The sequence below is a fragment of the Stenotrophomonas sp. Steno-Z10-BAI genome, from assembly GCF_056393115.1.
In genome coordinates, this window is sequence record NZ_JBWJOZ010000001.1 from 849,392 (window position 1) to 905,715 (window position 56,324).

At 67.2% G+C, this 56,324-nt stretch carries 52 protein-coding genes (1 of these 52 cut by a window edge); 29 read left to right on the top strand and 23 right to left on the bottom strand.

The window, feature by feature from the left end; translation table 11 throughout:
- Window positions 1-2: 2 nt before the first annotated feature.
- Genes AC06E9_RS03875 through AC06E9_RS03885 form a run of 3 tightly spaced genes read right to left on the bottom strand, consistent with a single transcriptional unit; the run spans window position 3 to window position 3,122 of the window.
- Window positions 3-1,055, bottom strand: coding sequence for an ABC transporter substrate-binding protein (locus AC06E9_RS03875; RefSeq protein ID WP_152154233.1), 1,053 nt, complete (start codon window positions 1,053-1,055; stop codon window positions 3-5).
- Entirely contained in the window at window positions 1,052-2,434 is a 1,383-nt protein-coding gene (locus tag AC06E9_RS03880; RefSeq protein ID WP_478055500.1) for a sensor histidine kinase N-terminal domain-containing protein, read from the bottom strand. The genes AC06E9_RS03875 and AC06E9_RS03880 overlap by 4 nt, the downstream gene beginning before the upstream one ends.
- Window positions 2,424-3,122: a response regulator transcription factor gene (locus AC06E9_RS03885; protein ID WP_152154229.1), complete on the bottom strand. Its 699-nt coding sequence runs from the start codon at window positions 3,120-3,122 to the stop codon at window positions 2,424-2,426. Before AC06E9_RS03885 ends, AC06E9_RS03880 begins: the two co-directional genes overlap by 11 nt.
- 156 nt (window positions 3,123-3,278) lie before the next feature.
- Here AC06E9_RS03885 and AC06E9_RS03890 point away from each other — a divergent pair, with 156 nt between their 5' ends.
- The 3 genes from AC06E9_RS03890 to phbB are packed head-to-tail and all read left to right on the top strand — an operon-like array spanning window position 3,279 to window position 6,595.
- Entirely contained in the window at window positions 3,279-4,460 is a 1,182-nt protein-coding gene (locus AC06E9_RS03890; protein ID WP_478055501.1) for an OprO/OprP family phosphate-selective porin, read from the top strand.
- A 40-nt stretch (window positions 4,461-4,500) separates the two neighbouring features.
- Window positions 4,501-5,829 carry a CitMHS family transporter gene (locus AC06E9_RS03895; protein WP_070473693.1) on the top strand — a complete coding sequence of 443 codons (1,329 nt, stop codon included), beginning with the start codon at window positions 4,501-4,503 and terminating at the stop codon, window positions 5,827-5,829.
- Between the two features lie 25 nt (window positions 5,830-5,854).
- Window positions 5,855-6,595 carry an acetoacetyl-CoA reductase gene (phbB, locus tag AC06E9_RS03900; protein ID WP_088432597.1) on the top strand — a complete coding sequence of 247 codons (741 nt, stop codon included), beginning with the start codon at window positions 5,855-5,857 and terminating at the stop codon, window positions 6,593-6,595.
- Window positions 6,596-7,339: 744 nt separating this feature from the next.
- Here phbB and AC06E9_RS03905 read toward each other — a convergent pair.
- From AC06E9_RS03905 to rsgA, 3 genes are all read right to left on the bottom strand, one after another.
- Complete coding sequence (locus tag AC06E9_RS03905; protein ID WP_478055502.1) at window positions 7,340-9,631, bottom strand: TonB-dependent receptor; 2,292 nt, start codon at window positions 9,629-9,631, stop codon at window positions 7,340-7,342.
- A gap of 177 nt (window positions 9,632-9,808) precedes the next feature.
- Window positions 9,809-11,050, bottom strand: a complete 1,242-nt coding sequence (locus AC06E9_RS03910) for a flavohemoglobin expression-modulating QEGLA motif protein (protein ID WP_121039681.1) — start codon at window positions 11,048-11,050, stop codon at window positions 9,809-9,811.
- A 31-nt stretch (window positions 11,051-11,081) separates the two neighbouring features.
- Entirely contained in the window at window positions 11,082-12,179 is a 1,098-nt protein-coding gene (gene rsgA / locus AC06E9_RS03915; protein WP_428999825.1) for a ribosome small subunit-dependent GTPase A, read from the bottom strand.
- A gap of 184 nt (window positions 12,180-12,363) precedes the next feature.
- Between rsgA and AC06E9_RS03920 the strand changes: the two genes are divergently transcribed.
- From AC06E9_RS03920 to AC06E9_RS03940, 5 genes are all read left to right on the top strand, one after another.
- Window positions 12,364-13,638, top strand: coding sequence for a pyridoxal phosphate-dependent aminotransferase (locus tag AC06E9_RS03920; protein ID WP_478055503.1), 1,275 nt, complete (start codon window positions 12,364-12,366; stop codon window positions 13,636-13,638).
- The gene (locus AC06E9_RS03925) at window positions 13,638-14,258 is read left to right on the top strand and encodes an SGNH/GDSL hydrolase family protein (protein ID WP_282261511.1); all 621 of its coding nucleotides are present in this window, start codon (window positions 13,638-13,640) and stop codon (window positions 14,256-14,258) included. Before AC06E9_RS03920 ends, AC06E9_RS03925 begins: the two co-directional genes overlap by 1 nt.
- Before the next feature lie 17 nt (window positions 14,259-14,275).
- Window positions 14,276-14,959 carry a class I SAM-dependent methyltransferase gene (locus tag AC06E9_RS03930; protein WP_478055587.1) on the top strand — a complete coding sequence of 228 codons (684 nt, stop codon included), beginning with the start codon at window positions 14,276-14,278 and terminating at the stop codon, window positions 14,957-14,959.
- Between the two features lie 67 nt (window positions 14,960-15,026).
- Window positions 15,027-15,392 carry a hypothetical protein gene (locus AC06E9_RS03935; protein WP_282261512.1) on the top strand — a complete coding sequence of 122 codons (366 nt, stop codon included), beginning with the start codon at window positions 15,027-15,029 and terminating at the stop codon, window positions 15,390-15,392.
- A 33-nt stretch (window positions 15,393-15,425) separates the two neighbouring features.
- The gene (locus AC06E9_RS03940; protein ID WP_282261514.1) at window positions 15,426-15,749 is read left to right on the top strand and encodes a hypothetical protein; all 324 of its coding nucleotides are present in this window, start codon (window positions 15,426-15,428) and stop codon (window positions 15,747-15,749) included.
- A 30-nt stretch (window positions 15,750-15,779) separates the two neighbouring features.
- On the opposite strand, the gene AC06E9_RS03945 is transcribed toward AC06E9_RS03940, so the two are convergent.
- Window positions 15,780-16,556, bottom strand: a complete 777-nt coding sequence (locus AC06E9_RS03945) for a polysaccharide deacetylase family protein (protein ID WP_282261516.1) — start codon at window positions 16,554-16,556, stop codon at window positions 15,780-15,782.
- Window positions 16,557-16,614: 58 nt separating this feature from the next.
- Here AC06E9_RS03945 and grxD point away from each other — a divergent pair, with 58 nt between their 5' ends.
- Window positions 16,615-17,541, top strand: a complete 927-nt coding sequence (gene grxD, locus AC06E9_RS03950; protein WP_121039705.1) for a Grx4 family monothiol glutaredoxin — start codon at window positions 16,615-16,617, stop codon at window positions 17,539-17,541.
- An 82-nt stretch (window positions 17,542-17,623) separates the two neighbouring features.
- On the opposite strand, the gene AC06E9_RS03955 is transcribed toward grxD, so the two are convergent.
- The 4 genes from AC06E9_RS03955 to AC06E9_RS03970 form a co-directional block, all read right to left on the bottom strand.
- Window positions 17,624-18,163, bottom strand: a complete 540-nt coding sequence (locus tag AC06E9_RS03955) for a DUF924 family protein (RefSeq protein ID WP_282261519.1) — start codon at window positions 18,161-18,163, stop codon at window positions 17,624-17,626.
- A 52-nt stretch (window positions 18,164-18,215) separates the two neighbouring features.
- Complete coding sequence (locus tag AC06E9_RS03960) at window positions 18,216-18,992, bottom strand: AMP nucleosidase (protein WP_478055588.1); 777 nt, start codon at window positions 18,990-18,992, stop codon at window positions 18,216-18,218.
- A gap of 68 nt (window positions 18,993-19,060) precedes the next feature.
- A complete protein-coding gene (locus AC06E9_RS03965; protein WP_121039711.1) occupies window positions 19,061-19,435 on the bottom strand; it encodes a hypothetical protein in 375 nt (124 codons plus the stop codon).
- Between the two features lie 169 nt (window positions 19,436-19,604).
- Window positions 19,605-23,192, bottom strand: coding sequence for an autotransporter domain-containing protein (locus AC06E9_RS03970; protein WP_478055589.1), 3,588 nt, complete (start codon window positions 23,190-23,192; stop codon window positions 19,605-19,607).
- Between the two features lie 246 nt (window positions 23,193-23,438).
- On the opposite strand from AC06E9_RS03970, the gene AC06E9_RS03975 reads away from it, so the two are divergent.
- The 5 genes from AC06E9_RS03975 (at window position 23,439) to AC06E9_RS03995 (ending at window position 28,313) form a co-directional block, all read left to right on the top strand.
- Window positions 23,439-24,845 carry an amidohydrolase gene (locus AC06E9_RS03975; protein ID WP_121039717.1) on the top strand — a complete coding sequence of 469 codons (1,407 nt, stop codon included), beginning with the start codon at window positions 23,439-23,441 and terminating at the stop codon, window positions 24,843-24,845.
- Window positions 24,846-24,859: 14 nt separating this feature from the next.
- On the top strand, window positions 24,860-26,122 hold the full coding sequence (locus AC06E9_RS03980; RefSeq protein ID WP_478055590.1) for an amidohydrolase family protein: 1,263 nt from the start codon (window positions 24,860-24,862) through the stop codon (window positions 26,120-26,122).
- A 73-nt stretch (window positions 26,123-26,195) separates the two neighbouring features.
- Window positions 26,196-26,828 (top strand): 2-hydroxychromene-2-carboxylate isomerase, encoded by a 633-nt coding sequence (locus AC06E9_RS03985; protein ID WP_282261589.1) that lies wholly within the window; start codon window positions 26,196-26,198, stop codon window positions 26,826-26,828.
- An 89-nt stretch (window positions 26,829-26,917) separates the two neighbouring features.
- The gene (locus AC06E9_RS03990; RefSeq protein WP_478055504.1) at window positions 26,918-27,862 is read left to right on the top strand and encodes a DegV family protein; all 945 of its coding nucleotides are present in this window, start codon (window positions 26,918-26,920) and stop codon (window positions 27,860-27,862) included.
- A 112-nt stretch (window positions 27,863-27,974) separates the two neighbouring features.
- Complete coding sequence (locus AC06E9_RS03995; RefSeq protein WP_121039729.1) at window positions 27,975-28,313, top strand: hypothetical protein; 339 nt, start codon at window positions 27,975-27,977, stop codon at window positions 28,311-28,313.
- On the opposite strand, the gene AC06E9_RS04000 is transcribed toward AC06E9_RS03995, so the two are convergent.
- The 4 genes from AC06E9_RS04000 to AC06E9_RS04015 form a co-directional block, all read right to left on the bottom strand.
- Window positions 28,286-29,788, bottom strand: coding sequence for an efflux transporter outer membrane subunit (locus AC06E9_RS04000; RefSeq protein ID WP_478055591.1), 1,503 nt, complete (start codon window positions 29,786-29,788; stop codon window positions 28,286-28,288). The two genes, AC06E9_RS03995 and AC06E9_RS04000, sit on opposite strands and share 28 nt — an antisense overlap.
- Window positions 29,788-30,843, bottom strand: a complete 1,056-nt coding sequence (locus tag AC06E9_RS04005; protein WP_478055505.1) for an HlyD family secretion protein — start codon at window positions 30,841-30,843, stop codon at window positions 29,788-29,790. The genes AC06E9_RS04000 and AC06E9_RS04005 overlap by 1 nt, the downstream gene beginning before the upstream one ends.
- 17 nt (window positions 30,844-30,860) lie before the next feature.
- A complete protein-coding gene (locus AC06E9_RS04010) occupies window positions 30,861-32,402 on the bottom strand; it encodes an MFS transporter (protein ID WP_478055506.1) in 1,542 nt (513 codons plus the stop codon).
- 180 nt (window positions 32,403-32,582) lie between these two features.
- Complete coding sequence (locus tag AC06E9_RS04015; protein WP_121039741.1) at window positions 32,583-33,497, bottom strand: LysR family transcriptional regulator; 915 nt, start codon at window positions 33,495-33,497, stop codon at window positions 32,583-32,585.
- Between the two features lie 148 nt (window positions 33,498-33,645).
- Between AC06E9_RS04015 and AC06E9_RS04020 the strand changes: the two genes are divergently transcribed.
- Entirely contained in the window at window positions 33,646-34,092 is a 447-nt protein-coding gene (locus AC06E9_RS04020; protein ID WP_478055507.1) for a universal stress protein, read from the top strand.
- A gap of 70 nt (window positions 34,093-34,162) precedes the next feature.
- Here AC06E9_RS04020 and AC06E9_RS04025 read toward each other — a convergent pair whose 3' ends face one another.
- Both AC06E9_RS04025 and AC06E9_RS04030 read right to left on the bottom strand, forming a co-directional pair.
- On the bottom strand, window positions 34,163-35,584 hold the full coding sequence (locus AC06E9_RS04025) for a GGDEF domain-containing protein (RefSeq protein WP_478055508.1): 1,422 nt from the start codon (window positions 35,582-35,584) through the stop codon (window positions 34,163-34,165).
- Between the two features lie 115 nt (window positions 35,585-35,699).
- Complete coding sequence (locus tag AC06E9_RS04030) at window positions 35,700-36,605, bottom strand: LysR family transcriptional regulator (protein ID WP_478055510.1); 906 nt, start codon at window positions 36,603-36,605, stop codon at window positions 35,700-35,702.
- A gap of 121 nt (window positions 36,606-36,726) precedes the next feature.
- Between AC06E9_RS04030 and AC06E9_RS04035 the strand changes: the two genes are divergently transcribed.
- Both AC06E9_RS04035 and AC06E9_RS04040 read left to right on the top strand, forming a co-directional pair.
- Complete coding sequence (locus tag AC06E9_RS04035) at window positions 36,727-37,596, top strand: pirin family protein (RefSeq protein ID WP_461770266.1); 870 nt, start codon at window positions 36,727-36,729, stop codon at window positions 37,594-37,596.
- Window positions 37,597-37,716: 120 nt separating this feature from the next.
- A complete protein-coding gene (locus tag AC06E9_RS04040) occupies window positions 37,717-38,355 on the top strand; it encodes a hydrolase (RefSeq protein ID WP_461770267.1) in 639 nt (212 codons plus the stop codon).
- Window positions 38,356-38,397: 42 nt separating this feature from the next.
- Here AC06E9_RS04040 and fghA read toward each other — a convergent pair whose 3' ends face one another.
- Genes fghA through AC06E9_RS04055 form a run of 3 tightly spaced genes read right to left on the bottom strand, consistent with a single transcriptional unit; the run spans window position 38,398 to window position 40,717 of the window.
- Window positions 38,398-39,228, bottom strand: a complete 831-nt coding sequence (fghA, locus tag AC06E9_RS04045) for an S-formylglutathione hydrolase (RefSeq protein WP_121039756.1) — start codon at window positions 39,226-39,228, stop codon at window positions 38,398-38,400.
- 48 nt (window positions 39,229-39,276) lie between these two features.
- On the bottom strand, window positions 39,277-40,386 hold the full coding sequence (locus AC06E9_RS04050; RefSeq protein ID WP_121039758.1) for an S-(hydroxymethyl)glutathione dehydrogenase/class III alcohol dehydrogenase: 1,110 nt from the start codon (window positions 40,384-40,386) through the stop codon (window positions 39,277-39,279).
- Between the two features lie 55 nt (window positions 40,387-40,441).
- Window positions 40,442-40,717, bottom strand: coding sequence for a metal/formaldehyde-sensitive transcriptional repressor (locus tag AC06E9_RS04055; RefSeq protein WP_019183747.1), 276 nt, complete (start codon window positions 40,715-40,717; stop codon window positions 40,442-40,444).
- Window positions 40,718-40,798: 81 nt separating this feature from the next.
- Here AC06E9_RS04055 and AC06E9_RS04060 point away from each other — a divergent pair, with 81 nt between their 5' ends.
- Window positions 40,799-41,101, top strand: a complete 303-nt coding sequence (locus AC06E9_RS04060) for a hypothetical protein (protein ID WP_152152222.1) — start codon at window positions 40,799-40,801, stop codon at window positions 41,099-41,101.
- Between the two features lie 39 nt (window positions 41,102-41,140).
- Here AC06E9_RS04060 and AC06E9_RS04065 read toward each other — a convergent pair whose 3' ends face one another.
- Window positions 41,141-42,025: a LysR family transcriptional regulator gene (locus AC06E9_RS04065; RefSeq protein WP_121039764.1), complete on the bottom strand. Its 885-nt coding sequence runs from the start codon at window positions 42,023-42,025 to the stop codon at window positions 41,141-41,143.
- A gap of 107 nt (window positions 42,026-42,132) precedes the next feature.
- Between AC06E9_RS04065 and AC06E9_RS04070 the strand changes: the two genes are divergently transcribed.
- Entirely contained in the window at window positions 42,133-43,191 is a 1,059-nt protein-coding gene (locus AC06E9_RS04070) for an NAD(P)-dependent alcohol dehydrogenase (RefSeq protein ID WP_152152225.1), read from the top strand.
- Between the two features lie 287 nt (window positions 43,192-43,478).
- On the opposite strand, the gene AC06E9_RS04075 is transcribed toward AC06E9_RS04070, so the two are convergent.
- Window positions 43,479-44,843, bottom strand: a complete 1,365-nt coding sequence (locus AC06E9_RS04075) for a glutamate--cysteine ligase (protein ID WP_478050104.1) — start codon at window positions 44,841-44,843, stop codon at window positions 43,479-43,481.
- Between the two features lie 163 nt (window positions 44,844-45,006).
- On the opposite strand from AC06E9_RS04075, the gene AC06E9_RS04080 reads away from it, so the two are divergent.
- The 3 genes from AC06E9_RS04080 (at window position 45,007) to AC06E9_RS04090 (ending at window position 47,616) form a co-directional block, all read left to right on the top strand.
- Entirely contained in the window at window positions 45,007-45,705 is a 699-nt protein-coding gene (locus AC06E9_RS04080; RefSeq protein ID WP_152152229.1) for a VIT1/CCC1 transporter family protein, read from the top strand.
- Between the two features lie 3 nt (window positions 45,706-45,708).
- Entirely contained in the window at window positions 45,709-46,542 is an 834-nt protein-coding gene (locus AC06E9_RS04085; protein ID WP_152152231.1) for a helix-turn-helix transcriptional regulator, read from the top strand.
- Window positions 46,543-46,638: 96 nt separating this feature from the next.
- A complete protein-coding gene (locus AC06E9_RS04090) occupies window positions 46,639-47,616 on the top strand; it encodes an MBL fold metallo-hydrolase (protein ID WP_152152233.1) in 978 nt (325 codons plus the stop codon).
- A gap of 89 nt (window positions 47,617-47,705) precedes the next feature.
- On the opposite strand, the gene yihA is transcribed toward AC06E9_RS04090, so the two are convergent.
- Complete coding sequence (gene yihA / locus AC06E9_RS04095) at window positions 47,706-48,329, bottom strand: ribosome biogenesis GTP-binding protein YihA/YsxC (protein ID WP_121039780.1); 624 nt, start codon at window positions 48,327-48,329, stop codon at window positions 47,706-47,708.
- A 155-nt stretch (window positions 48,330-48,484) separates the two neighbouring features.
- Between yihA and AC06E9_RS04100 the strand changes: the two genes are divergently transcribed.
- The 7 genes from AC06E9_RS04100 to betA all read left to right on the top strand — a co-directional run.
- A complete protein-coding gene (locus tag AC06E9_RS04100) occupies window positions 48,485-49,288 on the top strand; it encodes a c-type cytochrome (protein WP_152152235.1) in 804 nt (267 codons plus the stop codon).
- A 129-nt stretch (window positions 49,289-49,417) separates the two neighbouring features.
- Window positions 49,418-50,062 (top strand): thiol:disulfide interchange protein DsbA/DsbL, encoded by a 645-nt coding sequence (locus AC06E9_RS04105; RefSeq protein WP_121039786.1) that lies wholly within the window; start codon window positions 49,418-49,420, stop codon window positions 50,060-50,062.
- Window positions 50,063-50,184: 122 nt separating this feature from the next.
- The gene (locus tag AC06E9_RS04110; protein WP_121039789.1) at window positions 50,185-51,012 is read left to right on the top strand and encodes a thiol:disulfide interchange protein DsbA/DsbL; all 828 of its coding nucleotides are present in this window, start codon (window positions 50,185-50,187) and stop codon (window positions 51,010-51,012) included.
- A gap of 50 nt (window positions 51,013-51,062) precedes the next feature.
- Window positions 51,063-51,800 (top strand): endonuclease/exonuclease/phosphatase family protein, encoded by a 738-nt coding sequence (locus tag AC06E9_RS04115; protein ID WP_183073759.1) that lies wholly within the window; start codon window positions 51,063-51,065, stop codon window positions 51,798-51,800.
- 121 nt (window positions 51,801-51,921) lie between these two features.
- A complete protein-coding gene (gene betT / locus AC06E9_RS04120) occupies window positions 51,922-53,901 on the top strand; it encodes a choline BCCT transporter BetT (RefSeq protein ID WP_121039795.1) in 1,980 nt (659 codons plus the stop codon).
- A gap of 34 nt (window positions 53,902-53,935) precedes the next feature.
- A complete protein-coding gene (gene betB, locus AC06E9_RS04125) occupies window positions 53,936-55,408 on the top strand; it encodes a betaine-aldehyde dehydrogenase (RefSeq protein WP_121039798.1) in 1,473 nt (490 codons plus the stop codon).
- A 25-nt stretch (window positions 55,409-55,433) separates the two neighbouring features.
- On the top strand, window positions 55,434-56,324 hold the 5' portion of the coding sequence (gene betA, locus AC06E9_RS04130) for a choline dehydrogenase (RefSeq protein ID WP_121039801.1). It continues 780 nt past the right edge of the window; the window shows 891 of its 1,671 coding nt (coding positions 1-891); the start codon lies at window positions 55,434-55,436; its stop codon lies beyond the right edge, outside the window.

The window sequence follows — 56,324 nt, forward strand, 5'->3', positions numbered from 1 at the left end:
CCTCACCGCCCCTGCTGCATGCTGCCGCGCCACGCGTCCAGGAACTGGCGCCGCTTGAGCCCGTCCAGGTACACCAGCAAGCCCGGGCCGAGCTGGATCGGGCGGTAGCTGCGCTCTGGCGACGCCCCCCGGCGCTGGCCCGCCGCCGGCAGGATCGGCATCAGCCGCGCCTCGCGCGAGAGCACCTGCTGCCCGCGGGGCGACAGCAGGTAGTCCAGGAACCGGCGGGCTTCCCCGGGGTGCTGGCCGCCACGCGGAATCACCGCAGTACGCAGCATCACCAGGGTGTAGTCCTCCGGCTCGATGATGCCCAACGGTGCACCGGCATCGATGCGGGCCTGCGCATACGATCCCAGCACGTTATAGACCAGCGAAAGTTGTCCGCTGCTGACCCGGTCCAGCAGCACGCCGGTGCGCTCCTCCAGCTGCACCCGGTTGTCGCCGAGTGCGCCCAGCAGCGCGCCGGCCATGCTGCCGCGCTGACCATCCTGGGTAGCGAGCAGATACCCGACGCTGCTGCGCTGCACGTCGTAGGTGCCCACCCGGCCCAGCAGCGGTGCATCCGGCGCACGCAACAGCTCCAGCAGTTGGCGGCGTGTATGTGGCACGCGCGCCGCCGGCAGCATGCGCGTGTTGTAGACCATCGCGACCGGCTCGTAGCTGATCCCGAACGCCTCGTGCCGCCACTGCGCCCACGCGGGCAGCGCATCAGTCTGTGCCGAGCGATGCGACAGCGCATGCCCGTCGTTGACCAGCTTGGTCTGCAGGTCCATGCCGCTGCTGATCAGCATGTCCGGTGCGGTCGGGCTGCTGCGGTCACGCAGGTAGCGCGCGTACATCTCCTGCGCGATCACGTCCTCATAGATGATCTCGGTGCCCGGGTGCAGCCGCTGGTAATCGGCAATGACAGTCGCAAACACCTCGATATCGGTGGAACCGTGGATGCGCAGCTGCGCGGTCGGCGTGCCCTGAGCGGGAAAGCGCTGCACGTCGCCGGGATCGGCGGATGCAGTGACAGCGACCACCATCAGCAGCAGACCGGTCAGAACGTTCATGCGTGCCTCCTCGGCAGCCGGATGGTGGCGATCAGGCCGCCGCCCACCCGGTTGGACAGATCGATGCAGCCGCCATGGCTGTCCACCACCCGCTTGACGATCGCCAAGCCCAGCCCCGCCCCTCCGGCCGCCGCGCCTTCGCCCCGCGCGAAGCGCTCGAACACGCGCTCGGCATCGGCGGGTGCAATACCGGGGCCATGGTCGGCAATGGTCAACACGCAGTGGCGCTCCTCGGTGGTCAGGGCCACCTGCAACGCGCCGTCACCACCGTATTTGAGCGCATTGTCGATCAGGTTCTTGATCGCTTCGCGCAGCAGCAGTGCATCGCCGTTGACCCACGCCGGATCGCGGGTCACCGCCAGCTGCACGCGGGGGGCCGGCAATGCCTGTGGCACCGCCTCGTGCAGGGCCTGGTGCGCGATCTCGGCCAGGTCAACCAGCGCGAAACGCTGCAGGTTGGCGCGATGGATCACGCTGGCATCGCTGAGCAACTGATTGAGCAACCGGCTCATGTGCGTGGCATTGCGCTCGATGGCCTCCAGGCTGCGGCGCATGTCCTCAGGGTCTTCGTCGTCCAGCGCCAACTGCGCCTGCGCACGCAGCGCGGCCAGCGGGGTGCGCATCTGATGGGCCGCCTCGGCCATGAACGCGCGCAGGGTTTCATTGCTGTTCGAGAGCCGGCCCATGAAGTGATTCAGCGCGCCGACCATCTGGTCCATCTCCTGCGGTGTGGTCGCATCCAGTGGGCGCAGGTCGGAGGGTTCGCGTCTGGACAACTCGCGTTCGACCCTCACCAGCGGGCGCAGCGCACGGTGCACCCCCAGCGCGACCAAGGCCAGCGACAACAGCGACAACACCACGATCGCCACCAGCGCGCGGGTCACCATATCTTGTGCCAGCGCCTCGCGCGCCCGCCGGGTCTGCCCCACCTGCACACGCACCTCCGCCTGCGCGGAGGGTGATGAGACCCGTCGTGAGACCACCACGAAGCGCACCGTTTCACCGCTGTAGGGGGCGTCGAACAACTGCGGGCGATCGGTCGGCGTGCGTGGCGGCGCGGGCAGGTCGTCGTAGCCGGTCACGGTCTGGTTGCGCGCATCGAAGACGCGGTAGAACACGCGGTCTTCCGGTGCCATCGCCAGCAGATCGAGCGCGGCATACGGCAGATCGACCTGCCACTGCGCGTCCACCAGCGCCACCGAATCAACGATCGACAACGCCGAGGACACCAGCAGGTGATCGTAGGAGCGGTTGGCGGCACGCTGGCCATAGTCACGCGCGCCAAAGAACAAGGCGACGGCGAACAGCGCCATCAACCCGCCCAGGTACAGCCACAGCGTGCGCCGGATCGAGGATGGCGCGCGGGCCTCAGTCACCATCGGGACTGCCCTCGGCCGCCGCATCGTGCGCCTCAAGCAGATAGCCACTGCCGCGCACGGTCACGATGCGCAGGGGTGCCTGGGCCAGCTTTCGGCGCAGGCGCCCGACATACAGCTCGATGGCGTTGGGTCCGGCCTCGTCATCGAAGCCGAACAGCCCGTTGCCGATCTCGTCCTTGCCGACCACCTGCCCGAGCCGGCCCATCAGGATCTCCAGCAGCCGGTATTCGCGGTTCGGCAGCTCGATCGGCTGACCGTCCAGGCTGACCCGGTGCGCGGCGTTGTCGAACTGGAAGCCACCGATCTGCACCACCTCGCTGGCCTGCCCACGGGTACGCCGCAACAGCACACGGCAGCGCGCTTCGAACTCGCGGAAATCGAACGGCTTGCCGAGGTAATCATCCGCGCCCACGTCCAATGCCTGCACGCGGTCCTCGATGCCATCACGTGCGGTGAGCATCAATACCGGCGTGCTGTCACCGCGCTCGCGCATGCCGGCCAGCACGCGCAGCCCATCCAGTTTCGGCAGGCCGATATCGAGCACGACCAGATCGAAGGTCTGGTAACGCAGCACGCTCGCCGCGGCCAGTCCATCGCTCTGCCAATCCACGGCATGGCCACTGCGGCGCATGCGGCGGACGATCGCGTCGGCCAGGTCCGGGTTGTCTTCCACCAGCAGGATGCGCATCGGTCGGGATCGGAAAAGGTGCGGGAATGCTAGCGCGTGCGAGCCCCGCCGTGCGCTTCGCTGCGGTGCAGCACTGGCTGACAGGTGGATGACAGCATCCCGGCACTAGGCTGCGCCATCGCGTCATCACCGAACATCCGGTACCTGGGAGGGTCCATGGAACTGAACGCACTGCGCTGGTGCCTGCCGGCCGCCTGCACGCTGTTGTGGGCCGCGCCCGCCTGGGCCGCCGACGACCGCGATGACGACCGCCCGGTCACCGCGACCCTGGGCGGCCGCCTGCACCTGGATTTCGCCGACTTCGACAACGACCGTCGCGGCACCCCGAACAAGGACGACACCGAGATCCGCCGCGCGTGGGTGGATGTCTCGGGCAGGTTCTTCGCCGTCGACTACAAGCTGGAAGCGGATTTCTCCGGTGATCGGGTCGAGGCCAAGGATGTGTTCGTCAGCCGCAGCTTCGGCGATGCCGGCAAGCTCACCGTGGGCCAGTTCAAGCAGTTCTTCTCGCTGGATGACCGCACCAGTTCCAACTACGGCAGCTTCCTGGAGCGCGGCAATGCCGGCACCACGCTGGCACCGCTGTACCGGCTGGGCGCGTCCTGGCAGGCTGCGCGCGGCGACATGACCTGGGCTGCCAGCGCGTACAGCCTGGAAAGCATCGACGCTTGGCAGGTCAAGGGCCGCGCCGCCGGTGGCCGCGCCACCTGGGCACCCGGCGCCACGGCCGGTGATGTCCTGCACCTGGGCCTGTCGCTGGCGCATGAGCGCTACGACAACCCGGGCACGGACGGCGTGCCTGCCCTGCGCATCCGCCCGCGCCCGGCCGGTCATCTGTCCGACAACAGCCGCCTGACCCTGGTCGATTTCTCGGCCGGCCGCGACACCGACGTCAACAAGTGGTCGCTGGAGTACGCGCAGGTGCGCGGCCCGCTGTCCTGGCAGGGCGAATTCAGCGGCGCCACGTTCGATGACGGCAGCCAGCGCGGCAAGGTCCTGGCCGGCTACGGGATGCTCAGCTGGTTCGTCACCGGTGAATCGCGCGTGTACGACCGCAAGACCGGTCGTTTCGGGCGTGTCAAGGATTTCCAGCACGCCGCCGGCGCGTTCGAACTGGCACTGCGCTATGACCAGATGCGGGGCGACCAGCACCTGATCGGCCAGCCCGACCTGCGCGACGGACAGACCGAGGCGTGGACGCTGGGTGGCAACTGGTACATGCGCCCGAACCTGCGCTTCATGCTCAACCTGATCGAAAGCCGCAACCGCGACCGCCTGGCCGACGCCACCGTGGATCGCACCCGCGCGGTGACCGGCCGCCTGCAGTACGACTTCTGATGCCCACTTTCCGCACCGTTTCCTCTGGAGAATGCAGATGATGCTGAGCATCCTCGGCTTTGGCATGGTCATTACATTCATGTACTTGATCATGAGCAAGCGGCTCTCGCCGCTGGTCGCCCTCATCACCATTCCGATCCTGTTCGCGCTGATCGGCGGCTTCGCGGCCGGCATCGACGACATGATGCTGGAAGGCATCAAGAAGATCGCGCCGACCGGCGTGATGTTGATGTTCGCCATCCTGTACTTCGGGGTGATGATCGATGCGGGCCTGTTCGATCCGCTGGTGCGGATCATCCTGCGCTTCGTCAAGGGCGACCCGATGAAGATCGTGCTCGGCACCGCCATCCTGGCGATGCTGATCTCGCTCGACGGCGATGGCTCGACCACGTACATGATCACCGTGTCGGCGATGCTGCCGTTGTATCAGCGCCTGGGCATGAACGCGTTGAACATGACCTGCGTGACCATCCTCGCCGGCGGCGTGATGAACCTCACCCCGTGGGGCGGCCCGACCGCCCGTGCCGCCACCGCGCTGCACGTGGACCCGGCCGACGTGTTCGTGCCGCTGATCCCCTCGATGGTGATCGCCTGCGCCGGCGTGCTGGTGCTGGCCTGGTACCTGGGCATGAAGGAGCGCCGCCGCCTGGGCGTCGTTACCCTGCCCCAGGGCGGCAGCTGGATGGACAACAGCGTCTCCGATGATGGCAACACGCTGCCGACGGTGGAAGACGCCGAGGACACCAAGCGCCCGAAGCTGCTGTGGGTCAACCTGGGCCTGACGATCGCGCTGATGACTGCGCTGATCCTGGGTGTGCTGCCGATGCCGGTGCTGTTCATGGTCGGCTTCGCGATCGCCCTGGTGATCAACTACCCGAACCTGGCCGAGCAGCGCCGCCGCGTGGTCAACCATGCCGGCAACGTGCTGTCGGTGGTCTCGCTGATCTTCGCGGCGGGCATCTTCACCGGCATTCTCAACAACACCGGCATGGTCGAGGCGATGTCGCACAGCTTCCTGGCGATCATCCCCGACAGCTGGGGGCCGTACCTGGCGGTGATCACCGCGCTGGCCTCGATGCCGTTCACCTTCTTCATGTCCAACGACGCCTTCTACTTCGGCGTACTGCCGATCCTGTCCGAAGCGGCCGGCAACTACGGCATCACCCCGGTGGAGATGGCGCGCGCCTCGCTGGCCGGCCAGCCGGTGCATCTGCTCAGCCCGCTGGTGCCCTCGACCTACCTGCTGGTCGGCCTGGCCAAGGTGGAGTTCGCCGACCACCAGAAGTTCACCCTGAAGTGGGCGATCGCCATTTCGATGCTGCTGATGTTCGGTGGGCTGCTGTTCGGCCTGTATCCGCTTGCGTCTTGACCCGCCTACCAAGGAGCGTTCCGCCATGACTCTTCGCATCGCTTACGTCACCAGCGCCATGGGCAGTGTCGGCACTGCCATCTGCCAGAAACTGGCCCGCAACGGCCACACCGTGGTGGCCGGCTGCGCACCCAATTCCCCGCGCAAGGCCGCCTGGCTGCGCGAGCAGCGCGAACTCGGCTTTGATTTCATCGCATCGGAAGGCAACGCGGCGGACTGGTCGTCGACCGTGGCGGCGTTCGCGAAGGTGAAAGCCGAGGTCGGCGAGATCGATGTGCTGGTCAACAATGCCGGCGGCAGCCGCGATGTGCTGTTCCGGCAGATGAGTCCGGACGATTGGAACGCGGTGATGGGCTCGAACCTGCATGCGCTGTTCAACATCACCAAGCAGGTGATCGATGGCATGAGCACGCGCGGCTGGGGCCGGATCGTGAACATCGGCTCGGTGAGTGCGCACAAGGGCCAGATCGGCCAGGTGAACTTCGCGACGGCGAAGGCGGCGATGCATGGTTTCAGCCGGGCGTTGGCCAATGAGGTGGCGACGCGGGGTGTGACGGTGAATACGATTTCGCCGGGGTACATCGCGAGTCAGTCGATCAGTAGTTTTCCGCCGGATGTGTTGGATCGTCTGGCAGGTTCGGTGCCGATCCGGCGGTTGGGCAAGCCGGAGGAGGTGGCGAGTCTGTGTGCGTGGTTGGCATCCGATGATGCGGCGTATGTGACGGGTGCGGATTATGCGGTGAACGGTGGTCTGCATATGTTCTGACGGTTTTGCGCATCCCACGTGATGCGTGGCCTCCCCCACGAGGTGAGCTGCGATGCTGGTTGGCATCGGGGCTTTTTTTTTGCCTTCAGGCGTTCGGGGGGTTGGGCTACTTGCAATGGCAATGGCAATGGCAACAGAAACTGCAACTGCAACGGCGGGGCAAAAGCCAGACTGCAGGCCCATGTCGCGCTGGGCAGGCACGGGTGGGTTGGCGGGACCCGCTGCAAGTACGTCCATGTAAGCTCGTGTGTTGCCATCCATGGCAACACACGGTCCCGCCAACCCACCCGTGCCTACCCTTTGACAGTGAGCTGGTGCGCAACGAAAAAAACCGGCGCTTGGTGCCGCCGTTGCATTGGCTTGGCTTGCTTGGATTCGTTCGCTTCGTTGACTTGCTTGGACCGCTTGCCCTGCTTGGTCCGCTTGCCCTGCTTGGTCCGCTTGGCTCGCCCGGCTCGATTGATCTGCGTAGCTTTCCCAGCTGAGGTGGCTCAGCTCGAGTAGCCTCGGTCTTGTCCGTCTGCGGCGTTGCGTTGCTTCGCCATGGCCACCAGCCAACTGTCGGAGGCGTGGGGTGTGTGGGTTGGCGGGACCGTTGTGCCGCATGGATGCGGCTCACGAGCCCCCATGGATGGGTTTACGGCGCGTCCCGCGAACCCACACACCCCACGCCTGGCCCAGTCATCTGGGTGGCAAAGCCACCGACCAACGGTCGGTGGCTACCCATGCCCAAGCAAGCGGAGATCAGAACTCCGCAGCCACCGTCATGAACAGCTGGCGCGGCGCGCTCGCGTGGATCGCATAGCGCGTGCCGGTCGGATCCGTCGGCGCGAACGAACTGAGCTGGCCGGCATACCGCTTGTTCGTCAGATTGGTCGCATTGAGCGACACTTTGATATCGCGCAGCCCCATGCCCGGCCCGAACGAATACCCCATCCCCGCATCGAACGTCGTCACGCCCGGCACCGACTGGTCGTTGGTGTAGGTGTAATAACGCTTGCCCGTGTACTTCGCGCGCAGACTCGCGAAGAAGCCATCGCGGTTCCAGCTGATCTCACTGGAGGCCATGCGCTCGGGGGTGTCCACCGTGATCTTGCCGGCCACCGGCACGATCGCACCGCCCGAGGTGTAGTCGTCCTCGTAGGTGGTCTTGTTCCACGAGAGCGCGTTGTACCACTGCAGGCCATCCATCGGCTTGAGGATGAAGGTCAGTTCCGCGCCGCGGCTTTTCACCGAGCCCACGTTGATGAAGCGCGTGATGCACTCCGGGCGCGTGCCCACTTCGATGCTGGTGCAGGGGTTGAGCGAGAGCAGGCGGTTGTCGAACGTCACGTGATAGGCCGCGATCGAGGCCTGGTACTTTTCGCCGAAGGTACGGAAGCCGGCTTCCAGCGTCTTGGACTTCTCCGGTTCCAGCCCGGCGCTGGCCGCGAAGGACTCTGGCGAGACCTGCAGCGGGCCGCCGCTGCCACCACCGACGAAGGCGGCGATGTTCTCCGAGTAGGAGGCGAAGACTTCCTGGTTCGGGCTCAGCTTGAAGCCGATGCCGGCCTGCGGCAGTACCGATTCCTTGGCGGTCAGGGTGCCGGAGGCGTAGCTGGCTTCGGTGCCCGGCTTGGCGTTGGCGGTCATGCGCGTGTTCGGGCTCTTGATGCCCACATCCACGGTCAGGCGGTCGTCCAGGAAGCGCATGCGGTCCTGCACGTAGAACTGGCGCGTGCGGATGTCGAAGTCCTGATCGAACAGGCGGCGGTCCGGATGGTTGAGGTAGCCGTCATCCAGGAACGGGCCGGTGATGTAGTAGAAGTTGCGCTCCACGTTGTGGTCGTTGCGCTCGTACCACAGCCCTGCTTCCAGTGAATGGATGCCCCATTGCCAGCTCAGTGCGGCGGTGATGCCCTGGCGGTTGATGGTGTAGTTGGTGCTGCGGATGGAGATCGGGAGCATCTCCGGCGTCCCCGGGTTGGAGGGCTGGCCCGGTGCCCACCAGTGGCCCTGGCCGCGGTTCTCGTGGTGGTAGCCAAGCAGCTTCAGGCGGGCGCTGTCGCCCAGCGCGAGGTCGGCATCCAGCGAGTACAGGTTGTCGTCGCGCAGCGCGCGGCTCTGGTAGTACGCGTCGTCGATGCTGTTGACGCCACCGGTGAACGCACACTTCTGCGCGTTGTAGGTGCCCGGTGCGCAGTAGGCGGCGGCAACCGCGCGGTCCCAATCCGGTGCGTAGATGTTCCAGTCCCAGCCGAGGCCACGCGCGAGCATGCTCTTGGACAGGTAGGCGTAGTTGGCCTGGCTCACGCGCGAGGTGGCAGCGAAGGCACCGAAGCGGTGGTCACCCACGTTCCAGATCGCCTTGGCGTTGAACTGGCGGGTGGTCTGGTTCTGGTTCGGTTCGGCCCACATGTCCGAATCCTGATGCACGCCGGACACATAGGCCGAGAAGCCGTTGATGTCGCCGGTGTCCACCCGCAGGTAGCCGCGGCGCTGGTTGTCATCGCCGACGGTGACGCTGGCCTTGCCGCCGAACTCGGTGGACGGGTCCTGCGAGAAGTACTGGATGGTGCCGCCGAGGTTGCTGGTCGAGGCGACGCCCAGCGAGCCGATGCCCTGCGACAATTCTGCGCCGGCGAGATTCTCGGCGATCAGCGCACGGGCGATGCTCAGGCCGTTGTAGTTGCCGTAGCTGTTGTCGCCCAGCGGAATGCCGTCCAGCGTGTAGCCCAGGCGGCTCTTGTCGAAGCCGCGCAGGCTGATCGTCTGCGATTCTTCGTTGGCGCCGAAGGCATCGTTGGACTGCACGGATACACCCGGCAGGCGATCGAGGATCTTCTGGCCGCTGGTGCCCGGCGGCAGCACTTCCTTGTCCACGGCCGTGATGCGCTGCACCTGGCGGGTCTCGCCCTGGCCGATCACTGAAACGGTATCCAGGGTCTGCGCGCTGAGCGCGACGTTGGCAGCGGCGGTGGCGTCTACATCGGCAGCGTGGGCGTTGGCAGCGCACAGCGCGAGGGCCACCGCGATCGTCAGGGGTCGGGTAAGCATGGTCGTCCGTTACATGGGGGAAGATGACCTGCGCAATGCAGGTGCATGACCAGCATGCGAGCGGAACATGAAAGGATGTTTACGGTTCAGCGCATCACAGATGAATTGGGATGCAGTGCCCATTAACGCACTGGGCGCACGTAGAAGGCGCGCGAGCTTGCCGGCCAGCGGCCGGCACTACTCTGGGGCGAGCTGATCCATGCGGATGCGGTTGGCGAACAGCGAGAACGCGAGCATGCCGGCCAATCCGTTCGCGCGGCTGACCCAATGCGGCAGCCAGCGCGGCGGGCGCAGGATGCCCTCTTCGAACAGTGGCGCGAAGGCGATCGCATCGGTCAGCGACATCTTGCCGGCGAACAGCCACCGGCAGACCTGCAGGCGGTCTTCGGCGAGCATGTGGCGGAAGAAGGTGTGCACCGAGACCAGCCCGCGCAGATACACCGTGTCCTTGGTGAAGGCCGCGCCGCCGCTCGGGGGTACCCCGCGGAACACGCGCTGGGCGGAGGCGAAACTCTCCTCGTTGTTCTGCCCGGCCTCGCAGAAATAGCGGAACACCTCGATGAAATCGGCCCCTTCGCGCGCCATGGCGATGGCTTCGGTGCGCAGGCTGATGCGCTTGAGGCGCTCGATGTCGATGCTGCCGGTGATCTGCTCGGCAAAGGTCGCCAGCCCTTCCTGGGTGGCGGTGACCCGCGGCGAGGACAGCGCCAGGCTGGGCAGGTGCGGCTGCTCGCGGCCGTTGAGTGCAGTCAGCGAATGCACCAGCGCCTCGTGGTGGAACAGCTGCGCACGGTCGTAGGCACTGAAGCGTGCACTGGTGCGCAGGCGGATCCGGTTCGGGCCGGCCGCCGCCTTGGAGATCAGGTCCGGATCCAGCTGGACGCTGATGATGCGCGATTCGAAGAAGGCATCCAGATCACTCTGCAGCTGCAGTTGCAGCGCGGTGGCCGAGACCGGCACCTGTTCTTCGGGCGCGAGCAGCTCGTGATCCAGCTCCTGCGCGATCTGGATGAAGTGCCGGGCGGCATCGCGGGTGCTGGGGCCGTTGCCCGGCAGCGGCTGCTCGGGCGCGCCGAACAGCTCCACCGAGTAACGATCCACCTCGGCGGTGCCCAGCGATTCCAGCAGGCCGGCGGCCTGGTCCCAGCTGTGCGCCGAGCGCTGCACGTACAGGCCGATGGGATGGTCGGGATCGCATTGCGCGCTGATCGCGGCCAGCCGATGGCGGGTATCGGTGAAATCGAGCTTGGGGTAGTCGACCTGCGGCAGCACCGGCTGGCCGCGGGCGACGCTGGCCAGGAACGGCGCCTGCAGCGCGGCCGGCCAGCTGGTCAGGCCCAACAGTTTGATCCCGCCTACCGCCTCGACCAATTGGGCATCGAGCGCGGTGTGGTGGGCGACGTCACGATCCACGGTCATTGGCGTGTCCATGGACGGACAGTAGCAAAAGCTATCGTCGGCCGCCCTTTCCGCCCGGGCGCCACTGCGCACCCTTGCCGACGTGCTTGCGCTCGATGGCCTGCTGCGCCTGGCGCACGGCCAGCTTGGCAGCGGCGGCAGCCACTTCTTCTTTCAGCTTGAAGTAGTTGAGCAGGCGCTCTTCATCCAGCGTGCCGTCATCGATGGCCGCGCGGATCGCACAGCCCGGCTCACGCTGGTGGGCGCAGTCGCGGAAACGGCATTGTGCCGACAGGGCTTCCACGTCGGAGAAGCCGCCTTCGCTCAGGGCCTCCTCGCCGGTCGGCTTGAGCTCGCGCATGCCGGGTGTATCGATCAGGCAGGCCCCGGCCGGCAACGGAATCAGTGCACGGTGGGTGGTGGTGTGGCGGCCGCGCGAGTCGTTGACGCGCACATCGGCCGTCTTCATGCGCTCATGCCCAAGCAGCGTATTGGTGAGGGTCGACTTGCCCGCACCGGAGGAGCCGACCAGTACCACGGTCTGGCCAGCGGCGAGCCACGGCAACAGGGCCGAGGCGCTGGCCGGGTCCTTGCCGTTGATCGCCAGCAGCGGAATGTTCTGCGCAGCCAGTTCTTCCAGCACGTCCAGAGCATCCTGGCTGTACTCGGTCTGGTCGGCCTTGGTCAGCACCACCACCGGCTGTGCACCGCCCCCGCCGACCAGCAGCAGGTAGCGCTCGATCCGGCGCGGATTGAAGTCCGCATCCAGCCCGCAGACGATGAACACCGTATCGATGTTGGCCGCGATCACCTGCTGGTGGTAATGCTCGCCGGCCGCGCCGCGCTTGATCGCGGTGCGCCGCGGCAGCAGGGCAACGATCTTGATGCCCTCCAGCAGCACCCAGTCGCCGACCGCCGCGCGCTCGTGGCTGGGGAAGCGTGGGCGCTGCCATTCCGGCGGGGACTCGGTCTTGATCGCCGCTTCCGGCGCATCGGAGACGATGTACCCGGTGCGATGCTGCTCGATCACCCGGCCCGGGCGTGCCTGCGGGAACTGCTCGAACAGGGCCTGCCAAGCCGGCAGTTCGGGGCCGCCCGGCCAAGGCCAGCCAATGGTCTGCAGCGCAAGGTAATCAGTGGGTTCGCTCATCGTGCCCATTCTAAAGGGTGTGGCCACCAAGCGTCGCCGCGGGGGACCGGCGCAGGCGTGGACGGACGGAAATCCTTTCATCTGCAACTGCCTTGCAGGGCCGGGCGTTGGGCCGGAAACGCTTGCCCTGCAACGCAACAATTCCGCTACCATGCGGTTTCCATGCCTGAATGACGGCCCGTTCATGTCCACGCCCCCGCTGAAGCCGCTCGCCACCCGCGAGCGCCTGTCCGAAGTCCGCTACGAGATCCGGGGCGAACTGGCGCGACGAGCGCGGGAGCTGGAGGCCCAGGGCCGCAAGCTGATCAAGCTCAACATCGGCAACCCTGGCAACTTCGGGTTCCGGGCGCCGGAGCACCTGCAGCGTGCGATCGCCGATGACATGGGCCGCACCGATCCGTACACCCACCAGCAGGGCCTGCCGGAGGCGCGCGAAGCCATCGCCGCCGCCTACGCCCGGCGCGGTGCACCCGATGCGCACCCGGACCGCGTATTCATCGGCAATGGCGTCAGCGAGCTGATCGACCTGTCGCTGCGCGCTCTGCTCAACCCGGGCGACGAAGTGCTGGTGCCCTCGCCGGATTACCCGCTGTGGTCGGCCGCGACGATCCTCAACGATGGCCGCCCGGTGTATTACCGCTGCGCACCGGAGAACGGCTTCCAGCCCGACCCGGTCGAGATCGAGGCGCTGGTGTCCTCGCGCACCCGCGCGATCGTGCTGATCAACCCGAACAACCCCAGCGGCGCCAGCTACTCGCGCGATCTGCTGGAGCGCATCGTCGCCATCGCCGCCAAGCACAACCTGCTGCTGATGGTCGATGAAATCTACGACCAGATACTCTACGACGACGCGCAGTTCCATGCGGTCGCGCCACTGGCCGGCGACCACCCGTGCATCACCTTCAGCGGCCTGAGCAAGGTGCATCGCGCCTGTGGCTGGCGCGTGGGCTGGGCGATGCTGTCCGGCGCGGCCGAACGGCTGGGCGAGTTCCGTGCGGCGATGGACCTGCTCAGCGCGCTGCGCCTGTGCGCCAACGTGCCGGGCCAGTACGCCATCGATGCGGCGGTCAACGGGCCGGACACCATCTCGCCGCTGTGCGCACCCGGTGGCCGTCTGTATGAAACCCGCCGCGCGGTGATCGAGGCCTGCAACGCCAGCGAGCATCTGTCGCTGGTGGCCCCGGCCGGCGCGCTGTACGCATTCCCGGCGGTGGTCGGTGCGGCGGCACGCAGCTTCGATGACCATGATTTCGCGCTGGAACTGATGAACGAGGAAGGCGTACTGATGGTCCCGGGCTCGAGCTTCAACGTGCCTTACCGCCACCACTTCCGCGTGACGCTGCTGCCCGAGCCGGAGGTGATGCGCGATGTGTTCGCCCGCATCGACCGCGCCCTGGCACGCCGTGCCGAGGCCAACACCAAGGTGGTGCCGCTCAAGCCGCGCAGCGCGGTGGCCTGATGGGCCTGCCGTACCTGGCGCTGGGCGATTCCTACACGATCGGCGAAGGTGTCGAGCCGGCCGGGCGCTGGCCGAGGCAGTTGGCCGCGGCCCTGCGCGATATCGGCGTGGCTGTGGATGACCCGAGCATCATCGCCACCACCGGCTGGACCACCGATGAGCTTGAGGCCGGCATCGACGCCGACGCACCGCAGGGTCCCTTCGAGCTGGTGAGTCTGCTGATCGGGGTCAACGATCAGTATCGCGGGCGCAGCGTGGACGAGTACCGCCCGCGTTTCACCGCCCTGCTGCAGCGCGCGCTCGCCTTCGCCGGCGACCGTGCACCGCGCGTGCTGGTCCTGTCGATCCCGGACTGGGGCGTGACCCCCTATGCCATGGCGTCCGGCCGCGACCGCGTGCAGATCGGGCAGGAACTGGATGCTTACAACGCTGCCGCTGCAGCGATCTGCGCCGAGCATGACGTGGCCTTTGTCGACATCACGGACCTGAGCCGCCAGCTGGGCGGCGAGAGCGTCATGCTGGCCGAAGATGGTCTGCATCCGTCCGCCGCGATGTACACGCTGTGGCACCAGCGCGCGTTCGAAGTGACGCGCGTGCTGTGGGCGGAGCCGACCCGCTGAGCGAGGCCGCGCTGCCGCTGGGCAGGGAGCAGGCCCGCCGGATCGCCACGGCGTTCCTGCCGGCACAGTGGTTCGGCAACCGTCGCGATTATTACTACAGCCGCGGCAAACTCGGCAGCGATCCACTGTATCCCGGCGTGCTCGCCGCATTGAACGATGCCCCTGCCGTGCCCTTGCTGGATATCGGCTGCGGCCTCGGGCTGCTGGCCCACGTGCTGCGCGAGCATGGCAATGTATTGCCGTATCACGGCCTGGACATCGACGCCGGCAAGGTCGCCCGCGCCGAACAGGCCAGCGCCCGCGCCGCGCTGCCACAGGCACGGTTCACCTGCATGGATGCCAGTGCCGCCCTGCCCGCCCACCTCGGCAACGTCGCGTTGCTGGACGTGCTGCAGTACCTGCCCGCGCCCGCGCAGGCGCAACTGCTGCACGATGCCGCCGCGCGCGTGGCCCCCGGGGCGCGGCTGGTGATCCGCACCACGTTGGCTGACCACAGTGGCCGCGACCACGCCACGCGGATCACCGACATGCTCGCGCATCTGGTGGGCTGGATGGGCACGCGCCCACGCCACTACCTCGACGCCGAGAGCCTGCACACCCCGCTGGAAACCGCCGGGCTGCACCTGCGGATGACACCGCTGTACGGCAATACCCCGTTCAACAACTGGCTGATCGTCGGCGATCGTCCGCTCGCTGCGTAGTCGCCGTGGCTCGCGCCGCCGACCGCACGCGCGCATACTCGCCCCCCTTTCCGGCACGGAGCCGCCCATGCAAAGACAGACTCGACATTCCGCGCTGGGCATCGCCGCGCTGATCGTCAGCGCCTGTGGCCTGGTGATGCTGCTGCTGAGCATGCATTACGCGCATGCGCCCGAACACGCGGCCATGCGCGAGCTGCCGTGGTCGCTGGCGGCACTGCTCGGCAGCAGTGTCGGCCTGGCCATCCTGGCCCTGCTGCTCGGCCTGGGCAGCGTGCTGCAGCCGCGCCGGCGCCGCCTGTTCGGCATCATCGCGCTGCTGGTGACGCTGGGTCTGCTGATCGCACAGCTGTCGCTGGGCGGTTGGATCCGCGACCAGTGGCATGCCTCGCATCCGCCAACAGACGCCGCGGCCGCGCAGCCCTTCGCCCCCTGATTCCCCGTTTCATCGCATCGACAAGGAGCCCTGATGCACCCCCCTCATTCCGGCATGGGTATTGCCGCGTTCATTACCGCCCTGTGCGGTGCCGTGTTGATGCTGGGCCTGATCGTCGTGGCCGGCGTTATCGAAACCACGACCCCCGGCGGCATGGAGGAGACCTCCATGTCGGCGATCCTGGTCGGCCTCGGCCTGATGTGCACCGCGCTGATGCAGCTGGTGGCCTTCGGCCTGGGCGTGGCCGGTGCATTGCAGGCAGACCGCCGCCGTGTGTTTGCGATCCTCGGCCTGGTGATCTCGATCGGCAGCATCCTCGGTGTGGTGCTGCTGATGATCATCGGCTCGCTGAGCTGATCCCGGCCTGCGCCGGGCACCGAGCTGGCGTCAGTCCGGCAGACCCGCGTGCAGGCCACGTGCCTGCACCGCCTGCAGCACCGCCTCGATGATGGCCAGGTTGTGGCCATGTGCGGCGCCCTCGTGCAGCAGCACGATACTGCCCGGCGCCAGATCACGGGTGATCCGTTCGACCACCTGATCGGGCCTGCACTCCACCCCGTCGAAACCGCGCGCGCTCCAGCCGACCCGGGTCAGCTGCCACTGTTTCAACGCAGGGGCCACGAATGGATTGGTCATCCCGACCACCGAGCGGTACCAGCGCGGTGGCGTGCCGGCGATTGCGGTGAGGGCCTGCTGGCAGTGCGCGATCTCCGCGGCCATGGCCTGTCGCCCCAGCCGCCAGAAACGCGCTTGCGGGTGGCGGTGGCTGTGATTGCCCAGGCTGTGCCCGCGGGCCAGCATCGCGCGGACCAGGTCCGGCTGCGCCTGCGCGCGTTCACCGACCAGGAAAAAGGTCGCCCTGGCCTCGTAGCGGTCCAGCAGATCGAGCACCGCCGGGGTGTCCGCCGACGGGCCATCATCGATGGTCAGCCAGACCTTGCGGGCATCGCCGGGCAGGCGGCTGAGCACGGGGGCGTAGAAGCGGCTGTTGGGGAGGAACACCGGCACCATGAACAGGGCATGGGTCGCCACCATCAGCGGCAGGCCGTAGCGCCAGCCCCAGGCGGCCCAGACCAGCACCACCAGCAGCTGCGACAGCACCAGCCACGGCAGCCAGCGCCAAGGGCGGCGGGGAATGCGATACAACGTTTCCGGTACGGTCATGCCCCATGATGCCATGCCGCGTAGAATAGGCGGTTCGCATATCCGGACCCTGACCGTCATGTCCCTTGATCCCGCCCTGCGCTCGCGCATCGAATCCATTCTCAACGCCAACCGCGTCGTGCTGTTCATGAAGGGTCAGCCGAGCATGCCGCAGTGCGGTTTCTCGGCCAAAGCCGTCGGCGCCCTGCAGGACCTCGGGGTGGAGTTCGACCACGTCAACGTGCTGGCCGACGCGGACATCCGCGAAGGCATCAAAGCCTATGGCGAGTGGCCGACCATTCCGCAGCTGTACATCGATGGCGAGCTGATCGGTGGCAGCGACATCATCCTGCAGATGGCCGGCAACGGTGAGCTGAGCAGCGTGCTCGGGCTGGCCGCACCGGACCGCACCCCGCCGCGCATCACCGTGACCCCGGCCGCCGTGGAAATGCTGCGTGGCGCGCTGGCCGATTCCCCGGGTGCCTCGTTGCAGCTGGGCATCGATGCGCGCTTCCAGCCGAACTTCCAGCTGGCCCCGCACGATGACAACGCGATCGCCGCCGAGTCCAACGGCCTGCGCGTGCAGTTCGATCTGGCCAGCGCCCGCCGCGCTGAAGGCATCACCATCGACTGGGTCGACGACATCCGCGGCAAGGGCCTGGCGATCGACAACCCGAACGCGCCCAAGGCCGTGCAGGAACTGAGCGTGCGCGACGCCGACGACCAGCTGCGTGCCGGCAGCATCACCGTGGTCGACGTGCGCCCGGCCGACGAACGTGCGATCGCGGCGATCAACGCTCCGTTCGAGACCTTCGATGGCGACAACCGCGCCCGCCTGGAAGCCTTGCCCAAGGACACCGCGCTGGCCTTCCTGTGCCACCACGGTGGCCGCAGCGCACAGGCCGCCGAGCAGTTCCGCGCCCTGGGCTTCACCAAGGTGTCCAACATCACCGGCGGCATCGACGCCTGGTCGAACGAGGTGGACAACGGCGTGCCGAAGTACTGATCTTCAGCACGTTGCGGGAAAGAAAAACGCCGGCATTGCCGGCGTTTTTTCGTTCGTGGCGCCGGTGGCGTCCATCCACCGGTCAACCCGCAAACCCACCCTCGGCCAGGTAATCCAGCTCCTCCGGCGTCGGCATCCGCCCCAGCACCGCATTACGGTGCGGGAAGCGCCCGAAGCGGCGGATGATGTCGCGATGCAGTTCGGCGAACTGCAGGTATTCCTTGTCGCCCAGTGCATCGAACATCGCCACCGAACGCTCCTGGTCCTGCGGGTCTTCGGAGTGTTCGAACGGCAGGTAGATGAACGCCCGCAGCTTGGGCACCAGTTGCAGGTCCAGGCCTTCCTCCACCGCACGCATCGCGTAATGACGCGCCAGGCCATCGGTGGCATAGGAATGCGCCGTATCGCGGAAACAATTGCGCGGAAACTGGTCGAGCAGGATCATCAGCGCCAGCGCGCCGTCGGCGCTGCTCAGCCAATGCTCGCGGGCACGGCGCGCGGCGGCGAAATGTTCTTCCTGGAACTGCTGGCGAAACCGCGCATCGAACGCGTCATCGCGCGCGAACCACTGCTGCGGTCCGGCGTCTCGCCAGAACTCCACTACTTGTGCCGCCACGTCCATTCACTACCCCTGTGGATGACACGCCCCAAGACGTCCATCCGTTCCATTGCCGTTACTCGTCAAAACGCAGGTGGCGGACCGACTTGCCGTTGCGCCGTATCAGCTTAAGCGCCTCGATACCGATCTGGATATGGTTCTCGACGAACTGGGAGCTGACCTTGGCATCGGAGACCTCGGTCTTCACGCCGTCGGGAATCATCGGCTGGTCGGACACCAACAGCAAGGCCCCGATCGGAATGTGGTTCGCAAAACCGGCCGCGAACAGGGTCGCCGTCTCCATGTCGATGGCCATGCAGCGCATCACCCGCAGCTTCTCCTTGAAGGCCTCGTCATGCTCCCAGACCCGACGATTGGTGGTGTAGACGGTGCCGGTCCAGTAATCGTGGCCGAGGTCGCGAACCATGGTCGAGACTGCCCGCTGCAGGGCAAAGGCCGGCAGGGCCGGGACTTCCGGCGGCAGGTAGTCGCTGGAAGTGCCCTCGCCGCGGATTGCAGCGATGGGCAGGATCAGGTCGCCCAGCTGGTTTTTGCGCTTGAGCCCACCGCACTTGCCCAGGAACAGCACCGCCTTGGGCATCACCGCCGACAGAAGGTCCATGATGATGGCCGCGTTCGGGCTGCCCATGCCGAAGTTGATCAGGGTGATGTCGTCGCTGGTGACGCTGGCCATCGGCCGGTCCGCGCCCTGGATGGGAGCCCTGGTGAGCTGGGAAAAGGTATGCAGGTAACCACCGAAATTGGTCAGCAGGATGTGCTGCCCGAACTGCTCCAGGGGCACGCCGGTGTACCGCGGCAGCCAGTTTTCGACGATGGCCTGTTTGGTTTTCATGGGGCTGTTCCGACAAACGACAGGCGACAATTCTGCGAGACCAGCCGGGCGGCGTCGAGCGTTGCCGCTCAATCGGGGTGGTCGATCCCATCGGCCCTGCCCTTGAGGACAAGGCAGGCCAGCAAAAGCACGGCGGCCGGTATGGCAAGCAGCAGGACAAGGGCCGTCGGCGCACCAAAGGCCCAGAGCGAGGCGGCAAAGGATATGGACGATATGCCGACCAACGGAAAGGCGTACTGGATCCGTTTGATCACCAGGTAGCTGGCGGTGGCCGTCAGCAGGGAGAGTGCTGCGAGGAGGATGCGCGCTTCTTTGGGCAGCCCGCTGGGCGACTGCTCGAAGAATCCGGCCACCAGCATGAGGCCGGACGCGAACGCCAGAACGACGAGCAACAGGTAGTAATGCCTGGCGTGCTTGCGATCAAAGCCTTCGGTTACGTTCATCGACACTTCCTTGTGAATGCAGGGTCGCACGGGTGACCTACGCGAGCCGCGCCAGTCCGACCATTCCACGTTGGACGATCGCGGCGCAAGTGGCGATCGCGATCTTGCAGCGGCGGGCAAGAAAAAGGCGGCCAATGGCCGCCTTTTTCCGTTTACCGGTAGCGCTGGGTCAGAACTGCACGGACCAGCGCGCGGTGACGCTGCGGTCGCGGGCGTCATCACCGAAGGTGCCGTTGTAACCCAGTTCCAGCTGGTTGCGCGGGCTCAGCCAGGCCGACAGGCCGAGCTCGGCCACCACGGCGTTGTCGGCGATCGCCGCACCGCTGACAGCAAAGCTGCTGCCGCCCGTCCAGGCCAGATCGGCGACCTGGCTGCGGTCACCGGAGGCACGACGGTAGCCGAGGCCACCGCGGACGTGCAGCCAGCTTTCCTGCTGCCAGGACGTCTTCAGGCCCTTGTCAAAGCGAACACCGGCGGTCGCCACGTTGGTGCGGGTGTCGGCGACCTGGCCGTTCAGTGCCGCAGCGCCGCCCTGTTCGGAGATGCGGTCCACGTCCACTTCAACGCGCGCGAACTGCAGGTACGGCTCCAGGCCAGCTTCGCGCCCACCAAAGCGGTACGCGCCTTCGATGAAGCCCTGGCGGGTGGTGGCGTCGTACGTGGCCGACAGCGCGTCCTGGTAGCCGGCAAACGTCAGCTGACGCTTGCTGTCCACGTCATGACGGGAATAACCCAGACCGGCGCGCAGACCGAACGCCCCCCACTGGTTGCCCACGTAGGCGCCAAAGTGGGTGTTGTCGATCTCCGAACGGGCGCCGCGACCGGCCGCCTGCTTGATGTCGGTCCGGCCGGTACCGACCAGCCCGCCGACCTGCCAACCCCCGCCGAACACATGATCGGCACCGACCAGCAGACCGTTGCTGTTGGAATCGGTGCGCGCGGCATTGGCATCGCCATCGAGCTTGCCGCTGCCGCCGATCGCCTGCACCCACGCCCCGCCACCGGCGGCCTCATCAGCGGCACCGGGCGAGCGCGCGCCCACGGCACGGCTCAGCGCCGCATCACGCAGGTAGCGGCTGCTTTCCACCAGCGCCATCGGCGTGGCGGCATGGAGCTCACCACTCAGCGCATCCAGTGCCGCACCAACCTGGGCCGGGAACAGCTGGGTCAGCGGCTTGGGCAGGCCCTGGTTGATGGCCAGGCCATCGGCGCTGGTGGCCACGGCGATCTGGTTCGGCGTGACCGCGGCGCTGGACAGTGCGTTGCCGCGGGCGACGTCGATGCGCAGGCCATTGGCGCTGTAGCCCAGGCTGAACGTCAGGAACGGCGAGAAGGCCGAGAAGTCGGTCGTGGCGAACTGGCCGTTGATGCCACCGGCGGCCTGCAGGAAGTTGAACTGCTCGCCGAGGTAGTACACGCCGGCTTCCGGCAGGGCCTTCAAGGTGCCATCCAGCGTGGCGGTGCCGCTGACGCGCAGCAGATCGCTGCGGCTGCCCGGGGCCAGCTCGGCCTGGTAGACGCCACTGGCGGTCTGCACATAATCGCCGTTGATGGTCAGCGTGCCGATCGAGTTGCCCGGCGCGATGATGCCCTCGACGCGCGTGCTGCCCAGCGTACCCACGCCCTTCAGCGTGCCCTTTGCGCCGACCACGGTCGAGCCATCCTGCTGCACGCCGTTGAAGGATACGGTACCGGCAGTGACGAGCAGGTCTGACCCGTCCAGCAGCGCACCGGCATTGACACCGGTGGTGCCGGCCGAGGTCAGCGTACTGTCGACCAGACGGCCATTGAGCACGAAGCTGCCGCCGCTGCCGACGGTGGTGCCGGCGTCCTGCTGCAGGCCATTGAAGGTGACCGAACCACCGGTCACGTTGAGTGCCGAACCCTCGAGCACGCCGGTGGTGGAGATCACGCTGCTGCCCCCCAGGCTGTTGAGCGTGGTGGACACCAGGCTGCCGTTGAGCAGGAACTGGCCGCCCTGCACGTCGACCGACGCTGTCAGTGCGTTGGCGCCGTCCAGTTCCAGCATGCCGTCACGCACGATGGCGCCGTTGAAGCGGTTGTCGCCGCTCAGACGCAGCCAGCCGATGCCGGACTTGGTCAGCTTGCCCGGGCCGCCGATGTCATTGGTCCAGTCGTCCCATGCATCGCCTTCCCACACCTTCAGGCCGCCGGCCTTCTGGTTCATGACCACGTCGGTGTCCACGCGCAGCATGCCGTAGCCTTCGATGGCGGTCTTCAGATCGACCATGCCCCAACCGTAGATCGCATCCACGCCCGGCGCGCCCAGATCACGCGCGGTGGTCAACAACACGTCGCGTACCTGCGCGTTGTCCAGGTACGGGAAGCGCTCCATCAGCAGACCAAGCGCACCCGTGATATGGGGTGCCGCCATCGAGGTACCGGTCTTGTAGCCGTAGGTATATTCGGGCGCTTCGCTTTCGATCAAGAAACGCAGGTAGTCCTCGGTCAGCTCCATGCGACCGTTGATCTCGCCGGACACAATGGTGCTGGCGATGTTGGTACCCGGCGCGGACAGGCACCAGTTGGCAGCAGCACCGCAGATGCTGGAACTGGCATCAATGACGTAGTCCGTTTCCCCAACAGTGGGGCGACGGACGTTCGCAACGGCCAGCCAGTACGGCTCGATCTCCGGGTTCCAGCGCGGCAATGCTGCCGTGATGCCGGCCATGCCCCCGGCTGAGTTGCCTGCCGACCATACCTGAATCAGCTTGGAACCCGATGCACCCTCCGTCTCACCATAGATACTGCCGTAAACACCGTAGTCCGCACCGATTGCAGCGTACTGCGTGTCCAGACTGCCTACCGTCGCGTGCCGGGTCGAGATGCCCCAGCTGTGGTTGAGAACGCGCACGCCCTGTGCCTCGGCTTGTGCGTACATGTCCAGTGTCGCCACATCATCCGGGTCCGTGCGATACAGCGCACGTGGCCGGTAGAAGTTGTCCGGGTCGAGGCGCCATTCGTAATACGTATCGCCGAAGACACGGGCTGCCGTCAGGTTGGCACCAAATGCCACACCATGCATTCCGGTGCCATCGCGGTTTGCACCCACGGTCCCCAGCACGTGCGTGCCGTGGTCGGCGTAGCTGAAACCATATGGCTGGCCCGCGGCGATCAGGCGGTCGGCAAGCGCTGGAGGCACGCCGGGCCCCAGGCCGTAGTAGTTGTACCCGGGCTGGTCGCCGCGGGTGCTGCCGCAGGCACCTTCGCCGGCCACGATGCTCGGGTCGGCGCAGCCGCCGTTGCCGATGGTGATGCTGGCGGTGTTGCGCCCGGCGAACTCGTCATGGGCAAGAGCAGAGCCCGAATCGAACACCCCCAGGCGCACGCCCTGACCGGTCAGCCCACGTGCGTAGGCGTAATCGGCCCCCATCGCAGCCAAGCCCCAATCGGCGTTGAATTCATCGCTATGCCAACTTGCCACATCACCCGGCTTGCCCAGGATAGGGCTGGCGGCCTCGGCGCTGACGCGCGGACTGGGAAGGGACATGTTCTGGCCAGGAGCGCCGATCGGTGCGGCGAACATGGCCGCGAGCGAGGTGCTCTGCTGATTGCGGCCTACCGCGGACTGCTCGGCGCGCTGCTGCTGGTAACGGTCCAGGACATCGCTGGCGGGACTGGCCATGGCCGGGGCGACGATGGCGGCGAAAAGGGTGCCGGTGATGGCCGAGGCCAGCAGGGTCGGCGACAGGCGACGAGAGGCCGCGCGGGACTTCGAGTGCAGAGTCATGAACAGGAAACTTCCTTGATCTGGTTCTAGGTACAGGGTCTGAAACTAGGTGGACACCACCACGTTGCCGCCGGTGCAGGTCGGCCCAACGCTCTCTTTGAGCCTACCCGAAAAGTTCATGAAAAGTTCACAATTGCTTCTCATAACAGTGCTAGGTCTCATTTGCTAAAAATATGCAAAAGGTCACTTGGCAAAGCACCCGCGTCCCGGATAGCGTCGAAGCATTGTGTCCATGCGGCTTGGGGGAGAACCATGCAGAAGTTGTTGAGCGTCGGCGTTGGCCTGGCGTTGATGTCGATCGTGTCCGCGCCGGCGCCCGCCGCGTCGCGTTTCCTCCAGGATCCCTACCCCAGCACCTACGCACCGATCGCCTCGGCGCCGGTGCTGATCAGCAACGCCACGGTGCTCACCGGCACCGGCGTGCGCCTGGACAACGCCGATGTGCTGTTGCGGGGCGGCCGCATCGCAGCGGTCGGCACCGGCCTGAGTGCACCGGCCGATGCGGTCCGCGTCGACGGCCAGGGCAAGTGGGTCACCCCCGGCATCATCGATGTGCACTCGCACCTGGGCGTGTATCCCAGCCCGGGCGTCAGCGCGCACAGCGACGGCAACGAGATGACCGCGCCGGTCACCGCCAATGTCTGGGCCGAACACTCGGTGTGGCCGCAGGACCCCGGCTTTGCCGCGGCACTGGCCGGCGGCGTGACCTCGATGCAGGTGCTGCCCGGCTCGGCCAACCTGGTCGGCGGCCGCGGGGTGACGTTGAAGAACGTCCCCGCAACGACCTACCAGGCCATGAAGTTTCCCGGCGCGCCGTGGGGCCTGAAAATGGCCTGCGGCGAGAACCCCAAGCGCGTCTACGGCGGCAAGGGCACCGCGCCGGGCACGCGCATGGGCAATGTCGCCGGTTACCGCGCGGCCTTCATCGATGCCAGCGAATACATCGCCAAGAACACCCCCAAGCAGCCGAAGAAGAAGCGCTGGTTCAGCGGCGATGACAAGGGCGACAGCGCCGGTGACAGTGGCGGCAAGCGCGATCTCAAACTGGATACGCTGGCCGGCGCCATCCAGGGCGACATCCGCGTGCACATCCACTGCTACCGCGCCGATGAGATGGCCACGATGCTGGATCTCTCCAAGGAATTCGGCTTCAAGATCGCCGCGTTCCACCACGCGGTGGAGGCCTACAAACTGGCCGACCGGCTCGCCGAGGAAGGCGTGTGCGGTGCGCTGTGGGCCGACTGGTGGGGCTTCAAGATGGAGGCGTTCGATGGGATCCAGGACAACATCGCCCTGGTCGACCGGCCGGCCAACAGCTGCGCGATCGTGCATTCCGATTCCCCGGAGGGCATCCAGCGCCTCAACCAGGAAGCGGCCAAGGTGATCGCCAACGCACGCCGCGCCGGCATCGAGATCGCCCCGGAGCGCGCCATGATGTGGCTCACCTCCAACGCAGCGCGCTCGCTGGGCGTGGAGAAGCAGACCGGCAGCCTGGAGGCCGGCAAGATGGGGGATGTAGTGGTCTGGAACGGCAGCCCGTTCAGTTCCTACGCACTGGCCGAAAAGGTCTACGTCGATGGCCATCAGGTCTATGACCGGCAGGATGTGAGGCGGCAGCCGCTGTCGGACTTCATGCTCGGCCAGGAGGCACGCCCATGAGCCGCCGCGTCGCCATGCGACTGCTTCCGCAGGCTCTGCTGTTGCTCGCCGGTGCCTGCATCGCACCGGCGTTGTTCGCGCAGGATCTGCTGATCCGCAACGCCACCGTGCACACCGCCGCCGCACGCGGCAGCCTGGAACACAGCGATGTGCTGATCCAGGGCGGCGTGATCCGCGCCGTCGATCCGGGCCTGTCGGCGCCGGCCGGCGTCGCCGTGGTGGAGGCCGCAGGCAAGCCGCTTACCCCGGCGTTGTTCGGCGGTATCACCGACATCGGTATCGAAGAAGTGTCCGGCGAATCGGCCACGGTCGACAGCACGCTCAAACTGGAAGACCAGCCGCTGCGCCCGGAATTCGACGTCACCCTGGCCTTCAATCCGGACTCGGTGCTGATCCCGGTGGCGCGGCTGGATGGCATCGGCTTCACCCTGCTCGGGGCGAACACCGGCGGCGGCTTCATCGCCGGCCAGGGCGGCGTGATGCGGCTGGACGGCAGCGCCGACCCGGTCGGCCCGCAGGCGCTGTTCATCCGCCTCGGTGCGTCCGGCGCAGAGTTGACCGGCACCTCGCGTGCCGCGCAGTGGATGCTGCTGGAACAGATGGTCAGCGAGGCGCGTGGCCGCGTGCCGGCAGACTCTCCGCATGCCCTGCTCACACCTGCCGGACGCGCCACGCTGGCGCGCTACCTGGCCGGCCACGGCCGGATCGTGGTGCAGGTCGACCGCGCGGCCGATATTCGTCAGCTGCTGCGCTGGGCCGCCCGCGAGAAGGTCAAGATCGCGATCGCCGGCGGTGCCGAGGCGTGGCGTCTTGCCCCGCAGCTGGCCCAGGCCGGCGTGCCGGTGTTCGTGGATGGGCTGGGCAATCTGCCGAGCAGCTTCGACCAGCTCGGCGCGACCCTGCAGAACGCGGCGCGACTGAAGGCGGCCGGCGTGCCGGTCAGCTTCGCCCAGCGCGATGATGCCTCGCACAACGCGCGCAAGATGCGCCAGCTGGCCGGCAATGCAGTGGCCAACGGGTTGCCCTGGGAGGATGGCCTGGCGGGCCTGACCCGGGTGCCGGCGCAGGCGCTGGGCGTCGGCGACCGGCTTGGCACCATCGAGCCGGGCAAGCTGGCCGATCTGGTCCTGTGGGAAGGCGATCCGCTGGATGTCGGGCATTACGCCGAGCAGGTCTGGCTGGGCGGCCGCGCGATGCCGATGCGCTCGCGCCAGACCGAGCTGCGCGACCGCTACCAGGCGCCGGCGTCGAGCGAACCGCGCGCATACTCGCGCTGAGTCCCTGCACAGGGCCGCTGCCTGCGGCGGCCCTGCATCCGGCGGCATTGCCGTCCCGCAACGTGAGCACCCGATCATGGCCCTGCGCTGGTATTTCGATTTCGTCTCACCGTTCGCTTACCTGCACTGGCAGCAGCTCAAGGCCCTGCCGCAGTTCAAGAGCATTGTTCCGGTGCCGATCGCCTTCGGCGCAGTGCTGCACCACCTGGGCAATCTGGGCCCTGCCGAGATCCCCGCCAAACGACTGTTCACCTATCGGCAGGCCCTGTGGCAGGCCCGCAGCACCGGGGTGACGCTGCGCTTTCCGCCGGGCCACCCGTTCAATCCGCTGGCAGCCCTGCGCCTGTGTCTGGCCGCGGGGGCCACCCACGAGACGGTCGACCTCCTGTTCAACTGGATCTGGCGCGACGGCCACGCCGGTGACAGTGCGGCCGCGCTCGCCCTGCCCGGCGCGATGCTGGACATCGCCGATGTCGCTGCGGCGATCAGTGAGCCGTCGGTCAAGGAAGCGCTACGCCGCAACACGGATGCGGCTTTGGCGGCCGGCGTGTTCGGCGTCCCGACGCTGGCGATCGGCAGCGAGCTGTTCTGGGGCAACGACGCCCACCCGCTGATGCAGGCGGTGCTGGCCGATCCAGGCCTGCTCGAGACGGGCGAATGGGCGCGGATCCAGGACTTGCCGGTGGCGGTAGAGCGCAGCCGTTGAGCCCGGGTCGGCTCCCCGGTCAGGCAAGCCGAGCCGTTTTGCGATAGCGTTCACGTTTCCGAACCTACAACCTGCCGGAGGGGCACAGGATGCGCATCGGAATCGTGGTCGACTCTGCGTGCGATCTGCCGCAGGATTTCATTGAACAACACAACATCGTGCTGCTGCCGATCACCGTCCGCATCGGCGAGGCCGTGCTTGCCGACCATCGCGACGAACAGGCGACACTGAGCTTTCTGCATGCCCATGTGGCCGAGCACGGCGCCGAAGCGGAGACCATTCCGTTCAGCGTCAACCAGATCCGGGACCTGTTCCTGGGCAAGCTGGTGATCGATTACGACCATGTGTTCTGCATGACGATGACCAAGACCCGCAGCCCGATCCACGACAACGCGATGCAGGCCAGCTTCGCGATCCTCAACGACTACAAGCCGGTGCGGCAGGCGGCAGGCTTCAACTCGCCGTTCGCGCTGCGCGTGCTCGATACCCAGAACCTGTTCGCCGCCCAGGGCGTGACCGCGGTGGAAGCGGTGCGCCTGCGCGACAGCGGTGCAAGCGTGCAGCAGATCCGCGAGCGGCTGGAGCTGCTGGCGCACAACGTGCACGGCTACATGATCACCCGTGATCTGTACTACATGCGCGCCCGCGCACGGCACAAGGGCGACCGCAGCGTGGGCCTGATCAGCGCGGCGCTGGGCAGCGCGCTGGACATCAAGCCGGTGCTGCATGGCTACCGCGGCGAGACCGGCCCGGTGGCCAAGATCAAGGGCTTCGACAACGCCGTGCAGAAGCTGTTCGATTTCGTCGGGCAGCGCGTCAAGACAGGCCTGATGACGCCAACGGTGTGCATCAGTTACGGCGGTGAGCTGGCCGACCTGCAGGCCCTGCCCGGTTATACCGCGCTGCGCGAGACGTGCCAGGCGCATGGCGTGGATGTGTTCGAGGCGGTGATGAGCCTGACCGGCATGGTCAACGTGGGCAAGGGCGCGGTGACGATCGGCTTCGCCGACGGCCCACATACCTTCAGCGGCTGAGCGCACTGGTCAGCATCGCAGCGGCCATGCCACGATCCGGGCACGGCCGCTGGTTCTGCACGCGGATTGCACCGCGTCTCTGCCAGCCTTGCCGCATTCAATGGAGGTAACCATGCCAGTTAGTTATGACATCAGCCTGCCGGACCCGGCCAAGGCACGCGGCAACGATCCGGACTTGTCCTTCCACGCCCAAGGCGCGGCAGGGTTGGCCGAGGAACTTCAGACTGCCCTGCGTACCACGGTGCTGTTCGACCGCTGGCGCGCCAAGCAGGACGATCCCGACGCGGTCGACCCGCAGTGGGGCGTGACCGATCCGGCCGCTACCGTGACCGGCGCGCAGGATGATCTGCGGATCAACCTCTGCGCCACCACCAGCATCGACAGCGACGTGTTCAAGCAGCGCCTGCGCATGCTGGCCGGCAGTCACTGGGAACTGCGCAACGTACGTTGAGCCATGTTGCCCGCCCCGCTGGCAGCCGACGCGCTGCCAGCGAGCGCCGCGCCGGCATCGCCATCGTCCCACCCACCGCCCAGCGCGCGATACAGATCCACCCGGGCGATCGCGGCCGCCGCCTGGCTGCCGGCCAGCGCCGCCTGGTTGTCCAGCGCAATGCGCTGGGTGGTCAGCACGTCCAGCATGTCGATCACACCGGCCTGGTACTGACGACGCGCAGCGACCAAGGCACGATCACTTTCCTCCACCGCCACCTGCAGCGCCTGCCCGCGTCGCTGCTCCGCGCTGTAACCGTCCATCGCATCGTCCACATCGTGCCACGCCTGCAGCACCGTCTTCTGGAACTGCAGCGCGGCCTGGCGTTGCTGCAACCGGCTCAGAGCGAGGTTCGCTTTCAACCTGCCGCCCTGGAAGATCGGCAGACTGATCGCCGGACCGATGCTGAAACGATGGGCGTTCCAGCCGTCCAGGTCGTCGAGCTGTTTGGCCTGGAAGCCGGCATCGCCAGTGAGGGTGATGCGCGGCAGGAAGTTGGCCTTGGCCACACCGATGCCAGCCGTCGCCGCGTGCAGGGCCGCTTCGGCGCGGCGGATGTCCGGGCGGCGCTCGACCAGGTCGCTGGGCAGGCCAGCCGCCATGCCGGGCAATGCCGGCCAATCGCGCCGTGCGTTTTCCAGCTGTGCGTCCAGCGCCTGCGGTGAGCGCCCCAGCAGCAGGGCCAGTGCATTGCGCAGCTGCGATTGCCGATGCTGCAATGGCGCCACCCGCGCCTCCAGCGCTGCCACCTGTGCGGCCGCACTGGCCACCTGCAAGGTGGTCGCCACGCCCTGCTGCTGGCGGGCCAGGGTCAGCCGCTGCACGTCACGGGCGATGTGCAGGTTGTCCTCGGTGATCGCCAGCAGCTGACGCGTCGCGCGCAGCTGCAGATAGGTACCGGCGGTTTCGGCCATCACCGCGGTCTGCACCGCGTGCCAGTCTTCGCTGGCCATCTGCACGCGGGCATCGGCGATCTCCACCTGGCGCCGCACACGACCCCAGAGATCCAGCTCCCAGCTCAGGCCGATACCGGCCTGGAACAGCCCGTAGACTTCCCGCCCGGCATTGCCGGACGGATCGTTCAACCCCACTTCGCTGTTGCGCGCACGGGTGGCCCCGACCGTCGCGCCGACGGCCGGGGCGCGGTCGGCGGCACTGATTCCGCGCAGCGCGCGGCTCTGCGCGACGCGGTTGGCGGCCAGCTGCACATCCAGATTGGCCTGCATGGCCTGGCTCGCCAGTGCCGCCAGCAGCGGATCCTCGAAGCCGTTCCACCACGCCGCGTCATCAGCGAAGGCCGCCGAGGTGATCACTCTGCCCTCCCACTGCGCTGGCAGGTTGGCCTCGGGCCGCACGAAATCCGGGCCGAGGGTGCAGGCGGCCAGTGCGGTGCACAGCGCGCTGCCCGCCATCAGGCGCAACGTCTGCCGCATCATCATGCGCCCTCCCCCGGCAGCCCACGCGCGCCGCTGTCCAGATCCACGCGCGCCTCCACCGACATGCCGGCGCGCAGCTTGCCGGCCAGCGGTTGGCCTTCGTCGAGCACGATCTTCACGGGTATCCGCTGTACCACCTTGGTGAAGTTGCCGGTGGCGTTCTCCGGCGCGATCGCAGCGAAGGTCACCCCGGTTGCCGGGGCGATGCTGTCGATCCGGCCGTGCAGCGGCTGGCCGGGGAACACATCCACCTGCACGTCTACGCGCTGTCCAGCGTGCATGCGCGTCATCTGCGTTTCCTGGAAGTTGGCGACGACGAATGCCTGCTGCAGCGGCACCACCGCGAGCACCGGCGTGCCCGGGGTGAGGTAAGCGCCCACGCGCACCGCGCGGCGGCCGACCATGCCATCGATCGGCGCACGCAGCTCGGTATGCGACAGATCCAGTTCGGCACGGGCCTGTGCGGCGTCGGCCCGCTGCACGGCGGCCTGCGCGGACTGCACGCTGGCGGTCAGCAGCGCGGTGCGTTGACGCGCATTGAGCACGGCGGCCGTGCCCTGCTGCAGATGCGCGCTGGCCACCGCCTGGCGCGACTGCGCCTGCTGTGCGTTCTGCACGGTGCCGGCACCGTCGCTGGCCAGCGCGTGATAGCGGCGCTGATCGGCCTGGGCGAGGCTGAGCTCGGCGCGGCTGACGTCCACACTGGCCTGGGCCTGATCGATCACCGAACCCTGCTGCGCCAGCGCGGCCTGCGCATTGGCCAGTTGCGCCCGTGCATTGGCCAGATCGGCACGCGCGGCCGCCAGCGCTACCTGATAGTCGCGGTCATCGATGCGCGCGAGCACATCGCCGGCCTTGACCGTCTGGTTGTCCTGCACGCGGACCTCGCTGACGAAGCCCGCGATCTTCGGCGCGACCACGGTGAAGTCCGCGATGACATAGGCGTTGTTGGTGGATTGATGGCGGCCATCGTGCAGCAGCCACCCGGCGCCGCCGGCGAGCAGCAGCAGGCCGGCAGCGATGACGAAGGGAACGGAGTTGCGATGCAGGGACACAGGGGAGTTCCTTGAATTCAAGCCACGGCACGTGGCGGATAGATGCGTGTGGGCAGCCACGGAATCAGCGCGATCAGCGCCACCGCCACCCACGCGACGAGGAGATAGAGATCGGCCGAGGTCAGCGCGACCACCTGCGCATGCAGGCGTGCGCCCAGCCCTGGCACAGTGGTGACATCAAGCCAGGTCGCGTTGCCGATCCGGTCAACCAGCGCGGTCGAGTGCAGATGGCTGCGCGCGGTGGTGACCGCCTCGAGCAGGCCACCGGCGAGCACTGCGGCGAAGCCTTTGACGGTGTTGAACCACGCTGAGGCGAAGGGGCCATCTGTCGGCGCCAGGCTGCCGGTGGCGAGCATCAGCAGCGGCAGCACCGCCATCGGCTGGGCGATGACCTGGATCACCTGCAGCCACACGAAGTTGTCGCGGTGCCAATCGGTGGTCAGCTGCGCACCCAGGCCACAGGCCAACGCCAGCAGGCCCAGGCCGATCGCCTGCACCCAGCGGCTGTCCACCCGGCGCTGGTTGAGCAGGGTCGCCACCAGCGGCAGCGCGATCAGCTGCGGCAAAGCGACCCACAGCAGCATCGGCGCGGTCTGCAGCGGCCGGTAGCCCTGCACCTTGGCCAGGAAGCTGGAGGGAATCATGATCACCGCCAGCAGCACGAACAGCACGCCACCCAGCGTGATCAGCGCGTAGCTCAGATTGCGGTTGGCCAGCAGCTGCAGCTTGAAGAACGGCAGCGGGTGCGACCATTCGTTGTAGAAGAACAGCGCCAACAGGCCGGTACCACCGCCGAGCAGCAGGCAGATCAACGGCGAGGCGAACCAGTCCAGGCGCGGCCCCTGCACCAGGCCGATCACCAGCATCACCAGCGCCGGGAACCCGAGCGCCAGGCCGACCCCGTTGAACTGCGCGAAACGCTCCCACCGCAGCGGGTCCTGCGGCAGGCCCCAGGCCACCATGCCCAGCGCGGCCACACACCACGGCACGATCTGCCAGAACGCCCAGTGCCACCCCACGTAGTCCACCCACAGCGCGGCCATCGGTGTGCCCAGGCTCGGCCCGAACGTGGCCGTCAGCGCATAGCCGGCCAGGCCGTACAACTTGATGCCCGGCGGCAGGAAGCGCAGCGCCACGCTCATCAGCAGCGGTGGCAGCGCGCCGCCCGCCAGCCCCTGCAGCGCGCGCAGGATCAGCAACGAGGGCAGATCCGGTGCGAACGGACACAGCACGCCCAGCACCATGAAGGCGCCGATCATCACCAGTGCGAAGCGGCGCAGCGAAAAGGTCACCGCACACCACGGCGCAAACGCCATCGCGCTGACCGACATCGCCGTGTACAGCGCGATGATCCAGCTGCCGTCATCGACACTGAACCCCATCGCGCCCCGGATGTCGGCCAGCGCGACCTTGGTGACGTTTTCGTTGATACCGGAGATCAGTACAGCCAGCAGCACGCCGCACAGGCCCACGGCCAGACGCAGGCCGAACACCGCCTGCGCAGGCGGTGCAGCTGGCACGGCAGTTGCTGCCGGCAACGGGGCGGCAACAGCAGTCATCGAACACCACCCGGGTATCGGGGATGCAGCGGGAACAACACGGACATGGGGCCACTCCACGACGGGGAGCGGCAGTCTAGGCAGCGCCGATGCTGCGAAAAATGCTGCGCCGGCCATCGCTGGCGTGCATCCCACGCACGCCTCACCGGTTGCCGTGCAGGCGGCCGTGGCCGCAGTGCGTCAGGCCTGCGTGGACTCCGCGTCGCACATCGCCTTGATGCTGCGACGCAGCCAGCGATGCGCCAGATCGCTGTCCAGGCGGGGATGCCATGCCTGCACGACAATCGCGCTGCGGACCGGAATCGGCAGTTCGAACAGGCGCAGCGGCACCCCGAGGCGTTCCAGTCGGCCCAGCATCACGCTGGGCATCTGCGGCAGGATCAGGTCCGAATCGGCCGCGGCGAAGATCGCCGAGTGGAAGGTCGGCATGATCTGCGCGACGCGCCGGGTCAGCCCCAGTGCTTCCAGGTCCTCATCGATCGGGCCATACCACCGGCCACGGCGCGATACGGCGATGTGGTCGAAGGCCACGAAGCGCTCGGCAGTGATCTCCCCGGCAAAGATCGGGTGGCCCTCATGGGCGGCACCGAAAAACGAGGTACTGAACAGGTTCTGCACCTTGGTATCTGCGCTCAGCTTGCTGACAGCACTGATGTGCAGATCGATCCGGCCCTGCGCCATCGCATCGTCGTCCCCATCGCCCTCGGGCACGAACCGCAGCACCGAACACGGCGCCTGCGCCTTGAACAGCTCGCGCATGCGGCCCCCATAAGTGCCGACAAACACATCGTTGGCGCGGATGCTGAAGGTGCGCTCCAGCGTCAGCATGTCGACCTCGCGGCCGGCGTTGAAGACCAGGTGGGCCTGCTCGATCACCCCGCGCACCTGCTCACGCAGCTGCAGCGCGCGCGGGGTCGGGGCCAGGCCACGGCCGGCGCGGACCAGCACCGGATCGCCGATCGCCTCGCGGATGCGGCCCAGGGTACGGCTCATCGCCGGGGCACTGAGGTTCATCCGCCGCGCCGCGCCCACGACGCTGCCCTCCTCGATCAGGGCATCCAGGGCAATGAGCAGGTTCAGATCGGGCATGGTCACGGCAGTATCACCTTCAACGTGTGGCGGTGACTTTACTGCAATCCAAAACCCGGATTGGTGCGCCAAACGCACGGCTCCGCTGCGGCGCACGGCATGGGTCCAGCGCCGACGGTGCGCCACCCTAGCGCCCCCTCTGCCGAGAATGCCGATGTTCACCAAGATCCTCGTCGCCCTGGATGGCGGCCCACAGCACGCCCAGGTACTGGCCCTGGCCGGGTCGCTGGCAGGGCCTTCCACCCGGTTGCACCTGCTGTGCGTGCTGGACCCCGCCTTCGCGCTGGCCGATGACACGCCGCGCGCCGACCATGCCGAATATCCGGCCGCCGATGACCAGGTCCACCAGGCGCAGCGCCTGCTTGCCACCGCCCTGAACAGCCTGCGCGAGCGCGGTATCGACGGCATAGGCCACCACCCGGCCGGCGAGCCGGCGCAGGTGATCTGCGACCATGCCCGCCAGCACGGCTGCGACCTGATCGTCATCGGCCATCGCCACCTGTCGCGGCTGGAACGCCTGCTGGACCGCTCTGTCGGGCAATGGACGGTGGACCATGCGCCCTGCCCGGTGCTGGTGGAAGTGCGCGGTGGCGATGCCTGAGCGAACCCCGGCGTGCGGTCAACCATCGGCCGCGGCCGTGCCCTGGCCCGGCGGCGGGCGCTGATCGCGCTCAGCCCGGTTCGCCGCCCGCGTCCACCCGATTGCGCCCGCCCCGCTTGGCGGCGTACAGCGCGGCATCCGCCGCCGCCAGCAGCTCGGCAGGATCAGCTTCCAACACCCTCGGCACGGTCCCGACGCCGATGCTGATCGTCACCGGTCGTCCCGGCTCAGCCGATGGCAACTGCAGCTGCTCCACCGCATGGCGCATGCGCTCGGCGAGTGCAGGGGCGCCCTCCAGCGGCGTCGATGCCACCACCACGGCGAATTCCTCACCGCCATAACGGGCAACCAGATCCGTGCTGCGCACCGCGCACCCCGCCAACGTTGCAGCGACCAGGCGCAGGCAGTGATCGCCGGCCGGGTGCCCGAAGCGGTCGTTGAACGCCTTGAAGCAGTCGATATCGACCATCAGCAGCGCAATGCCCTGCCCGCTTCGCCGCGCCCGCTCCCACGCGTCACGCAGGCTCTGGTCGAACTGGCGTCGGTTGGCCAGGCCGGTGAGGCTGTCGATCCGCGACAGCGCATCGAGCTGGTCCTGCCGCGCGAACGAACGCATCTGCATCAACACGCTGCGCAGGCCCGACCCCACGGTGGCCAATGCAAACCCGGCCACGGCCAGATAGGGATGCTCGCGGACCATCAATGCCGACACCACCATCAACGACAGTGCCAGGATCAATGGGCTCCCGGCGCGAACGGCCATCACCAGCGCGCGCGGCACACGCACTTCACTGCCTCGGGAAGGCCGCAGCGCCATGATCGCCAGCAACAGGAACGGCACATCGATCAGCAGATCGCCCAAGCCGCCGTAGCTGTCCTCGGTCTCGACATGGTTGATGTACGCGGCAACGCCCAGGTACACCCAGGCGAACACGCACAACGTGCGGAAGAACACGCGCCGCGAGGGATCTTCGCTCGCCCGCCAGCGCAGCAGTGCAAAGCCGGCGATGAAGATGTTCTCCACATCGAACATCAGCCGCAGGTGTGCGATCCCGTCCTCGCCCGCATCGCTGAGCGTGGCGAACGAGAAGGTGTAGACAAAGAACAGGTAGCCCAGCAGCAGCGCGAGCAGCGCATCGATCAGACTGAGATACCACGGCTCCTGCCGGGGATGGGCCATCGCGAACGTGAGCGGCACGCCGTACAGCACATACAGCAGCATGCTCAGCCCCGGCGTCGCATCGGCATTGCCGCGCCCGACCTCCTGATACATGTTCAGCACCATGCCGGCCGCCCACAACCCCATGCCCAGCGCCATCGCGACCCAGCCGACGATCGACGCGCTGCGGCGCCCCCGCCACACACAGGCCAGCCCTGCCAGCAGGGGCGCCCCGATCAGGAACGCATAGGACACCGGCAGCGCATGCGCGGGCAGCAGCACCAGCGCGATGCCATGGCACAGCAGGTACAGCACCGACAGCCAGACCACCATGCGGCGTCCCATTCCGATGCGGCGTTGCGACCAACATACAAGGTTGCCCGGCACCTGGGGATCAATTCATCCCGCGTTGACGGCGCGCGCGCGGCAGGGCGCCGGGCAGCGGGGGCTATTCTTCCTCGAGCTGCTGGAAACGTTCCGCCAGGAAATCGATCAGCGCGCGTACGGAGGGCAGCAGTCCGCGCCGTGAGGGGAACACCGCATGGATGATCTCCCGCCGTGGCGCCCACGCGGGCAGGACGTGCAGCAGCGTGCCAGCCGCGATCTGGTCGCACACCATCATCCGCGGCAGCTGCACCACGCCCACGCCCGCCACCGCGGCCGCGCGCAGGGTCAGCATGCCGCGGGTGACCAGCCGCGGCCGATGGTGGATGTCCGCGCGCGTGCCGTCCGGGCCGAACAGATTCCAGACGTGCTCGTTCTGCGGCAGGCCCAGCTCCATGCTCGGCAACGCAGCGAGATCGGCCGGCACCTGCGGCAGGCCCAGCCGCGCGATCAACGCCGGGCTGGCGACCAGGCACTGGCTGCGCTCGGCCAGCACCCGCATCACCAGCTCGGTGTCCTGCAATGGCGGTGGCCGCACCCGGATCGCGATATCGATGCCCTCGGCAATCAGATCGACCCGGCGGTTGGTGGCATCCAGCTGTATCTCCACCCCCGGGCACTGCGCCAGAAAGGCCGCGATCATCTCGCCGACACGCGTGTCCAGCAGCGCGACCGGGCAGGCCACCCGGACAATGCCGCGCGGCTCGCTGCGGGTGAGTTCGATCGCTTCCTGGGCGGCTTCGGCTTCCACCAGCATCGCCTTGCAGTGCGCGTAGAACGTCTGGCCGACCTCGGTAACCGAGAAGTGCCGCGTCGAACGCTGGATCAAGCGCACCCCCAGCCGCGCTTCGAGCAGGGCCACCCGGCGGCTGAGTTTCGACTTGGGCACGCCCAGCGCCCGCCCCGCCGGCGCGAAACCGCCGTGATCGACCACCTGGGCGAAATAGTAGAGGTCATTGAGATCCTGCACGGCCGCCACCAGCGTTCACCAGATAGGACTATCAGGATAGATTCTGCCGACTACCGGCGCCAGTGTCCTGAATCCATCATCTCCTCCATCAGACAGGGGCCTGGCCCCGGAGGAGTACGACATGAAGAAAATTCTCGGCATCTACAGCGCCCCGAAGGCGCATTGGGTGGGCGACGGCTTCCCGGCCCGGACCCTGTTTTCCTATTCCAGCCACGGCCAGCAGGTCAGCCCGTTCCTGCTGCTGGACTACGCCGGTCCGATGGCGTTCACCCCGGCCGCGCAGCCCCGCGGCGTTGGCCAGCATCCCCACCGCGGCTTCGAGACGGTCACCATCGTCTATGAAGGCGAAGTGGAGCATCGCGATTCCACCGGCGCGGGCGGCACCATCGGCCCGGGCGACGTGCAGTGGATGACCGCCGCCTCCGGCATCCTGCATGAAGAGTTCCACTCCCCCGCCTTCACCCGCACCGGCGGCACGCTGGAGATGGTGCAGCTGTGGGTGAATCTGCCGGCCAAGGACAAGATGGCCGCGCCTGGCTACCAGACCCTGCTGGACGGGCAGATTCCGTCGGTGCCGTTACCGGACCAGGCGGGCCGCGTGCGCGTGATCGCCGGTGAGTTCGACGGCCAGCGTGGCCCCGCGCGCACCTTCACACCGATGGATGTGTGGGACCTGCGGCTGCTCCAGGGGCACAGCACCCACCTGCCGGTGCCCGAGGGGCGCCACGTCGCCCTGGTCGTGCTGCGCGGCAGCGTGCAGGTCAATGGCAGCCAGGCCGTGCACGAGGCGCAGCTGGTGATGCTTGATCGCGATGGCAGCGCCCTGCGGATCGAGGCCAACAGCGATGCCACGGTGCTGGTGCTCAGTGGCGAACCGATCGACGAGCCGATCGTCGGTTATGGGCCCTTCGTGATGAACAGCCAGGACGACATCCGCCAGGCCTTCGCCGATTTCAATGGCGGCCGCTTCGGCCAGATCGCGCACACGTAATCCCGGCGAAGTGCTGGATTCACAGCGCGATTGACGCATCCCCCGTCCTCCGTGGCGATGGTCGTTGCCATCGCCATGACCCGGCCGCCCAGCGGCCTCCCCACGCCCAGGAGTATTCCCATGGCAAGCGAACCCATCCGTGACCCTGTCACCGATCACCTGCTGACCCCGCAGAACGCCGCCTTCATCATCATCGACTACCAGCCGGTGCAGGTGAACTCGATCGCCTCGATGGACAGGCAGTTGCTGGTCAACAACATCGTCGGCACCGCCAAGGCCGCCGTCGCCTACGGGCTGCCGCTCGTGCATTCCACGGTCAATGTGCGCAGCGGCCTCAACAAACCGCCGATTCCGCAGCTGCGCAAGGTGCTGGCCGACCATCCCACCTACGACCGCACCACGATCAATGCGTGGGAAGACACCGCGTTCCGCGAAGCGGTGCAGGCCACCGGGCGCCGCAAGCTGATCATGACCGCCCTGTGGACCGAAGCCTGTCTGACCTTCCCCGCCCTGGATGCCCTGAAGGAGGGCTACGAGGTGTACGTCGTGGTCGATGCCGTTGGCGGCACGTCCCTGGCCGCGCATGACGCCGGCCTGCGCCGCATCGAACAGGCCGGCGGCAGGATGATCAGCGTCCCGCAGCTGTTCTGTGAGCTGCAGCGCGATTGGCAGCGCCAGGACACGGTGCCGGCGTTCATGGATCTTTTCATCCAGACCGGCGGCACTGCCGGCATCCAGTTCTCCTACGATCGCCAATGAGCGACGCAACGGCCACGCTCCTGCGTGGCCGTTGGGCGGGCATCACCCGTGCAACGCCTTGGCGTGATGCGCGATGTGCTCGCCGATGAAGCTGCTGATGAAGTAATAGCTGTGGTCGTAACCGGGCTGCAGGCGCAGCGTCAGCGGATGACCGGCCGCCGTGCAGGCCGCCTGCAACCATTGCGGCTGCAGCTGGGTGTCGAGGAACTCATCACCACCGCCCTGGTCCACCAGCAACGGCAGGCGCTCGGTCGCGGTGGCGACCAGCTCGCTGGCATCCCACGCCGCCCAACTGGCGCGGTCCTCGCCGAGGTACGCGGCAAAGGCCTTCTGGCCCCACGGCACGCGGGTCGGCGCGACGATCGGCGAGAACGCCGAGACGCTCCTGTAGCGGCCCGGATTCTTCAATGCGATCACCAGCGCACCATGACCGCCCATCGAGTGGCCACTGATGCTGCGCGCGCCCGTCGTCGGGAAATGCGCCTCGATCCATGCCGGCAGTTCCTCCACCACGTAGTCGTACATGCGGTAGTGCGCCGCCCACGGCTGCTCGCTGGCATTCAAATAGAAGCCAGCGCCCTTGCCCAGGTCGTAGCCTTCGGCATCGGCGACGTCATCGCCGCGCGGGCTGGTGTCCGGCACGACCAGGATCACGCCATGCTCGGCGGCGTAGCGCTGCGCACCGGCCTTGGTGATGAAGTTCTGTTCGTTGCAGGTCAGCCCGCTGAGCCAGTACAGCACCGGCAGTGGCTGCGTGGCAGCCTGCGGCGGCAGATACACGGCGACGTTCATGTCGCAGCCCAGCACCTGCGAGGTGTGGCGGTACACGTCCTGCCAACCGCCGGATGCGGCGCGATGTTCGATGCGTTCCATGGTGATTCTCCGTAGGGGCGGCGCGGACCACGCGCCGCCCGTAGTGGCTCAGAAATGCACAACCGAGCGGATCGACTTGCCTTCGTGCATCAGATCGAACGCGTCGTTGATCTCGTCCAGGCCCATCGTGTGGGTCACGAACGGGGCCAGCTCGATGTCACCCTTCATCGCATCTTCGACCATGCCCGGCAGCTGGGTACGGCCCTTGACGCCGCCGAAGGCCGTGCCCTTCCAGGAGCGGCCGGTGACCAGCTGGAACGGACGGGTCGAGATTTCCTGGCCCGAGCCGGCCACACCGATCACCACCGACTGGCCCCAGCCACGGTGCGCGCATTCCAGCGCCGCGCGCATCACGTTGACGTTGCCGATGCATTCAAAGGTATGGTCCACGCCCCACGTGGTCATCTCCACGATGACCTGCTGGATCGGCTTGTCATGGTCCTTCGGGTTGATGCAATCGGTCGCGCCGAACTGCTTGGCCAGTTCGAACTTGGAGGGGTTGGTATCGATCGCGAAGATACGGCCGGCCTTGGCCTGGCGCGCGCCCTGGATCACCGCCAGGCCGATGCCGCCCAGCCCGAACACCGCCACCGAATCGCCTTCCTGCACCTTGGCGGTGTTGTGCACCGCGCCGATGCCGGTGGTCACGCCGCAGCCGAGCAGGCACACGTGTTCCGGGTTGGCTTCCGGATTGATCTTGGCCAGCGACACTTCAGCCACCACGGTGTACTCGCTGAAGGTGGAGCAGCCCATGTAGTGGTAGATCGGCTCGCCGTTGTAGCTGAAGCGGGTGGTGCCATCGGGCATCACGCCCTTGCCCTGGGTGGCGCGCACGGCCACGCACAGGTTGGTCTTGCCCGAGGTACAGAACAGGCACTCGCCGCACTCGGCGGTGTACAGCGGGATGACGTGGTCGCCCGGCTTGACGCTGGTGACGCCCTCGCCCACTTCGACCACGATGCCGGCACCTTCATGGCCAAGCACGGCCGGGAACAGGCCTTCCGGATCATCACCGGACAGGGTGAACGCATCGGTGTGGCAGACGCCGGTGTGGGTGATCCTGACCAGCACTTCGCCCTTCTGCGGCGGGGCGACGTCGATCTCGACGATCTTCAGCGGTTCGCCAGCGGCGAAGGCAACAGCAGCACGGGATTTCATGGGGAGCACTCCAAGGCAGGGAACAGAATGTGGCAGTACGCGGTCGCCCGCGCACTCATTTGAGGTAGGACCGGATCAGCATGCTCATCTCGCGCACGCGCTCGTCGCGCTGCGCGTCGGATTGGGCCGGCTGCCCGAATTCTTCGCGCAGATGCGCTTCCATCACTTCGGACATCAGCCCGTTGACGGCACCGCGGATCGCGGCGATCTGCTGCAGCACCGGCCCGCACTCGGCGCCGGCTTCCAGCGCGCGGTCCAGCGCATCGCACTGACCACGGATCCGACGGACCCGGGCGAGAACGCGCTTTTTTTCCTGCGGTGAATGGGGCATGGGGCAAAGGCCAGTTAACTATACTGGGGGTGAGTATACAGGATCGAAGCATCCAGGCCATTGACAGGCGTTCCGCTTGACATGAACAATCCAGGCAGAACGCCGCACGTGCCAGCCGGCGTCATGGACGACATCACATTTGCCATGCAGGTTCACCTTCGGATGCCAACGCGACGCGCAGTGTTCCCTTACCTTTTCCTCCTTGCCGGCGGTGCGTTGCTGCTTCGCGCCATGCATGTGCTGTCATCGCCGCTCGCAGGCACCACGGGACAGGCAGCGGCCTATGCCGATGGATACGCGGCCGGACAGACGGTTGCCGGCGCGCTGCTCGTGGCTGCTGCCGTGAGTCTCATTGCACTGGGTTGGCGCAGGCTGCGCTGCTGACCCGTTCGTGGCATCAGCCTGGCAGGCCCAGGCGCTGACCTACCCGCGCAGCAGATCAATGAACGCCCGAAGCGCGGATGACATCTGCCGCTGCCGCGGGTAATACACCGCAAAGCCCGCGAACGGTTCACTCCAGTCCTCCAGCACGGCGACCAGCCGACCGTCGTCCAGATACGGACGCGCGGAATCCTCCAGCACGTAGGCCAACCCTAGCCCGTCCACCACCGCCTGCAGGATGGTGTTCTGATCGCCGAGGGTGAGTCGCCCCGGCACATCGATTTCCAGCGCCTGGCCATCGCGTTCGAACTGCCACTTGTACAGATGGCCGCTGGCGAAGCGGAACCGCACGCACTCGTGGCGGATCAGATCGCGCGGATGCCGGGGTATCTCGCGTCCTTCAAGGTAGGCCGGCGCACCGACGATCAAGCCGCGCAGTGCCGGCCCGAGCGGCACGGCGACCATGTCTTCGGGTACCGATTCATGCAGGCGCACACCGGCGTCGTAACCGCCGGCGACGATATCCACCAGACCGTCATCCTGGGCCAGCTCCAGACGCACATCCGGATGGGCCAGCAGGAACTTCGCCAAGCGCGGGCCGAGCTGGGTCTGGACGGCGGCGCGGGTGGCATTGATGCGCAACAGGCCGGCCGGTGCCGCACGGAAGTGGTTCATCTCTTCCAAGGCGTCATGCACCTGCCCCAGCGCGGGCTGCAGGCGCTCGAGCAGCCGCTGGCCGGCTTCGGTGAGGGCTACGCTGCGGGTGGTGCGGTGGAACAGGCCCACGCCTAGGCGCTCTTCCAGCGCGCGTATCGCATAACTGACCGCCGAGGTGGACAGCGCCAGCTCGGCCCCCGCCTTGCGGAAGCTGCGGTGGCGGGCCACGGCGGCGAAGGCTGCCAGATGGGTCAGGTTGTCAGTGGCCATGATTATCCCGTTTCACTTGATGAATCATGCCGATATCCTGACTTTTTGTGCACGGGATCGGGGCGTATTGTAAAGCGCCTTTCTACAAACCTGCCAAGGATTCCCCCATGTCCCTCGCCCATGGTTATGCGGTGCACGACCAGACCGCGCCGCTGGTGCCGTTCTCCTTCGAACGCCGCCCGGCCGGTCCCGATGACGTGCGCATCGAGATTCTCTTCAGTGGCATCTGCCACTCCGATCTGCATCAGGCCCGTGACGACTGGGGTGGTTCCAAGTTCCCGATGGTGCCGGGCCACGAGATCATCGGCCGCGTGACCGAGGTCGGCGCCAACGTCACCGGCTTCAAGGTCGGCGACTTCGCCGGCGTCGGCTGCATGGTCGATTCCTGCCGCCACTGCGCCGCCTGCGATGAAGACCTGGAGCAGTACTGCGAGAAGGGCGCGACCTTCACCTACAACAGCACCGAGCGCGAGAGCGGCCAGCCGACCTTCGGCGGTTACTCCGACCACATCGTGGTCGAGCAGCGCTTCGTGGTGAAGGTGTCCGCAACGCTCGACCTCAAGGCCGCCGCGCCGCTGCTGTGCGCCGGCATCACCACCTATTCGCCGCTGCGCCACTGGAAGGTCGGCCCCGGCCAGAAGGTGGGCGTGATCGGCCTGGGTGGCTTGGGCCACATGGGCGTGAAGTTCGCCAAGGCGATGGGCGCCACCGTGGTGATGATCACCACCACCCCGGAAAAGGGTGCCGATGCCAAGCGCCTGGGGGCCGACGAGGTGCTGGTCTCGCGCGATCCGGCGCAGATGAAGGCACATGCGGGCAGCTTCGATTTCCTGCTCAACACCATCCCGGTCAGCCACGACACCAACCCGTACATGTCCCTGCTCAAGCGCGATGCCACGATGTGCCTGGTCGGCGTGCTGACCGAACTGGATCCGCCGCTGATGGGCGCTTCGGTGATGTTCGGCCGCAAGCACATCACCGGCTCGGCGATCGGCGGCATGGCCGAAACGCAGGAGATGATGGACTTCTGTGCCGAGCACAACATCGTCAGCGATGTGGAAGTGATCGACATCAAGAGCGTCAACGAGGCCTGGGAGCGCATGGCCAGGAACGATGTGCGCTACCGCTTCGTGATCGATATGGCCACGCTGGAAAAGGCGGCCTGATCCCGGCGCAGCCACACATGAAAAACCCCGGCAATGCCGGGGTTTTTTTTGTCAGCTGTACGCGTGTGCCCTTCGCGCAACTGTCTCCCGGCCGCTACGGGCCTCGGCGTGCGGTAAGCAGGGGGACGCCAAGCGTGGCGCTGGTCGGTGGGTCGGGCGCTGGGCGCCCATGCCCTTGGAGGCGAAATAAAGGAGGAGGGGGCGGCCGCAGGCCGACGCCGGGGGACATTCGCCGGAAAGGGCATGGGCGCCCAGCGCCCGACCCACCGACTACCGCTTTCGCCAACTCAGTACGCAAATTCCTTGAACACCGGATCGATGTTGCCGCCCCACTCGCCATGGAACAGCGCCAGCTTGCGATCGGCCGGGGTCAGCCCGGAATCGACGATCTCCTGCAGCACCTCCAGGAACTTGCTTTCGTCCTGACCATCGGCATTGCGCGCGGCGCGGCGCTTGAGGCCGGCCACGGCGATCTTCAACGCTTCGCGCGACAGATCCAGCACGGTGCCGTTGCGGAACGGCAGCTTCAACCCATGGCGCGGTACGCCATCGCGCAGGACGTTGCGCTCGACCAGGCTGAAATCACGGACCAGATCCCACGCGGCATCGAGCGCGGCATCGTCATACAGCAGGCCTACCCAGAACGCGGGCAGCGCGCACAGGCGGCTCCACGGGCCGGCATCGGCGCCGCGCATTTCCAGGTACTTCTTCAGGCGCACTTCCGGGAAGGCGGTGGTCATGTGATCGGACCAGTCGCGCAGCGTGGGCAGCTGGCCCGGCAGCACCGGCAGCTTGCCGACCATGAAATCGCGGAAGCTCTGGCCACTGGCATCGTGGTACTTGCCCTCGCGGTAAGAGAAGTACATCGGCACATCGAGCAGGTAGTCGACATAACGCTCGTAACCGAAGCCGTCTTCGAACACGAAGTCGAGCATGCCGGTGCGGTCGTTGTCGGTGTCGGTCCAGATGTGCGAGCGGTAGCTCTGGTAGCCGTTCGGCGCACCTTCGGTGAACGGCGAATCGGCAAACAGCGCGGTGGCGATCGGCTGCAGCGCCAGCGACACGCGGAACTTCTTCACCATGTCCGCTTCGGTGGCGTAATCCAGGTTGACCTGCACCGTGCAGGTGCGGGTCATCATGTCCAGGCCGAGCGTGCCGACCTTGGGCATGTACTCGCGCATGATCTTGTAGCGGCCCTTGGGCATCCACGGCATCTCATCGCGGGTCCACTTCGGCTGGAAGCCCATGCCAAGGAAGCCCAGCTGCAGTTCGCCAGCGACCTGCGCCACTTCATTGAGATGAGTGCCGGTTTCCACGCAGGTCTGGTGGATGGTCTCCACCGCCGCGCCGGACAACTCCAGCTGGCCGGCCGGTTCCAGGGTCACCGAGGCGTTGTCGCGCAGCAGCGCGATGGTGCGTCCGTCTTCCTGCACCGGATCCCAGCCGAAGCGGGTCAGGCCGTTGAGCAGCGCTTCGATGCCGCGGTCGCCGTCGAAGGTGGGCGGGCGCAGGTCATCCAGGCGGAAGCCGAACTTCTCGTGCTCGGTGCCGATGCGCCACTGCGCCTGGGGCTTTTCGCCGGAGGCCAACGTGGCGACCAGTTCATTACGGTCGGTGATCGGCGTCTCGGCGACGTGGCTGGGGCTCGACAAGGGGAGGCTCGCAGAATTCTGGTCAGGGCGGGGATGTGGGGTTCGCGCCCCCGCATCGCAAGGGCGCACTATATCGTGGCGTCCCCTGCCGTCGTGTCACCGTGACGGTTTTCAGCATCCTACTGGCATGGGCTTGACGCTGCGCTGGCCCTAAACTGACCCCATGAGCCGATCCCGACATCCGGAAGTCCATCGCTCCGACCGCGTCGGTTGGCTGCGCGCCGCCGTGCTCGGCGCTAACGACGGCATCGTCTCAGTGGCCGGCCTGGTGGTCGGCATCGCTGCCAGCGGCGCCTCGGCCTCCACGATCCTGGCCACCGGCATCGCCGGGACCGTGGCCGGCGCGATGTCGATGGCGGCCGGCGAGTATGTTTCGGTGCAGTCCCAGGCCGATACCGAACGGGCCGACCTGGCCGTGGAGAAGCGCGAACTGCACGACGACCCGCATAGCGAGCTGGAAGAGCTGGCCGCGATTTACCGCCATCGTGGGCTGAGTTCCGACCTGGCGCATGAAGTGGCCACCCAGCTCACCGCGCACGACGCGCTGGGGGCGCATGCCCGCGATGAGCTGGGCATCACCGAGGAACTGCGCGCACGCCCGATGCAGGCCGCCATGGCCTCGGCCGGCGCCTTCGTCAGTGGCGCCGCGTTGCCGGTGCTGACCGCCCTGCTCGCGCCGCATGCGCTGGTCGGCCAAGCCACCACCGTGGTGACGCTGCTGGGGCTGTGCCTGACCGGCACCCTGGCCGCGCATGCCGGCGGTGCCTCGCGCCTGCGTGGCGCGCTGCGCGTGACCTTCTGGGGCGCGATCGCGATGGCGGCGGCCGCCTTGGTCGGCCGCCTGTTCAACGTGGCAGGCTGAGTCATGTCCGCACCCATTGATACCACCACCTCGCTGCTGGCGACCCTGGCCAGCCTGGCCGACTGCCAGCGCGCGGATGGCTATGCGTGCATCACCGCACGCCGCGAGCATGGCGCCTCCTCCGTGGAGATTCCGCAGCCGCAGTTCGCGATCCTGCTGCAGGGGCGCAAGCAGGCGCGTACCGCGCAGCAATCGCTGGAATTCGCACCGGGCGATCTGTTTCTGATCACGCGCCGCTGCCGCATCGATGTGGTGAACATCCCCGATCCGCACAGCGGGGTGTACCTCAGTGCGATCGTGCCGATGTGCGCCGAGGCGCTCACGGCCGCCCGCGCGCTGTGGAACGAGCCGCTGCCGCAGGCCGGTGATGCACTGGCCAGGCTGCCCCTGGCCGAGCATGGCGCAACCCTGCTGCAATGGCGGCAGGCGCTGGAACACGGTCACTACACCGAAGCACGCCTGGCCTTGGCCTCGCTTGCCGTGGCGTTCTGCCGGCGCGGGCACGGCAGCCTGCTGGTTCCCCCCGAGCCGAGCCTGGGGGAACGCATCCGCGATCTGATCGCTGCCCAGCCCGAGCGCGATTGGCAGTCACGCGATTTCGAAGCGCAGCTGGGCCTCAGCGGTGCCACGCTGCGGCGGCGCCTGGCCAGCGAGCACTCCAGCGTGCGCGAACTGATCACCGATGCGCGGCTCGCGCATGCGATGGGCCTGCTCTACACCACCCGGCTGCCGTTGAAGACCGTGGCCGCGCGCGTGGGCTACCGCTCGCTGGGCAGCTTCAACAAGCGCTTCGCCGAACGCTATGGGCTGGAACCAGCGGCGATCGGCAACAGCTGAGCGCGAGCGGATCGCGCGGCATTCTGAGCGGAACGCAGCAGACAGGACGCGCAGCATGGAGGCACCGCGGCGCAGCCGCCCTGTCCGGAACCTGTCATGCCCTTCCCCCGCGTTCGCACGCTCGCCTCCGCCGTGTTGCTGGCCGTTGTCGCCAGCCCCGCCTGGGCCACCACCACGCACACCCCGCGCGAGCAGGTACCCGGCGTGTATCACCAGACCATCGGCACGCTGCAGGTCACCGCGCTGTTCGATGGCACGGTCGCACTGGGCCGGCAGGAACTGGTCGGGATTGCCCCCGGAGCAGTCACCCGCCTGCTTGATCACCGCTACGTACCCGAGGATGGCAAGGGCCTGCAGACCGCGGTCAATGCCTACCTGGTGCAGCAGGGCGATCACCTGACCCTGGTCGATACCGGCACCGCGCAATGCTTCGGCCCCGGCCTGGGCCAGGTGCTGGGCAACCTGCGCAAGGCCGGCTACGACCCGGCGGACGTGGATGAAGTGGTGCTGACCCACGCGCACCCGGATCACCTGTGTGGCCTGCTGGATGCGCAGGAGAAGATCGCCTATCCGAATGCCACGGTGTGGCTGTCGGCCGCGGACGCGGCGTACTGGCTGGATCCGGCCAGCGAGGCAACCGCGCCGCAGGGTGTGCGCTTTGCCTTCGCCTTGGCGCGCAAGGCGGTGGCGCCGTATGAGGCGAGCGGGAAACTGAAGCGCTTTGCACCTGGCGACACATTGCCGGCGGGCATCACCGCCTTGGACAGCCATGGCCATACGGTCGGCCATGTGTCTTACCGGATCGATGGTGGCACCGGCCAGCAGTTGCTGGTGTGGGGCGACATCGTGCATTTCCACGCGGTGCAGTTCGCGCAGCCGCAGGCCTCATTCGAAGCGGACAGCGACCGCGTGGCCGCGATCGCCAGCCGGCGCCGGATGATGGCGCAGGCGGCGGATCAGGGCTGGTGGGTAGCCGGCGCGCACCTGCCGTTCCCGGGGTTGGGGCATGTGCGCCGCGAGGGAGAGGCATTTGCCTGGGTGCCGGGCGAGTTCGCGCCGTTGCCGGCACGATGACAGCGGAATGGCGGCAGATGGACGGCAAGGATCCGCCCGGATGGCGGCGACGGTAGATCCACGCATGGCGTGGATCTACGGGCGAGCGGTCAGCTCGCTTCCGGCGCCGGCTTGTTCAGGCCCAGCCAGCCGCCGATGATGCCGCGGGCTTCATCCACGCCCTGCCGGGCGGGACCGGAGAAGGTCTGCACACTGACGGTATCGCCGAAGGAGGACTGCAGTTCCTTGCGCACCTTCTGCAGGGCGATGCCCTGCTGGCCACGGCCGAGCTTGTCGGCCTTGGTCAGCAGCGCATGCGCCGGCAGGCCGCGCTGCACTGCATAGGCCAGCATCTGGCGGTCGTAGTCCCTCAGCGGGTGACGGATGTCCATCACCACCACCAGGCCACGCAGGGCCTCGCGGGTACGGAAGTACTGGTCGATGAAGGCCTGCCAGTGCGCCTGCAGGTCCAGCGGGACCTTGGCGTAGCCGTAACCGGGCAGATCGACCAGTTTGGCCTCCGGGGTGACCTCGAAGAACACCAGCTGCTGGGTGCGGCCGGGGGTCTTGGAGACCCGGGCCAGGCTGTTCTGGCGGGTCAGGGCGTTGAGGGCACTGGACTTGCCGGCGTTTGAGCGACCGGCAAAGGCGACTTCCGCGCCCACGTCCTCCGGCAATTGCCGGGTGTTGTGGGCCGAAAGCAGGTATTGGGCGCGTTCGAGGAGCAATGACATGGGCATAGGATCGCATGTCCGGGCCCGATCCGCGCTGTCTGCGCTCGGTTTTGCTGCACCCTGCGTTGACCGTGGCGGGAAACGGCGTTGATAATCGGGCGATCCCCGTGGTTGCGGTCCCGCAACCGCCAGGCCGGTCCACACGGAGCTTCCGCATGCGCCATGCTCGCGTTCTTGCCGTTTCCGCACTTGCTGTCTCGCTGCTCGCCGCCGTTGCCGTTGCCCAGACCTCGATCACCCCGTTGCCGGACAACGGGCCGATCAAGACCGCCTCGCTGGAGGTCGATTTCAGCAAAACCACCTGGGGCGATCCCAAGGCCGGGCAGACCAAGGCCGCAGCCTGCGCGGCCTGCCATTCGGCCGACGGCAACTCGACGGTGGAGATGTACCCGAGCATCGCCGGCCAGAGCGAACGCTACAGTGCCCAGCAGATCGCCCTGATCGCCAATGGCCAGCGCACCTCCGGGGCCTCGGCGGCGATGGTGCCGTTCGTGCAGGACCTCACTCCGCAGGACATGCGCGACATCGGCGCCTACTTCGCCACGCAGAAGGCCACGGCCGGCATCGCCGACGATGGTGCGGTGACCGAGGGCCCGTACGCCGGCAAGAAGTTCTACGAGATCGGCCAGCAGCTGTATCGCGGCGGCGACGCCGAGCGCGGCATCCCGGCCTGCATGGCGTGCCACGGCCCCACCGGCGCCGGCAACCCCGGCCCGGCCTACCCGCATATCAGTGGCCAGCACGCGGCGTATGTCGCACGGCGGCTGCAGGAGTACCAGGCCGGAACCACCCAGGAAACCGACAAGGCCCACTTCCAGATCATGGCCACGATCGCCAAGTCGTTGACCGAGCAGGAGATCCAGGCTTTGGCCAGCTACCTGCAGGGGCTGCACAACCGGGCAGATGACGTCGCCGCTGCGGCCACGCCGCTCGCCGGAGGCACGCAGGCACCACCGTAACGACCGCCCACGCCGCAGCGCATTCCCTTGGTCGGATGACGGATGCGGCCACCCCGGCCGGCGGGGTATGTTCACTGGCACGCCGGCGACTGGGCCGGCGTCGTTTTTTCTGTATGGAGATGGATGTAGATGACGTTGATGCCCCGCCTGATGTTGTTGCTGCTGGCCCTGAGCCCGTTGACCACCCTCGCCGCCACCCCGACACCGCTGGTGGAGGGCAAGGATTACGAACGGATCGCCGACGCCGGTCCGTTCGCGCCGCTGGCCGGCAAGATCGAAGTCGTGGAGATGTTCGGCTACACCTGCCCGCACTGCGCGCACTTCGAACCGCAGCTGGAAGCCTGGGCCGCCAAGCTGCCCAAGGATGTCCGCTTCACCCCGGTGCCGGCCGCTTTCGGGGGCGTGTGGGATTCGTTTGCCCGCGCCTACTACGCTGCCGACCAGCTGGGTGTGGCCAAGCGCAGCCACCGCGCGATGTTCGATGCCCTGCATGAGAAGGGATCGCTGCCGATGCAGAACGTCTCGCCGGATGAACTGGCCGCGTTCTACCAGGGCTTCGGCGTGGCCCCGGCGCAGTACATCACCGCGCTCAAGAGCGACGCCGTGGATGCCAAGGTCAAGGCCGCCCGTGCCTTCGCCCTGCGCACCAAGGTGCCCGGCACGCCGACGCTGATCGTCAATGGCGTGTACCTGGTCAAGGGCGACTCGTTCGAGTCGATGCTGCGCAACGCAGATGCCCTGATCGCCCGTGCGCGCAGCGGCAAGGCGCTCTAACAGCGCTCGCTGAACCATCACGCACCGTGCACGCGGGACGCTCGTTTCCGCGTGTCATCATGCTTCCCTGGCCGGTGCTCCCAGCATCGGCCCCACCATGCTCATCCGCTGGAGATGCTTCGATGAAGACCCGTTTCGCCATTACGCTCATGGCCCTGCTGCCGATCCTGGCTGCCTGCAAGGCCCAGGACGGTACCGCCAACACCACCGCCCCGGCTGAGCCGGCCGCACCGAGCAGCACCCCGGCCACCGAAACGGCCCCCCCGAGCGAGCAGGCCCCGGCCGCCAGCGGTGAAACTGCCGCCGCCGAGACCGCCGCTGCCGAAGCCACCACCCCGGCGCCGGCGCCGGCCTCGTCGCGCCCGACCGGCCCGGAGCCGGTTGCCGGCACCGACTATGTGGTGATCGAGAACGGCCAGCCGTTCCAGCCGGCCACCGGCAAGATCGAAGTCGCCGAAATCTTCGGTTACGTATGCCCGGCCTGCGCCGCGTTCCAGCCGCTGATCGGGCCGTGGAAGGCCGGTCTGCCGAGCGACGTCAATTTCGTCTACGTGCCGGCCATGTTCGGCGGTACCTGGGATGACTACGGCCGTGCGTTCTATGCCGCGCAGGCGATGGGCCTGCAGGAAAAGACCCACGAAGCCATGTACGCCGCGATCCATGCCGAGCAGAGCCTGAAGGGCGAGCGCGGCCGTGATTCGGTCGAGGACATCGCCAACTTCTACGGCAAGCACGGCGCCGACCCGAAGCAGTTCGCCGCGATGATGGGCAGCTTCGCCGTCAACGCCAAGACCAACTCGGCCAAGCAGTTCGCCCAGCGCAGCAAGATCTCCGGCACCCCGTCGGTGATCGTCAACGGCAAGTACCTGGTCAAGGGCAAGGGCTTCCCGGACATGCTGCGCATCGCCGATCACCTGATCGCGCGCGAACGCGCCGGCAAGGCCAACTGAGCCAGCGATAGCGAACCGTCGTGACCTTCCCCCACACGCGGACCCTGCGCCTGCTGACGGCCAACATCCAGGCCGGTTCGAGCACCCGCCGCTACAGTGACTACGTGACCCGCAGCTGGTCGCACGCACTGCCGGCCGGGCGCAAACGAACCAGCCTGGATGCCATCGCGCAGATGGCCCGCGAACACGACATCGTCGGCCTGCAGGAAGCCGACCCCGGCAGCCTGCGCTCGGGCTTCACCAACCAAACCCACTACCTCGCCGAGCGCGCGGGCTTCAATTACTGGAGCCACCAGCCCAACCGCCGCATGGGCGGGGTGGCCTCCAGCGCCAACGGCCTGCTCAGCAAGCTCGAGCCGGTCGAGGTCCAGGACCACGCCCTGCCCGGCCGGATCGGCGGGCGCGGCGTGCTGCTGGCCAAGTTCGGTGAAGGCAGCCAGGGCCTGGCGGTGGCGGTGGCGCATCTGTCGTTGGGGACCAATTCGCGCATGTCGCAATTGGCCTTTATTGCCGATCTGCTTGCCGACCACCCCAATGCCGTGCTGATGGGCGATTTCAACTGCCTGGCCGAACGCCCGGAAATGCAGGTGCTGTACCAGAAGACGACGCTGCAGCCGCCGGGCTGCGTGGTGCCGACCTTCCCCAGCTGGCGCCCGGACCGGGCGATCGACCACATCCTGCTCAGCGACGGCCTGCAGCAACGCAGTGCCGAAGCCGTACCGGCCGCGTTCTCCGATCACCTCGCGCTGGCGATGTCGATCGACGTGCCGAGCAGCGCGCTGCGCTGACGCAGGTATACCCGCCGCCCTTGCGCGGCGGGGCTGATGGCGGTGTAAACAGGCTGTCCACAGCGCCTGTGCGATAAATCCCGCCGTCTGCCGCTCCGGCACCGGGAGTATCCCCCACCCCATGAGTACCGTGGAGCCGCCTCTGCCCGAGGTGCGCACGCTTCGACCCGTGTTCCTGCTTGCCGCCACGATCGTGGCGGCATTCGCCATTCTGGTCACCGTGTTTCCCATCGATGCCGGCGTGATGCTGCTCGATGCCCAGACCTGGGCCTCGCGCAATGTCGGCTGGTATTACCTGCTGGCGATGACCGTGTACCTGGTGTTCGTGGTCGGCGTGGCGCTGTCCGGCTATGGCAACGTCAAGCTGGGCGCGGACCATGACGAGCCGGAGTTCAGCTATCTGTCCTGGGCCGGCATGTTGTTCGCCGCCGGCATCAGCATCACCCTGTTCTTCTTCTGCGTCTCCGAGCCGCTGACCCACTACCTGTTGCCGCCGCAGGGCGGCACCGGCAGCGGCGAGGCCAGCGCGCGCCAGGCGATGCAGCTGCTGTTCCTGCATTGGGGCCTGCACGGCTGGGGCGTGTTCGCGCTGGCCGCGATGGCGCTGGCCTACTTCGCCTACCGCCACAACCTGCCCCTGGCGCTGCGCTCGGCGCTGTATCCGCTGATCGGCAAGCGAATCAACGGGCCGATCGGCTACACCGTGGATGCCCTGGGCATCGTAGCCACCGTGTTCGGCCTCGGCGCGGACATGGGCTTTGGCGTGCTGCATCTCAACGCCGGCCTGAACACCTTGTTCCCGGTGCCGCACGCGGCCTGGGTGCAGGTCGGGCTGATCGTACTGATGATGGGCGCGGCGATCACAGTGGCCGTGTCCGGCGTGGAAAAGGGCGTGCGCTGGATGTCCAACATCAACATGCTGCTGGCGATCTCGCTGCTGCTGTTCATGCTGTTCGCCGGCCCCACCCAGTACCTGCTCAATGCCTTCATGCAGAACATGGGCGACTACCTGGGCAACGTGGTCGGCAAGAGCTTCGATGTGTACGCCTACGGCGGGCGCCCGGACTGGCTGGGCAACTGGACGGTGTTCTACTGGGCCTGGTGGATCGGCTGGGCGCCGTTCGTAGGCTTGTTCATCGCGCGCATCTCGCGCGGCCGCACCATCCGCGAGTTCGTGCTCGGCGTGCTGCTGATCCCGCTGGGCTTCACCCTGGCCTGGCTGTCGATCTTCGGCAACAGCGCGCTGGATCAGATTCTGCACCACGACCAGGTGCACCTGGCGCAGATGGCGGTGGAGAACCCACCGACCGTGTTGTACGCGCTGCTGGAAAGCTACCCGTGGAGCCGCACCGTCATCGCGGTCACGGTGATCGTCAGCTTCATCTTCTTCGTCACCTCGGCCGATTCCGGCACGGTGGTGCTGTCCACGCTGTCCTCGCAGGGCGGCAATCCGGAAGACGACGGTCCGCGCTGGCTGCGTGTGTTCTGGGGCGTGATGACCGGTCTGGTCACCGCCGGGCTGCTGCTGGCCGGCAGCATGGATGCGCTCAAATCCGCGGTGGTGCTGGCCTCGTTGCCGTTCTCGGTGGTGTTGCTGCTGATGCTGTGGGGCTTGACCCGTGCACTGGGCGAAGAGTCGCAGCGCAAGAAGGCCTCGCAGTACTCGCCGATCCCGTTGATCGGGCAATCGCGGCATCAGCGCGGCTGGCGCCAGCGCATCACCCAGGCGGTGCATTTCCCGGTCCGCGACGAGGTGTACCGGTTCATGGATACCGATGTGAAGCCGGCGATCGAAGCCGTCGCGGCGCAGCTGCTCGAACAGGGCCTGGATGTGCAGACGAAGTTCGAGCCGGGTCACATGGAGCTGCTGGTGGACCATGGCGAACAACAGGTCTTCACCTACCAGGTGATCATGCGCGGCTACCTCACGCCTTCGTTCGCCGCGCAGCGCTTCCGCAACCAGCGTTACTACCGCGCCGAAGTGCACCTCTATGAAGGTGGACAGGACTACGAGCTGTTCGGCTACAGCCGCCAGCAGATCATCAACGACATCATCGATCAGTACGAGCGTCACCTGCAGTTCCTGCATCTCACGCGTTGACGCACTGATCTCCCGCTGCAAAGGAGTCATCGACATGCCTACCCTCCCCGACCAGCTGCTGTACATCGGCGGCCGCTACGTTCCCTCCCAGGGCGGAAAGACCTTCCAGGTCATCAACCCGGCCAACGGCGAGCTGCTCGCCAATGTCCACAGCGCCAACAGCGACGATCTCGACGCTGCCGTGGAGAGCGCCCAGGCCGGCCAGAAAGTGTGGGCCGCGCTGACCACCGTGGAACGCTCGCGCATCCTGCTGCGGGCGGTGGCACTGCTGCGCGAGCGCAACGATCCGCTGGCCGAGCTGGAATCGCGCAACACCGGCAAGGCCCTGAGCGAAACGCTCAGTGTGGACGTGGTCACCGGCGCGGACGTGCTGGAGTACTACGCCGGCGTCATGCACGGTCTCGAAGGCAGCCAGGTGCCGCTGCGCGAGGCGAGCTTCTTCTACACCCGCCAGGAGCCGCTGGGCGTGGTCGGCGCGATCGGCGCCTGGAACTACCCGATCCAGATCGCGCTGTGGAAGGCCGCCCCGGCGCTGGCCGCCGGCAACGCAATGATCTTCAAGCCCAGCGAAGTGACGCCGTTGACCGCGCTGAAGCTGGCGGAGATCTTCACCGAGGCCGGTCTGCCCGATGGCGTGTTCAACGTGTTGCCCGGCGATGGTGCCGGCGTCGGTTCGGCCCTGACCGAGCACCCGCTGATCGAGAAGATCTCCTTCACCGGCGGCACCGCGACCGGCCGCAAGGTGATGGCCAGTGCCTCCAGCTCCACGCTCAAGGACGTCACCATGGAGCTGGGCGGCAAGTCGCCACTGATCATCTGCGCGGACGCCGATCTGGACCTGGCCGCCGACGTGGCGATGATGGCCAACTTCTACAGCTCCGGCCAGGTGTGCACCAACGGTACCCGCGTGTTCGTTCCGCGCAGCGCGCTGGCCGCGTTCGAAGCCAAGCTGCTGGAACGGGTCCAGCGCATCCGCATCGGCGACCCACTGGCCAAGGACACCAACTTCGGCCCGCTGGTCAGCGCCGCCCACATGCAGCGCGTGCTGGAGCACATCGGCAGCGGCAAGGCCGAGGGTGCACGGCTGGTCTGCGGCGGCGAACGGTTGACCGACGGCGCGTTGGGCAAAGGCTGCTATGTGGCACCGACCATCTTCAGCGATTGCCGCGATGACATGCGCATCGTGCGCGAAGAGATCTTCGGGCCGGTGATGAGCCTGCTCGCCTATGACGACGAAGACGAAGCCGTGCGCCGCGCCAACGACACCGATTACGGTCTCGCCGCCGGTGTGGTGACGCCGGACCTGGCGCGCGCGCATCGGGTGATCCACCAGCTCGAGGCCGGCATCTGCTGGGTCAACAGCTGGGGCGAATCGCCGGCGCAGATGCCGGTGGGCGGCTACAAGCAATCCGGCGTCGGCCGCGAAAACGGGCTGGCCACGCTGCGCGCCTACACCCGCACCAAATCCATCCAGATCGAGCTGGACCGCTACGCGTCGGTGTTCTGAGCCGGCCTTACCAGGAGACACCGCGATGAAGCGCGAATACGACTACATCATCATCGGCGCCGGGTCGGCCGGCAACACGCTGGCCGCGCGCCTGACCGAAGACGCCGGGGTCAGCGTGCTGCTGCTGGAAGCCGGTGGGCCGGACTACCGGATGGATTTCCGCACCCAGATGCCGGCCGCACTGGCTTATCCGCTGCAGGGCCGCCGCTACAACTGGGCGTATGAAACCGAGCCGGAGCCCTACATGGACAACCGGCGCATGGAGTGCGGCCGCGGCAAGGGCCTGGGCGGTTCCTCGCTGATCAACGGCATGTGCTACATCCGCGGCAACGCGATGGACTTCGACCAGTGGGCCAGCTTCGACGGCCTGGAGGACTGGAGCTACCACGACGTGCTGCCGTACTTCCGCAAGGCGGAAACGCGCGACATCGGGGCCAACGATTACCACGGCGGCGACGGGCCGGTCAGCGTGGCCACGCCGAAGAACGGCAACAACGTGCTGTTCCACGCGATGGTCGAGGCCGGTGTGCAGGCTGGCTACCCGCGTACCGATGACCTCAACGGCTACCAGCAGGAAGGCTTCGGCCCGATGGACCGCACGGTGACCCCGCGCGGACGCCGCTCCAGTACCGCACGCGGCTATCTGGACATGGCCAAGGACCGTGAGGGACTGGAGATCGTGGTGCACGCCACCACCGACCGCATCCTGTTCGCCGGCAAGCGCGCGGTGGGCGTGCGCTACCTGGCCGGCAGCAGCGCCGAGCCGATTGACGCCACCGCCCGCCGCGAGGTGCTGCTGTGTGCCGGTGCGATCGCCTCGCCGCAGATCCTGCAGCGCTCCGGCGTGGGGGCGCCGGCATTGCTGGCCGCCCTTGGCGTGCCGCTGGTGCACGACCTGCCCGGCGTCGGCGAGAAC

Excerpts from the sequence above, each read along its gene's own strand:
- AC06E9_RS03935 (WP_282261512.1), top strand. The coding sequence starts at position 15,027 with ATGCAAAGACAGACTCGACATTCCGCGCTGGGCATCGCCGCGCTGATC.
- AC06E9_RS03895 (WP_070473693.1), top strand. The coding sequence starts at position 4,501 with ATGCTGAGCATCCTCGGCTTTGGCATGGTCATTACATTCATGTACTTG.
- AC06E9_RS04000 (WP_478055591.1), bottom strand. The coding sequence starts at position 29,788 with ATGATGCGGCAGACGTTGCGCCTGATGGCGGGCAGCGCGCTGTGCACC.
- AC06E9_RS03980 (WP_478055590.1), top strand. The coding sequence starts at position 24,860 with ATGCGACTGCTTCCGCAGGCTCTGCTGTTGCTCGCCGGTGCCTGCATC.
- AC06E9_RS03905 (WP_478055502.1), bottom strand. The coding sequence starts at position 9,631 with ATGCTTACCCGACCCCTGACGATCGCGGTGGCCCTCGCGCTGTGCGCT.
- AC06E9_RS03955 (WP_282261519.1), bottom strand. The coding sequence starts at position 18,163 with ATGGACGTGGCGGCACAAGTAGTGGAGTTCTGGCGAGACGCCGGACCG.
- AC06E9_RS04020 (WP_478055507.1), top strand. The coding sequence starts at position 33,646 with ATGTTCACCAAGATCCTCGTCGCCCTGGATGGCGGCCCACAGCACGCC.
- AC06E9_RS03925 (WP_282261511.1), top strand. The coding sequence starts at position 13,638 with ATGGGCCTGCCGTACCTGGCGCTGGGCGATTCCTACACGATCGGCGAA.
- AC06E9_RS04065 (WP_121039764.1), bottom strand. The coding sequence starts at position 42,025 with ATGGCCACTGACAACCTGACCCATCTGGCAGCCTTCGCCGCCGTGGCC.
- betB (WP_121039798.1), top strand. The coding sequence starts at position 53,936 with ATGCCTACCCTCCCCGACCAGCTGCTGTACATCGGCGGCCGCTACGTT.
- AC06E9_RS04035 (WP_461770266.1), top strand. The coding sequence starts at position 36,727 with ATGAAGAAAATTCTCGGCATCTACAGCGCCCCGAAGGCGCATTGGGTG.
- fghA (WP_121039756.1), bottom strand. The coding sequence starts at position 39,228 with ATGGAACGCATCGAACATCGCGCCGCATCCGGCGGTTGGCAGGACGTG.
- AC06E9_RS04100 (WP_152152235.1), top strand. The coding sequence starts at position 48,485 with ATGCGCCATGCTCGCGTTCTTGCCGTTTCCGCACTTGCTGTCTCGCTG.
- AC06E9_RS04025 (WP_478055508.1), bottom strand. The coding sequence starts at position 35,584 with ATGGTGGTCTGGCTGTCGGTGCTGTACCTGCTGTGCCATGGCATCGCG.
- AC06E9_RS03945 (WP_282261516.1), bottom strand. The coding sequence starts at position 16,556 with ATGACCGTACCGGAAACGTTGTATCGCATTCCCCGCCGCCCTTGGCGC.
- betT (WP_121039795.1), top strand. The coding sequence starts at position 51,922 with ATGAGTACCGTGGAGCCGCCTCTGCCCGAGGTGCGCACGCTTCGACCC.
- AC06E9_RS04085 (WP_152152231.1), top strand. The coding sequence starts at position 45,709 with ATGTCCGCACCCATTGATACCACCACCTCGCTGCTGGCGACCCTGGCC.
- AC06E9_RS03990 (WP_478055504.1), top strand. The coding sequence starts at position 26,918 with ATGCGCATCGGAATCGTGGTCGACTCTGCGTGCGATCTGCCGCAGGAT.
- AC06E9_RS03910 (WP_121039681.1), bottom strand. The coding sequence starts at position 11,050 with ATGACCGTGGATCGTGACGTCGCCCACCACACCGCGCTCGATGCCCAA.
- AC06E9_RS04080 (WP_152152229.1), top strand. The coding sequence starts at position 45,007 with ATGAGCCGATCCCGACATCCGGAAGTCCATCGCTCCGACCGCGTCGGT.
- AC06E9_RS03880 (WP_478055500.1), bottom strand. The coding sequence starts at position 2,434 with ATGGTGACTGAGGCCCGCGCGCCATCCTCGATCCGGCGCACGCTGTGG.
- AC06E9_RS03995 (WP_121039729.1), top strand. The coding sequence starts at position 27,975 with ATGCCAGTTAGTTATGACATCAGCCTGCCGGACCCGGCCAAGGCACGC.
- AC06E9_RS04060 (WP_152152222.1), top strand. The coding sequence starts at position 40,799 with ATGAACAATCCAGGCAGAACGCCGCACGTGCCAGCCGGCGTCATGGAC.
- AC06E9_RS03975 (WP_121039717.1), top strand. The coding sequence starts at position 23,439 with ATGCAGAAGTTGTTGAGCGTCGGCGTTGGCCTGGCGTTGATGTCGATC.
- AC06E9_RS04110 (WP_121039789.1), top strand. The coding sequence starts at position 50,185 with ATGAAGACCCGTTTCGCCATTACGCTCATGGCCCTGCTGCCGATCCTG.
- grxD (WP_121039705.1), top strand. The coding sequence starts at position 16,615 with ATGTCCCTTGATCCCGCCCTGCGCTCGCGCATCGAATCCATTCTCAAC.
- phbB (WP_088432597.1), top strand. The coding sequence starts at position 5,855 with ATGACTCTTCGCATCGCTTACGTCACCAGCGCCATGGGCAGTGTCGGC.
- AC06E9_RS04055 (WP_019183747.1), bottom strand. The coding sequence starts at position 40,717 with ATGCCCCATTCACCGCAGGAAAAAAAGCGCGTTCTCGCCCGGGTCCGT.
- AC06E9_RS04040 (WP_461770267.1), top strand. The coding sequence starts at position 37,717 with ATGGCAAGCGAACCCATCCGTGACCCTGTCACCGATCACCTGCTGACC.
- AC06E9_RS04070 (WP_152152225.1), top strand. The coding sequence starts at position 42,133 with ATGTCCCTCGCCCATGGTTATGCGGTGCACGACCAGACCGCGCCGCTG.
- AC06E9_RS03875 (WP_152154233.1), bottom strand. The coding sequence starts at position 1,055 with ATGAACGTTCTGACCGGTCTGCTGCTGATGGTGGTCGCTGTCACTGCA.
- AC06E9_RS04010 (WP_478055506.1), bottom strand. The coding sequence starts at position 32,402 with ATGACTGCTGTTGCCGCCCCGTTGCCGGCAGCAACTGCCGTGCCAGCT.
- AC06E9_RS04105 (WP_121039786.1), top strand. The coding sequence starts at position 49,418 with ATGACGTTGATGCCCCGCCTGATGTTGTTGCTGCTGGCCCTGAGCCCG.
- yihA (WP_121039780.1), bottom strand. The coding sequence starts at position 48,329 with ATGTCATTGCTCCTCGAACGCGCCCAATACCTGCTTTCGGCCCACAAC.
- AC06E9_RS03885 (WP_152154229.1), bottom strand. The coding sequence starts at position 3,122 with ATGCGCATCCTGCTGGTGGAAGACAACCCGGACCTGGCCGACGCGATC.
- AC06E9_RS04090 (WP_152152233.1), top strand. The coding sequence starts at position 46,639 with ATGCCCTTCCCCCGCGTTCGCACGCTCGCCTCCGCCGTGTTGCTGGCC.
- AC06E9_RS03965 (WP_121039711.1), bottom strand. The coding sequence starts at position 19,435 with ATGAACGTAACCGAAGGCTTTGATCGCAAGCACGCCAGGCATTACTAC.
- AC06E9_RS03920 (WP_478055503.1), top strand. The coding sequence starts at position 12,364 with ATGTCCACGCCCCCGCTGAAGCCGCTCGCCACCCGCGAGCGCCTGTCC.
- AC06E9_RS03890 (WP_478055501.1), top strand. The coding sequence starts at position 3,279 with ATGGAACTGAACGCACTGCGCTGGTGCCTGCCGGCCGCCTGCACGCTG.
- AC06E9_RS03940 (WP_282261514.1), top strand. The coding sequence starts at position 15,426 with ATGCACCCCCCTCATTCCGGCATGGGTATTGCCGCGTTCATTACCGCC.
- rsgA (WP_428999825.1), bottom strand. The coding sequence starts at position 12,179 with ATGAGCGAACCCACTGATTACCTTGCGCTGCAGACCATTGGCTGGCCT.
- AC06E9_RS04050 (WP_121039758.1), bottom strand. The coding sequence starts at position 40,386 with ATGAAATCCCGTGCTGCTGTTGCCTTCGCCGCTGGCGAACCGCTGAAG.
- AC06E9_RS03960 (WP_478055588.1), bottom strand. The coding sequence starts at position 18,992 with ATGAAAACCAAACAGGCCATCGTCGAAAACTGGCTGCCGCGGTACACC.